Annotated in this window: 50 protein-coding genes and 1 other RNA gene (2 of these 51 running past the window's edge); 45 read left to right on the top strand and 6 right to left on the bottom strand. The window is 45.9% G+C overall.

Going from position 1 to position 57,671, the window contains the following annotated elements; all coding sequences use genetic code 11:
* From AC58PQ_RS10490 to AC58PQ_RS10465, 6 genes are all read left to right on the top strand, one after another.
* Positions 1-253, top strand: the end of a protein-coding gene (locus tag AC58PQ_RS10490; protein WP_497241880.1) for an alkaline phosphatase. It extends 1,475 nt beyond the left edge of the window; only the last 253 of its 1,728 coding nucleotides appear in the window; the start codon falls outside the window, past its left edge; the stop codon is at positions 251-253.
* A gap of 82 nt (positions 254-335) precedes the next feature.
* Positions 336-1,013, top strand: coding sequence for an ABC transporter ATP-binding protein (locus AC58PQ_RS10485; protein WP_497241879.1), 678 nt, complete (start codon positions 336-338; stop codon positions 1,011-1,013).
* Complete coding sequence (locus AC58PQ_RS10480; RefSeq protein ID WP_497241878.1) at positions 1,010-2,233, top strand: ABC transporter permease; 1,224 nt, start codon at positions 1,010-1,012, stop codon at positions 2,231-2,233. The genes AC58PQ_RS10485 and AC58PQ_RS10480 overlap by 4 nt, the downstream gene beginning before the upstream one ends.
* A 12-nt stretch (positions 2,234-2,245) precedes the next feature.
* Positions 2,246-2,950, top strand: coding sequence for a hypothetical protein (locus AC58PQ_RS10475; RefSeq protein ID WP_497241877.1), 705 nt, complete (start codon positions 2,246-2,248; stop codon positions 2,948-2,950).
* A gap of 66 nt (positions 2,951-3,016) precedes the next feature.
* The gene (locus AC58PQ_RS10470; RefSeq protein WP_497241975.1) at positions 3,017-3,193 is read left to right on the top strand and encodes a YfhD family protein; all 177 of its coding nucleotides are present in this window, start codon (positions 3,017-3,019) and stop codon (positions 3,191-3,193) included.
* Positions 3,193-3,468 (top strand): hypothetical protein, encoded by a 276-nt coding sequence (locus AC58PQ_RS10465; protein WP_497241876.1) that lies wholly within the window; start codon positions 3,193-3,195, stop codon positions 3,466-3,468. Before AC58PQ_RS10470 ends, AC58PQ_RS10465 begins: the two co-directional genes overlap by 1 nt.
* Positions 3,469-3,538: 70 nt before the next feature.
* On the opposite strand, the gene AC58PQ_RS10460 is transcribed toward AC58PQ_RS10465, so the two are convergent.
* Entirely contained in the window at positions 3,539-4,345 is an 807-nt protein-coding gene (locus AC58PQ_RS10460) for a glycerophosphodiester phosphodiesterase (RefSeq protein WP_497241875.1), read from the bottom strand.
* Between the two features lie 210 nt (positions 4,346-4,555).
* Between AC58PQ_RS10460 and prmA the strand changes: the two genes are divergently transcribed.
* The 5 genes from prmA (at position 4,556) to deoC (ending at position 9,378) form a co-directional block, all read left to right on the top strand.
* Entirely contained in the window at positions 4,556-5,530 is a 975-nt protein-coding gene (prmA, locus tag AC58PQ_RS10455) for a 50S ribosomal protein L11 methyltransferase (protein WP_497241874.1), read from the top strand.
* A gap of 10 nt (positions 5,531-5,540) precedes the next feature.
* On the top strand, positions 5,541-6,212 hold the full coding sequence (locus tag AC58PQ_RS10450; protein ID WP_497241873.1) for a site-2 protease family protein: 672 nt from the start codon (positions 5,541-5,543) through the stop codon (positions 6,210-6,212).
* Between the two features lie 128 nt (positions 6,213-6,340).
* Positions 6,341-7,108: a 16S rRNA (uracil(1498)-N(3))-methyltransferase gene (locus tag AC58PQ_RS10445; RefSeq protein WP_497241872.1), complete on the top strand. Its 768-nt coding sequence runs from the start codon at positions 6,341-6,343 to the stop codon at positions 7,106-7,108.
* A gap of 5 nt (positions 7,109-7,113) precedes the next feature.
* Complete coding sequence (mtaB, locus tag AC58PQ_RS10440) at positions 7,114-8,448, top strand: tRNA (N(6)-L-threonylcarbamoyladenosine(37)-C(2))-methylthiotransferase MtaB (RefSeq protein WP_497241871.1); 1,335 nt, start codon at positions 7,114-7,116, stop codon at positions 8,446-8,448.
* A gap of 249 nt (positions 8,449-8,697) precedes the next feature.
* On the top strand, positions 8,698-9,378 hold the full coding sequence (deoC, locus tag AC58PQ_RS10435; protein WP_497241870.1) for a deoxyribose-phosphate aldolase: 681 nt from the start codon (positions 8,698-8,700) through the stop codon (positions 9,376-9,378).
* Here deoC and AC58PQ_RS10430 read toward each other — a convergent pair.
* Positions 9,341-10,375, bottom strand: coding sequence for a Na/Pi cotransporter family protein (locus tag AC58PQ_RS10430; RefSeq protein ID WP_497241869.1), 1,035 nt, complete (start codon positions 10,373-10,375; stop codon positions 9,341-9,343). The two genes, deoC and AC58PQ_RS10430, sit on opposite strands and share 38 nt — an antisense overlap.
* A 120-nt stretch (positions 10,376-10,495) precedes the next feature.
* Here AC58PQ_RS10430 and AC58PQ_RS10425 point away from each other — a divergent pair, with 120 nt between their 5' ends.
* From AC58PQ_RS10425 to AC58PQ_RS10400, 6 genes are all read left to right on the top strand, one after another.
* Complete coding sequence (locus AC58PQ_RS10425; RefSeq protein ID WP_497241868.1) at positions 10,496-11,869, top strand: class I SAM-dependent rRNA methyltransferase; 1,374 nt, start codon at positions 10,496-10,498, stop codon at positions 11,867-11,869.
* Positions 11,870-12,265: 396 nt separating this feature from the next.
* Positions 12,266-15,796, top strand: a complete 3,531-nt coding sequence (gene addB, locus AC58PQ_RS10420; protein ID WP_497241867.1) for a helicase-exonuclease AddAB subunit AddB — start codon at positions 12,266-12,268, stop codon at positions 15,794-15,796.
* 21 nt (positions 15,797-15,817) lie between these two features.
* Entirely contained in the window at positions 15,818-19,747 is a 3,930-nt protein-coding gene (gene addA / locus AC58PQ_RS10415; protein ID WP_497241866.1) for a helicase-exonuclease AddAB subunit AddA, read from the top strand.
* A 54-nt stretch (positions 19,748-19,801) separates the two neighbouring features.
* Positions 19,802-20,983, top strand: a complete 1,182-nt coding sequence (locus AC58PQ_RS10410; RefSeq protein WP_497241865.1) for an exonuclease SbcCD subunit D — start codon at positions 19,802-19,804, stop codon at positions 20,981-20,983.
* Positions 20,984-21,090: 107 nt separating this feature from the next.
* Complete coding sequence (locus tag AC58PQ_RS10405) at positions 21,091-24,597, top strand: AAA family ATPase (protein WP_497241864.1); 3,507 nt, start codon at positions 21,091-21,093, stop codon at positions 24,595-24,597.
* Between the two features lie 179 nt (positions 24,598-24,776).
* Positions 24,777-25,880: a chymotrypsin family serine protease gene (locus AC58PQ_RS10400; RefSeq protein WP_497241863.1), complete on the top strand. Its 1,104-nt coding sequence runs from the start codon at positions 24,777-24,779 to the stop codon at positions 25,878-25,880.
* Positions 25,881-26,026: 146 nt separating this feature from the next.
* Here the strand turns inward: AC58PQ_RS10400 and AC58PQ_RS10395 are convergent, their stop codons facing one another.
* A complete protein-coding gene (locus tag AC58PQ_RS10395) occupies positions 26,027-27,274 on the bottom strand; it encodes a CapA family protein (RefSeq protein WP_497241862.1) in 1,248 nt (415 codons plus the stop codon).
* 226 nt (positions 27,275-27,500) lie between these two features.
* Here AC58PQ_RS10395 and AC58PQ_RS10390 point away from each other — a divergent pair, with 226 nt between their 5' ends.
* Complete coding sequence (locus tag AC58PQ_RS10390; RefSeq protein WP_497241974.1) at positions 27,501-29,438, top strand: stalk domain-containing protein; 1,938 nt, start codon at positions 27,501-27,503, stop codon at positions 29,436-29,438.
* Positions 29,439-29,510: 72 nt separating this feature from the next.
* Here AC58PQ_RS10390 and AC58PQ_RS10385 read toward each other — a convergent pair whose 3' ends face one another.
* Both AC58PQ_RS10385 and AC58PQ_RS10380 read right to left on the bottom strand, forming a co-directional pair.
* Positions 29,511-30,668 carry a hypothetical protein gene (locus AC58PQ_RS10385; protein ID WP_497241861.1) on the bottom strand — a complete coding sequence of 386 codons (1,158 nt, stop codon included), beginning with the start codon at positions 30,666-30,668 and terminating at the stop codon, positions 29,511-29,513.
* 312 nt (positions 30,669-30,980) lie between these two features.
* Positions 30,981-32,903 carry an FAD-dependent oxidoreductase gene (locus AC58PQ_RS10380; protein WP_497241860.1) on the bottom strand — a complete coding sequence of 641 codons (1,923 nt, stop codon included), beginning with the start codon at positions 32,901-32,903 and terminating at the stop codon, positions 30,981-30,983.
* A gap of 176 nt (positions 32,904-33,079) precedes the next feature.
* On the opposite strand from AC58PQ_RS10380, the gene rsgA reads away from it, so the two are divergent.
* From rsgA to rnpB, 25 genes are all read left to right on the top strand, one after another.
* Positions 33,080-34,159: a ribosome small subunit-dependent GTPase A gene (rsgA, locus tag AC58PQ_RS10375; protein WP_497241859.1), complete on the top strand. Its 1,080-nt coding sequence runs from the start codon at positions 33,080-33,082 to the stop codon at positions 34,157-34,159.
* A 90-nt stretch (positions 34,160-34,249) separates the two neighbouring features.
* Positions 34,250-34,600, top strand: coding sequence for a histidine triad nucleotide-binding protein (locus AC58PQ_RS10370; protein WP_477592246.1), 351 nt, complete (start codon positions 34,250-34,252; stop codon positions 34,598-34,600).
* A 115-nt stretch (positions 34,601-34,715) separates the two neighbouring features.
* Positions 34,716-34,889 carry a 30S ribosomal protein S21 gene (gene rpsU / locus AC58PQ_RS10365; RefSeq protein WP_028558020.1) on the top strand — a complete coding sequence of 58 codons (174 nt, stop codon included), beginning with the start codon at positions 34,716-34,718 and terminating at the stop codon, positions 34,887-34,889.
* Between the two features lie 8 nt (positions 34,890-34,897).
* The gene (locus AC58PQ_RS10360; RefSeq protein WP_497241858.1) at positions 34,898-35,341 is read left to right on the top strand and encodes a GatB/YqeY domain-containing protein; all 444 of its coding nucleotides are present in this window, start codon (positions 34,898-34,900) and stop codon (positions 35,339-35,341) included.
* Positions 35,342-35,502: 161 nt separating this feature from the next.
* Positions 35,503-36,156 carry an NfeD family protein gene (locus AC58PQ_RS10355; RefSeq protein ID WP_497241857.1) on the top strand — a complete coding sequence of 218 codons (654 nt, stop codon included), beginning with the start codon at positions 35,503-35,505 and terminating at the stop codon, positions 36,154-36,156.
* Positions 36,157-36,182: 26 nt separating this feature from the next.
* Complete coding sequence (gene floA / locus AC58PQ_RS10350; RefSeq protein ID WP_321166537.1) at positions 36,183-37,172, top strand: flotillin-like protein FloA; 990 nt, start codon at positions 36,183-36,185, stop codon at positions 37,170-37,172.
* 17 nt (positions 37,173-37,189) lie between these two features.
* Positions 37,190-37,630 (top strand): YqfB family membrane protein, encoded by a 441-nt coding sequence (locus AC58PQ_RS10345; RefSeq protein ID WP_497241856.1) that lies wholly within the window; start codon positions 37,190-37,192, stop codon positions 37,628-37,630.
* Between the two features lie 268 nt (positions 37,631-37,898).
* Positions 37,899-38,177: a sporulation protein YqfC gene (gene yqfC, locus AC58PQ_RS10340; protein ID WP_056609736.1), complete on the top strand. Its 279-nt coding sequence runs from the start codon at positions 37,899-37,901 to the stop codon at positions 38,175-38,177.
* Positions 38,178-38,211: 34 nt separating this feature from the next.
* On the top strand, positions 38,212-39,405 hold the full coding sequence (gene yqfD / locus AC58PQ_RS10335; RefSeq protein WP_497241855.1) for a sporulation protein YqfD: 1,194 nt from the start codon (positions 38,212-38,214) through the stop codon (positions 39,403-39,405).
* 6 nt (positions 39,406-39,411) lie between these two features.
* On the top strand, positions 39,412-40,377 hold the full coding sequence (locus tag AC58PQ_RS10330) for a PhoH family protein (protein WP_497241854.1): 966 nt from the start codon (positions 39,412-39,414) through the stop codon (positions 40,375-40,377).
* A 40-nt stretch (positions 40,378-40,417) separates the two neighbouring features.
* A complete protein-coding gene (locus AC58PQ_RS10325; RefSeq protein WP_497241853.1) occupies positions 40,418-42,646 on the top strand; it encodes an HD family phosphohydrolase in 2,229 nt (742 codons plus the stop codon).
* Positions 42,647-42,664: 18 nt separating this feature from the next.
* Positions 42,665-43,201, top strand: coding sequence for an rRNA maturation RNase YbeY (ybeY, locus tag AC58PQ_RS10320; protein ID WP_497241852.1), 537 nt, complete (start codon positions 42,665-42,667; stop codon positions 43,199-43,201).
* Entirely contained in the window at positions 43,201-43,905 is a 705-nt protein-coding gene (locus tag AC58PQ_RS10315; protein WP_497241851.1) for a diacylglycerol kinase, read from the top strand. Before ybeY ends, AC58PQ_RS10315 begins: the two co-directional genes overlap by 1 nt.
* A 31-nt stretch (positions 43,906-43,936) precedes the next feature.
* Positions 43,937-44,350 carry a cytidine deaminase gene (gene cdd / locus AC58PQ_RS10310; protein ID WP_497241850.1) on the top strand — a complete coding sequence of 138 codons (414 nt, stop codon included), beginning with the start codon at positions 43,937-43,939 and terminating at the stop codon, positions 44,348-44,350.
* Between the two features lie 6 nt (positions 44,351-44,356).
* Positions 44,357-45,256, top strand: a complete 900-nt coding sequence (gene era, locus AC58PQ_RS10305; RefSeq protein ID WP_497241849.1) for a GTPase Era — start codon at positions 44,357-44,359, stop codon at positions 45,254-45,256.
* Positions 45,257-45,352: 96 nt separating this feature from the next.
* Positions 45,353-45,508, top strand: a complete 156-nt coding sequence (locus tag AC58PQ_RS10300) for a YqzL family protein (RefSeq protein WP_497241848.1) — start codon at positions 45,353-45,355, stop codon at positions 45,506-45,508.
* Positions 45,509-45,551: 43 nt separating this feature from the next.
* Positions 45,552-46,301 (top strand): DNA repair protein RecO, encoded by a 750-nt coding sequence (gene recO, locus AC58PQ_RS10295; protein ID WP_497241847.1) that lies wholly within the window; start codon positions 45,552-45,554, stop codon positions 46,299-46,301.
* Between the two features lie 176 nt (positions 46,302-46,477).
* On the top strand, positions 46,478-47,290 hold the full coding sequence (locus AC58PQ_RS10290; RefSeq protein ID WP_497241846.1) for a pyruvate, water dikinase regulatory protein: 813 nt from the start codon (positions 46,478-46,480) through the stop codon (positions 47,288-47,290).
* Positions 47,291-47,381: 91 nt separating this feature from the next.
* Positions 47,382-47,846: a YaiI/YqxD family protein gene (locus tag AC58PQ_RS10285; protein WP_497241845.1), complete on the top strand. Its 465-nt coding sequence runs from the start codon at positions 47,382-47,384 to the stop codon at positions 47,844-47,846.
* A gap of 48 nt (positions 47,847-47,894) precedes the next feature.
* Entirely contained in the window at positions 47,895-49,742 is a 1,848-nt protein-coding gene (gene dnaG, locus AC58PQ_RS10280; RefSeq protein WP_497241844.1) for a DNA primase, read from the top strand.
* A 37-nt stretch (positions 49,743-49,779) separates the two neighbouring features.
* Positions 49,780-50,898 (top strand): RNA polymerase sigma factor RpoD, encoded by a 1,119-nt coding sequence (gene rpoD / locus AC58PQ_RS10275; RefSeq protein WP_497241843.1) that lies wholly within the window; start codon positions 49,780-49,782, stop codon positions 50,896-50,898.
* A gap of 118 nt (positions 50,899-51,016) precedes the next feature.
* Complete coding sequence (locus AC58PQ_RS10270; RefSeq protein WP_497241842.1) at positions 51,017-51,847, top strand: hypothetical protein; 831 nt, start codon at positions 51,017-51,019, stop codon at positions 51,845-51,847.
* A 3-nt stretch (positions 51,848-51,850) separates the two neighbouring features.
* Positions 51,851-52,615: a tRNA (adenine(22)-N(1))-methyltransferase gene (locus AC58PQ_RS10265; protein WP_497241841.1), complete on the top strand. Its 765-nt coding sequence runs from the start codon at positions 51,851-51,853 to the stop codon at positions 52,613-52,615.
* Complete coding sequence (locus tag AC58PQ_RS10260; protein ID WP_497241840.1) at positions 52,591-53,700, top strand: Nif3-like dinuclear metal center hexameric protein; 1,110 nt, start codon at positions 52,591-52,593, stop codon at positions 53,698-53,700. Before AC58PQ_RS10265 ends, AC58PQ_RS10260 begins: the two co-directional genes overlap by 25 nt.
* Positions 53,701-53,784: 84 nt before the next feature.
* Positions 53,785-54,199, top strand: an RNA gene (rnpB, locus tag AC58PQ_RS10255) — RNase P RNA component class A.
* 229 nt (positions 54,200-54,428) lie between these two features.
* On the opposite strand, the gene AC58PQ_RS10250 is transcribed toward rnpB, so the two are convergent.
* Positions 54,429-56,348: a S8 family peptidase gene (locus AC58PQ_RS10250; RefSeq protein ID WP_497241839.1), complete on the bottom strand. Its 1,920-nt coding sequence runs from the start codon at positions 56,346-56,348 to the stop codon at positions 54,429-54,431.
* A 179-nt stretch (positions 56,349-56,527) separates the two neighbouring features.
* On the opposite strand from AC58PQ_RS10250, the gene AC58PQ_RS10245 reads away from it, so the two are divergent.
* Both AC58PQ_RS10245 and AC58PQ_RS10240 read left to right on the top strand, forming a co-directional pair.
* Positions 56,528-57,028, top strand: a complete 501-nt coding sequence (locus AC58PQ_RS10245; RefSeq protein WP_028558040.1) for a YpuI family protein — start codon at positions 56,528-56,530, stop codon at positions 57,026-57,028.
* A 76-nt stretch (positions 57,029-57,104) separates the two neighbouring features.
* Positions 57,105-57,671, top strand: partial view of a glycoside hydrolase family 15 protein gene (locus tag AC58PQ_RS10240; RefSeq protein WP_497241838.1) — the 5' portion only. 528 nt of this gene lie beyond the right edge of the window; 567 of the gene's 1,095 nt are visible here — the first part of the coding sequence; it begins with the start codon at positions 57,105-57,107; its stop codon lies beyond the right edge, outside the window.

The raw sequence follows: 57,671 nt of genomic DNA, 5'->3' as shown, positions 1-57,671 counted from the left end.
GAGATCCTTGGCGGAGTCATTGGGCATACAAGTAGCTTGGGATGAAGCCGCTCGTACAGTTACTCTTATGAAAGATAGTCAAAAAGTTTCCATTCTTGTCTCTTCTGGAGCGGTTACAGTGAATGGTTCAGCAAGCGCATGGGTTGGCAACATCGATAACGGTAAACTCTATTTGCCGCTTGAAGCTTTTAACCAACTGACTGGAAAAAGCTTCACGTGGGATGCCTTTAACGAGCGTATTGTAGCAAATTAATGATAGGAGCAGGCGGACATGGGGATCTCCTTCCCTGTGTCCTCTTTTCTTTTGGAATCGAATGGAAGCGAGGGGTGTTTGCATGATCAAACTTCAGGGAATATCGAAATCTTTCCGACTGCATGGCCAAAGCTTGCCTATCTTACAGGTAGCGGAGTGGCAGATTCAAAAAGGCGAAAGAATTGCGCTGATGGGAGCGAGCGGCTGTGGGAAAAGCACGTTATTACATCTGCTTAGCGGTGTCATAACGGCAGATCAGGGTGAGATATGGGTGGCTGATCACCCCGTTCATCTTCTCACCGAAAGTAAACGAGATCGCTTCCGTGCGGAGAATATCGGTTATATTTTTCAGGATTTTCATCTCATATCTTCGCTAACCATTAGGCAAAACATCGAATTAATCATGCCGCGTACCTGGACGAAGCGGGAGAGAGCGGAGAAGCTCGATAATTGGCTCAAACGTGTAGGTTTGCAGGATCGTGGGCAGCATCTTCCTTCTCAATTATCTCGAGGTCAACAGCAAAGAGCCGCTATCGTTCGGGCGTTAATAGCAAAGCCTCCACTTCTCTTAGCGGATGAACCGACAGGCAGCTTGGATTGGGAGACGGCGAGTGAAATGATGTCTTTGCTGCTTGAGATTTGCAGGGATGAGCAATTAACCTTACTGACGGTCACGCATGATCGGCATATCGCTGAAATGTTTCCAAAACGTGTTTATATGCAAGAGCTGAATGATTTACTAAGGAGTGTTCCGATATGAAACTAATCTCCTTACTCTGGAGCCAAATATGGCATCGCAAAATCTTGTCACTTTTGACCATCTGCTCTGTGGCAATTACAGCAGCACTCGTTGTTTTCCTTCTGTTATGTAGCCAAGGCGTAGAGCAAGGAGCTGAAAAAGGCTACGGTCCCTTCGAAGTCTCTATAGGTGCTAAAGGCAGCGCTTCACAGCTTGCACTTAATACCTACTACCATATTGGTGCGCCTACAGGCAATATCCCTCTAACGATTTTAGAAGATGTACGTAAAAATGAGTTCGTGGAGTCGGCATATGCCATGACCACAGGGGATAATTACAATGGTTTTCCGATTATCGGCATGGAACCCGGTTATTTCATAACACGCTATGGCGCAGCCAAACAAATGGCTCAAGGTAAGTTGTACGGAAAGCTAGGGGAGACCATCGTTGGCTCCTATGTGGCGAGCTCACTTGGTCTACATGTAGGAGACACTTTTATTGGTGCACACGGGCTTATTAAAGGTTTGGACGAGGAGGAGGAAACTGACGATAGTAACGGCTCAGAGGAAGAGGAACACCATCGTGCCTTTACTTATAGGGTAGTGGGTATATTGCCGCCACTTCACACGTCGGATGATCGGGCTGTGTTTTCAACCCTAGACTATGCCTGGGCTGTTCACGAAAATCAGCAAGATGGCGAGCGAGATATTACAGCGATCGTCGTTAAGCCGAAATCACTCTTGGGCGCACAGTCGATCAAAACGACGTTCGCACATTACAACAATGTGCAGGCTGTCTATACGAGCAAAGCCGTTGCTGATGTTGTAAATGTCATTGATCAAGGAACACAAGCGGTAAAGTTCGTTACCGTGATATGCATTGTGCTCGCAACGGGATCGATTCTATTATCGCTGATTGCAGCGGTACATGAACGCAAACGAGACGTAGCTTTGCTTCGTCTTATAGGGAAATCGAAGCAGTTCGTTTGGTTATCACTGATCGGGGAAGGCGTCATATTAACCTTGATTGGCTTAGTTTTGGGACTTGTTCTCGGACATGTCGGAGGTTATGCGAGCCGAGATGCGGTTTTTGCACATACAGGTCTACAAATACAGGCATGGTCTTATATACCTGGGGAGTCGTTGCTGCTCGTGTTTACTTTGCTGATTGCCGTTTTGGCGTCCGTGGGACCCGCAATTCAAGCATATCGTGTAGATCCCTTGCAATTATTTCGGTCTTGAGGTGATATTAGGATGAAAAATAGACATAAAATATCGGGGCTGAGTTTGTTTGCCATGTTCGTTATCATTTCGGGTTGTGGTCAAAAGGAAGTTGAGATGACGGGTCAGTCTTTCGGAAGTATCGAATCGAATGTGGAAACAGTCGTATCTTCAACACCGAGCAGCAGTGTGTCCCCCAAGGGGACACCTAACCAAACACCTATTGCGACTCCAAGCCCTAGAGTTGCTGTACAAGAGATTGCTTCATCGGCTACCGTGGTGCAGTCACTTCCCCCATTGCCTTCCCCAGCGAAAATCGAATCCAAACCGACGGAGCCTGCCGCAACACCAAAATCGAAACCAACCCAACTGTCCTCTGAGCTTAAATGGGCTGAGTTTTTCGATACGATTAAGCAAGATACACCTTCCAATAAGTTTTGGGATATGAACGGGAAGACTGTCCAGATCAAAGGCTTTATGGGGGAAGTACTCTCTTTTGATAAACATTGGTTTCTATTGATTCCGCAGCCAGGTGCAGAGTGTCCTTTCGATAATGGCGATGAGACGTACTGGAATAAGATTATGATTGTTTATGTGCCTGATGCTATCAAACTGCGATACACCTCTGGTCCACTATTGATCACAGGGAAGCTCGATGTAGGGATTAAGCTTGACGAATCAGGCTATAAAACGATGTTTCGTTTATATGAGGCTACTTTTGAGAAAATAAAGGAATAAATCGAATTGAACGGTTGCATAAAATAGTGTCGGTTCGCAAACGATAAACGGGGCTTTCATTTAAGAATTCACGGTTACAGGAGGCATGGATACATGAATCAGAAGCAAAATAACCAAAATCAGAGCAACCTGCCAGTTGCTAAGCAAGAAGATGTTGAATTTTCAGCAGAAGTAGCAGATAAGGATGATTTCGAGGCTGCGCAGCGTGCGCAAGCGGCGGATGATCGACAGGAAGATCAGTAATGGGTGAAAGAGGGATTCTTGCCTATTTTCATTCCCCCGACCAAGCTGAAGGCGTTGCTTCCAAGTTGAAAGCCTTGCGAGCAGTGGATGTGCGGGTTGACCGCTTTATGAATGATATCGGCAGTGGTTTTGAGAGTGCAATGGCCGATAGTATGATAAGTCAAGATCATGAGATCGATGCGGTTGGACTAGATATTGTACTAGCAGCTGTGATCGATGAGGGGATCTATGAGCAAGCCGTCCGTGTGATTGAAACTGCGGGTGGCATGATGTAACGAAGAAGCACCTGTTCCAATGGACCTCTTGTTTAGGGTCGATGGGACAGGTGCTTTAACTATAAAATACTTATTCAACGCTCATCAATTTGACGAGCTTATCAGGTTGGTTTGTTATGATGCTCGAAACACCAAGGGCAAGCATTCGCCTCATCGTCCTAGTGTCATTCACAGTCCAGACATACACTTCTTTATGGTGATCTTCGGCTAACCGCATGAAATCTTCATTAACAAGCGGGTACGCCGCTGAGATAACTTCATAGTCAGAGCTTTTCATAAGCTCATCAAGTCCCTCGGTCTTTTGGCCAACGATTAGGCCAGTTTTAATCGAGGAATTAAGCGCTTTCACTTCATGGAGCAGCTTGGCATCAAAGGAGGTTACGGTACACTCTTTAACAAAATCATGCGATTGAATGAGATCAACTGTTTTCTGAGCAAGTTGAACGCCGTGGCCGTTATTTTTCATTTCGATGTTCAGCTTGAGATGGCCTTTGGCTAGCGTAATCACTTCGTCTAAGGTTGGGACATGCTCATCTTTGAAATTTTTGTGAAACCAACTTCCTGCACTTGCATTTTTAAGCTCATTCGAGGTGACTTCCCACATATTTTTGTTAATACCTGTCGTCCTAAAGGCGTTGTCATCATGCATGAGCATAACGACACCATCTGCGGTTTCTTGAACATCCAGCTCGGCAAATCCTGCATGATCTTGGATGGCTCGATGAAAAGCAGCTAAGGTATTCTCAGGCGCGTCTTCAGAGCTTCCGCGATGTGCCGTAACCTGACTGTAGTTATCAGCAAGCAAAGTAGAGGTAGTAAGGGGGGCGATCAGTGCCAATGTAAGGAAAACAGGTAGGACCATGAGTGTTTTGCGCATAAGATGTCTCCGTTCGTACGATAAATAATATGATGACTTTTTTAATGTAGCATGAACTTATTAGAAATTTGTTAGGATTCATAAAAAATAGCGCTTACATTGATGACTTCATTTTACCCCAGAAGCGAAGTGTAGTACAATATTCTTTGGTGAAAATAGACCAATTGGTTAGATTTACATAGGGAATAACCGACAGGAGGAGCTATACAGATGCTTTGGCAGGAATTAACTGTACATACAACAGAAGAAGCGATAGAAATGATAACCAATTTTGTTCATGAATTAGGTGCTGGTGGTGTTTCCATCGAGGAATCAGGTACCTTAAATAAAGAAAGAGATACTTCGTTTGGTCAATTATATGAAGAGCCATTTAACGATATCCCTGAGGGAAGAGCCGTGATCAAAGGTTACTTCTACCATGGCATGGACATGGAGCCTGTTCTGGCTAACTTGAAGGCATCCGTTGAACAACTGGCAGAATTTGATATTGATACGGGGAACCCAACATTTGCTGTTGTCGAAGTCGATGATGAAGACTGGGCACATGCATGGAAAACGTATTTCAAACCGATTCGTGTATCCGATCGCTTAACAATTAAACCGACATGGGAAGACTACACGGCATCCGAGGGTGAAATTATCCTGGAGTTAGATCCAGGCATGGCATTCGGAACGGGGACACATGCAACGACATCGCTTTGTTTGAAAACATTGGAAAAAGTAATGAAGCCTGGAGACGACGTCATTGATGTGGGAACCGGCTCTGGTATTCTCTCCATCGCAGCAGCTAAGCTTGGGGCGAAGCATGTACTTGCCGTGGATCTAGATCCCGTAGCTGTTACGAGTGCATTGGATAATACGAAGCAGAACCAACTCGAAGATAACATTACAGTGAAACTTAGCGATCTTCTTGGCGTACTAAAAGAAAGCGAGTCCGAAGGGGACGCAGGGTTAGGTGTTACGATTCCCGTTCAGCTCGTAGTTGCGAACATTTTGGCTGAGGTCATTGTCATGTTCGTTGATGACGTGTACGAGGTGTTGCAGCAAGGCGGTTATTACATAACTTCAGGTATCATTACGAACAAAGAAGCGGATGTAGAAAAAGCACTGGTTGCAGCTAAATTCACGATCGTAGAGAAAAACTATGATTCGAATTGGGTTGTGATCGTAGCTAGAAAGCTGTAGGTGTTGGCTCATGGGAGGCTTATTATTTTACGAATGGAATACGTTGCCGTTTGTGATTTTGGCTTTAGTTATTTCTTTTACACTGCACGAGTGGGCGCATGCATATAGCGCCTATAAATTAGGTGATTCTACGGCATATCAGTTTGGCCGTGTATCTTTGAACCCGATGGTACATCTGGACCTTTTCGGGACAATTATGCTTTTGATTGCCGGCTTTGGTTGGGCCAAGCCCGTCCCAGTAAACCGTGGGAATTTCAAACGTCCTCGCTTGTATGGGATTATAGTGACCGCGGCGGGACCGCTTAGTAATTTGATTTTGGCTTTTATTACCATAGTTATCGCTGTGCTATTTGAGAAGTATGGCTGGCTCGGTGGAATGTCAAAAGGTAGTGGAGATGCAATTGTTCAGTTCTTAAATAAAATGCTGAGTATTAATATCACACTGTTTTTATTTAATTTAATTCCAATCCCCCCACTTGATGGCTATCGAATTATTCAAGATTTGGTTGATTTCAGATATACGGAAGCTGTTCAAAAATTTGAACAATGGGCATCTGTTATTTTTCTCCTGGTTGTATTCGTTGGACCATTGCGCCGTGTGACTCTTGACCCTTATTTAAGCTTGGGGAATGACATAGTTAGACATTTTTATAACGTGATTACGAGCATAATAGGCACGTAACCTCTAACCAGACAGTTCCATATAGATTTTCCCGTACAAACGAGGTATGATGGTGTGTGGAAGTTAGACGTACTACGTAGAGATATTCGAATGAAGTTCAAATGAACGTAGATAGAGAGGCTTTGACTATGCAGCGTTATTTTCTACCGCTAGAGCAGTTCCATGCTGCTACACAAACAGTCACCATTGAGGGAGACGACGCCCATCATCTGGGTCGCGTCATGCGTGCAGAGGTAGGCGATGAAGTCATCTGCAGCAATGGTGTGGACCGCGAGGTGCTCGTTCGTATCACTCAGTTAGACAAGGGATCTGTTACCGCAGAAATCGTGGAGGAGCTATCCATGGACGCGGAAGCGGCTGTTGACGTGTGGATTGCGCAGAGCTTGCCGAAAGGCGATAAGATGGAGCTTATTATTCAAAAAGGGACCGAGATCGGGGCAGCCCGGTTTCTTCCTTTTTTATCGGAACGAACGATTGTGCAATATGATGCGAAGAAAGAAGCTAAACGCACGGAGCGCTGGCAGAAAATCGCAAAGGAAGCAGCAGAGCAAGCCCATCGCAACCGTGTACCGCAGATTGAAGCCGTCTACTCGTGGAAGCAACTGCTGCAACGAGCGAAGGAAGCAGATGTCGCTTGGATTTGTTATGAGAAAGAAGACGGTCAGCAGCTGAAGCCTGCTATACAGGCAGCGCTAGCGACAGGTCAATTAGGAGCAGGTAAGCAAGTATTGATTGCAGTTGGCCCCGAGGGCGGATTCACAGAGCAAGAAATTAAGCAAGCTGAAGAGGCTGGCTTTCGCTCGGTTTCGCTGGGGAATCGCATTTTACGGACGGAGACGGCAGCAATGGTGGGCCTTACGTGTCTGTTCTATGAAACCGGAGAAATGGGAGGATAAGCACAATGGCAACGGTAGCGTTTCATACACTGGGATGTAAAGTAAACTTTTATGATACAGAAGCAATTTGGCAGCTTTTCAAGAATGAGGGCTATGAACAGGTTGATTTCGAAAATACAGCAGATGTCTATGTGATTAACACATGTACGGTAACCAACACAGGGGATAAGAAAAGTCGCCAAATGATTCGTCGCGCGATTCGTCGTAACCCAGAAGCAATTGTTGCTGTAACAGGTTGTTATGCTCAAACGTCACCAGCTGAAATTATGGCAATTCCAGGTGTAGATATGGTCATCGGGACGCAGGATCGCGAGAAGATCATTCCACTTGTGAAGCAATTTGAGTCGGATCGTCAACCGATCAATGCGGTTAGAAACATTATGAAAACACGGACTTTCGAAGAATTGGATGTTCCTGATTTTGCCGATCGTACGCGGGCATTTCTGAAAATTCAAGAAGGCTGCAACAACTTCTGTACGTTCTGCATTATTCCTTGGTCGCGCGGGCTAATGCGCAGTCGTGAGCCGCAAAGCGTTATTGCGCAAGCGGAGCAGTTGGTAGCTGCTGGTTATCAGGAAATCGTCCTCACAGGTATTCATACTGGGGGCTATGGCGAAGATATTGAAGATTACAGCTTGGCGAAGCTGTTGAAGGATCTGGATAAAGTCGAAGGCTTGAAGCGCATTCGGATTTCCTCCATTGAAGCTAGCCAAATTACAGATGAAGTGATTGAAGTTCTGAAATCCTCAGACAAAATGTGCAGACATCTTCATATTCCGTTGCAAGCAGGCGATGATCAGGTGCTCGCGCGGATGCGTCGGAAATATACGACTGCTGAATTTGCTCGTAAAATTGAGCGCCTTCACGAGATTATGCCAGATGTGGCTATCACGACGGATGTTATTGTTGGTTTCCCAGGAGAGACGGAAGAAATGTTCCGTGATGGATACAAGTTCATGGAGCAAATGAAGTTCTCCGAAATGCACGTTTTCCCTTATTCCAAGCGGACAGGTACGCCTGCTGCGCGGATGGAGGATCAAGTGGATGAAGAAATCAAAAATGCGCGTGTTCACGAACTTATTGATCTTTCCGAGAAAATGCAATTGGCTTATGCTCAAAAATTTGTTGGGCAAGTCTTGGAAGTCATTCCAGAGCGCACATACAAAGGTGCTCCTGATAGCGGCTTGTACAGTGGTTACTCGGATAACTATGTTCAGTTAGTTTTTGAAGGCTCAGAAGAAATGATCGGTCAAGTATGCCGTGTGAAAGTAACCGAAGCTGGTGTGAATGAAAGCAAGGGGCAACTCGTGCGCATTCTTGAAGGCGTAGTGAATTTGTAAGTGAAGTAGTAAGGCAATTACCCACCTATACTCGTGGTCGTTCCTTTTGAACACATAGGAAAGTATAAGGTTTCGGTATCCGAAAATTGCTTTCATATTGGCGATAAAACCTACCTCTAAACGCGGTCGCTCATCATTGAATGGCCTCGATAGAGGTTTTCTCAATGACTGCGTTAGAGGTTTTCTCGATTACATGGGAGTCTGTACGAATGGATTGTAATGACTAAATTAAGATGAGGTGCTTCGAAAATGACGCTAAACGCGAAAGAAATTGCTAGCTATATCGACCATACCCTATTGAAAGCAGAGGCGAGCACAGCTGCGATTCACAAATTGTGTGAGGAAGCTGCGAAACATCAATTTTTCAGTGTGTGTGTGAATTCACAATTTGTAGCAACAGCTGCCAAAGCTTTGGAAGGAACGGGTGTTAAGGTTGCTGCTGTGGTTGGTTTTCCGCTTGGCGCGAGCTTGAGTGAAGTGAAAGCCTTCGAAGCAGCTAAGGCTGTTGAGAACGGTGCGGCTGAAATTGATACAGTATTGCCCATTGGTTTGCTTTTGGAAGGACAATTGGATGCTGTTCGTTCAGATATTAAGCAAGTTGTGGATGCGGTAAAAGGGAAAGCCATCGTCAAAGTGATCATGGAAACGGGCTTCCTGAATGATGAGCAAAAAGCTGCTGCATGCCGTCTTTCAGAAGAAGCGGGTGCTCATTTCGTGAAAACATCGACTGGCTTTGGCCCGGGTGGAGCAACCGTTGAAGACGTTCGTTTGATGCGCCAAAACGTATCCAGCACCATTGGTGTAAAAGCATCAGGCGGTGTACGTGATGTAGAGACGGCAATTGCGATGATTGAAGCGGGTGCAACGAGATTGGGCACGAGCTCAGGCGTAGCTATTGTGAACGGAACTCAAGGCGCTTCCACATACTAAGATAGCAGAGTGGCAAGGCGACAAGGGACCCCACGATATTGAAAATAGTTTGAGAACGGGCAATCTGTGAAGCAGCGTCATCTGCAAGGAGTGCTGAAAGACTAACGAGCACGTGGATAAAAGGGTAAAAGAGGATCGCGCCTCCGACATTCAGCAGCACATGCGACCAGGCGACGTATCTCCCGGCGCGTGAGCTGCTCATCCCGGCGATCAGTGCGGTGACACAGGTGCCGACATTGGCGCCAATGGTAATCGCAACCCCAAGCTCGACGGGAATGGCTTGGGCAGCGGCAAGACCCATCGCCATCGCGATGACGGCGGCGCTGCTATGCACGAGCGCGGTCACCGCTGCGCCTGCGAGGATGCCCCAGAGCAGGCTGGTTTGCGCCTGGTGGACGAACCAGGTGAAGAGACCGCGGGACTGCAGCGCAGGGCCGATGGTTTGCATGATCTCGATGCCGAGCAGCACGAGCGAGAAGCCGGCCGCCGCCAGCGAGCCGTAGCGGACGCTGCGCACCCACTGGCGACCGCCGTGTGGTGCGGCGGTCAGTCGTGTTGCCGCGACAGGCGTTTGCGCCGCGTGTGATCGTGGTCCGCTTGCCTGAGGCAGCGGACCGGCCAGCCAGCTCGCCAGCCAGACGCTGGCGCTGGCGATCAGGATCGGCACGCCGATGCCACCCAAGCTGAGCCCGATCAGCTCAGTGGTGAGGCACGTGCCGATGTTCGTTCCGAGAATCACGCCTAGTGTTCTCGGGAAGGACAGGACGCTGGCGCCGACGAGGCCGATGGCGATGACTGTGATCGCGGTGCTGCTCTGCAGCGCCGCTGTCAACACGGTGCCGGTGATGAGGCCGCGCACCGGTGTTCGGGTAAACCGCTCCAGCCACAGCTGGAGGCGAGGGCCTGCCCAGGTCTGAAGCGAGGTCTCCATGAGCTTCATCCCGAACAGAAATAAGATAAAGCCTGTGACAACAGGCAGTATAATAGCATGAATCATGAAAGGATCTCCTTTTCGTGAGTGTACGACGTTTTCAACCAATATATGTGACCGTACAGACAAGCATGACAAGCCAGATGGTATAGGTGAACGGTTTCACGCAAAGGACGGCTAAAAAACATGGCAGTAGTATTTTTACATAAGAAACGCAAACCCCGCTTGGAGCAAGGACATCCATGGGTGTATAAGACTGAAATTGAGCGCACGGATGGTGACATTGTACCTGGACAGCTTGTTTCCGTTCAAAACCATCTCGGCAAGTATCTAGCAACTGGTTATTACAATGTTGCTTCTCAGCTAACGGTACGTATTGTATCGTATAGCCCGATTGAGGCGATGACGACAGACTTTTTCGTTGAGCGTTTTACACGTTGTTTCCTTCATCGTCAGCGTTTTGTGAAAGGAGCTCAGTCCTATCGTTTGGTGTATGGGGAAGCCGATTTCCTGCCAGGACTGATTGTTGATAAATTCGAGAACACGCTTGTTGTTCAGCTTTTAACCTTGGGGATGGACCGCTGTAGAGACAATATTGTGGAAGCCCTGGTACAAGTCATGAAGCCGGCAGGGATTTATGAGCGAAGTGACGTTTCCATTCGAGAACTGGAAGGTCTGAAACAGACGAAAGGTCTTCTCTACGGAGATTGTGCGAAGCATGTTGATATTTTAGAAAATGGGCTACGCATCCGTGTTGATATTGAGGAAGGACAGAAAACGGGATACTTCTTCGACCAACGTGAGAATCGCGCAGCGATCGCGCCACTGATGACTGGCTGGGGTCACCGCAGCGGCATCAATTTGACGGAAATCGAAGAAAATGGCGTAACACAAATGCTTCCTGTGAATGCAAATGGTAAAGTAGTGACGTTCCCGCTATGGGACGGAGCGTCTGTGCTCGAGTGCTTCTCGCATACGGGGAGCTTCACATTGAATGCTTGTCAATTCGGCGCGAAAAAAGTGACGTGTCTCGATATCTCGGAGCATGCCATCGAAAGTGCACGTACGAATGTTGCTCTGAATGGATTCGAGGATCGTGTCGAATTCGTTGTCGCGGACGCCTTTGAATACTTGCGTACGCAAGTGAAAGGCTTGGATGAGCGTAAGCTTCGCTCTTCGGCAGGCGCTGCAGGACAAGCAAAAGTAGACACTTCAAAGCCTGTTGGTACCGGTGGACGGACTTGGGACGTCGTTATTCTCGATCCTCCAGCCTTCGCTAAGACGAAAAGCGCCGTTGAAGGAGCTTGCCGCGGCTATAAGGATATCAATTTGCATGGTATGAAGCTGGTTAATGAGGGTGGATATCTCGTCACAGCAAGCTGTTCCTATCACATGCATCCTGAATTGTTCCTTGAGACGATCCATGCGGCAGCAACAGATGCAGGTAAAATGTTGCGCTTGATTGAGTTTCGTGGAGCAGGGATGGACCACCCGCGCATTCTAGGCGTGGATGAAGGACATTATTTGAAATTTGCGATTTTTGAAGTGCGAAGCAAATAAACATAAAGTTTTTGATAAATACGCAAAGCTGGGTAATTCTAGCTTTGCTTTTTTGTGCGAGTTAGCGGGTTTCTCTCGAGTTAATCGAAAAATTCGATTAACTCGAGAAAAATAGCGCTTCACGGGCAGAGTTAGTCGATAAATCGACTAACTCTGGACTAATCCGTGTGTGTCAGAGGATAGTCCAAATCGTCGGTTTGATGCTTTTCGTTTTTTGTTTTCCGTGCTATAATAATAGAATATATGTTCGTATTTTACCCGGAATACATCCATCAGAATCCCCCTCCATCATCTACCACGCCGACTCATCACCAGAAATATGCTAGAATAGAAAGATAGAAAACGAGAATTGCTTACGAAGCAAGCTTTCCGACGGAAAGTGTTAGGAGGCCCTGGATGTCCATTCGTTTCATAATTGGTAGAGCCGGGAGCGGCAAGAGTGAACGCTGTTTGACGGAAATAAAGCAGCAGTTGGCATCAGCGCCTGAAGGTGATCCGCTGATCTTACTCGTCCCAGAACAAGCCACATTTCAAGCAGAACATGCGCTTGTATCAGATCCTAGTATTCGTGGGATGATCCGCGCGCAGGTACTTAGCTTCCACCGTTTAGCTTGGCGCGTGATGCAAGAAGAAGGCGGCACAGCAAGACTGCCTATTGATGATACAGGTAAGAAATTGCTGTTAACGAGCATTTTACATAAATACAAAGATAAGCTTCGTCTATTCGGACACTCAGCTGAGCAAATGGGGTTTGTTGACCGACTTAATCAGCTTTTTACTGAAATGAAACGCTATTGTGTGACGGCTGATCAGCTAGAGACACATGAAAATAAACGGGTTACTAACCTAGGAGAACACGGCTTATTACGCGATAAAATGCACGATATTCAATTGGTGTATCGGCAGTTTGAGGCTGAGCTAGCAGGGCAGTATTTGGACGGCGAGGATTACTTGACGCTACTTGCTGCGCAAGTGCCAAGCTCCGTTTATTTGCGTTCAGCTTCGGTTTGGATCGATGGATTTCATGGTTTTACACCACAAGAATTCAAGGTGCTTGGGTCGCTATTTGCTGCTTGTAAGCAAGTGACGATCACGTTATGTCTGGATCGCGAACTGCAGGCGGGGGATACGCCGGATGAATTGGATTTATTCCATCCCACGGCTACGACAATGGTTCGCTTGCAAGAGATGATTTGGCAGCTAGGCCTTGGTGCGGCTGAGATTCTTAGGCTTGCACCAGATCGTTCGCCGCGATACGAAGATAGTCCTGCTCTTGCTTATTTGGAGCAGAATTTTGATCGTCGAATTGGCGGGGGAGCGCCTAGATATAAGACTTCCTCAGGGGAGAAGATAGCCGACCAGCTCGTTATTAGGGAAGCTGTTCATCGCCGTGCGGAGGTTGAAGGCGCAGTGCGCGACATGCTGCAGCTAGTTCGAGAGCACGGCGTACGATGGCGCGAAATGGCCATTATGGTGCGGAATATGGAAGGCTATCAGGATCTGCTAAACATGGTGCTTACGGATTATGAGATCCCTCACTTTTTTGATCAGAAGCGGTCGGTACTTCATCATCCGCTCGTGGAATTCATTCGGTCTGCGCTGGAGGTTATACAGCATAATTGGCATTATGATGCGGTGTTCCGTTGTATCAAAACGGATTTATTACTGCCGCATGATGCGACATCTCAAAGGACTGAGCTTGATAAATTAGAGAATTATGTGCTTGCATTCGGGATTCAAGGCTATAGATGGACGGATGGTAAGCCATGGACATATCAGTTTCGTGCCAATTTGGAGCAAGCAGAAGATCAGATGAATGAACAAACAGCGGAGCTTCTAGCGCTAAATACGAGCAAATCATGGGTCGTGGGTCCATTGCTTGCGCTATCTAATCGTCTTGCACAAGCACGAACAGTTAAAGCTCAGGTTGAAGCGGTTTATGAGCTATTAGTCACGGTTCAAGCGCCAGAGAAGCTAGAAGCATGGACACAGCAAGCAACCCTTGCTGGAAAGCCGGAGAAGGCTCGTGAACATGGTCAAATGTGGAACAGTGTGATGGATATGCTGGATCAATTGGTGGAAACCATGGGCGATGATGAGCTTTCCTTGGAGTTGTTTAACGGCCTTATTGAAACAGGGATGGAAAGCATGAAGCTGGGGTTAGTGCCTCCTTCGATGGATCAATTACTGATCGGCAGTATGGATCGAACTCGCTCAAGCGGGATTCGGTATGCGTATATTTTAGGTGTAAATGACGGGGTTATTCCAGCGCAGATGGCTGAAAAAGGTGTGCTGACAGAAGCGGAACGAAGTGTTCTGATGGATTCGGGATTGCCAATGGCTGATGGAAGCCGCCGAAAGCTGTTGGACGAGCAATTTATCGTCTATACCTCGTTGACAGTACCGGGCAAGCGGCTTTGGATGAGTTATCCTTTAGCTGATGAAGAAGGGAAATCGTTATTGCCTTCAGAGCTGATGAGACAAATGCGACAGCTTTTTCCAGGGACGGAAGAATCGCTACTTCTTGCGGAACCGTCAGTGGAATCGCCAGAAAGTGAGCAAGCAGCCTATCTCTCGCACCCGACACAAGCGATCTCCTATTTGGCTATTCGCATGAAGCATTGGATGCTAGGCGGACGTATGTCAGAGCTATGGTGGGATGCGTACAATTGGTATGCGGAACAACCAGCTTGGCAGACGAAGCTGCAATCTCTCGTTCAGGCGTTGCAATATACGAATAAGGAGAAGGGGCTTACCTCTTCAACTAGCAAACTGCTATATGGTCAGCATTTACGCGCCAGTGTTTCGCGCATGGAGAAGTATGTGGCATGTCCGTTCTCTCACTTCGTTTCACATGGATTACGCTTAAAGGAGCGTCGCGTGTATCGCTTGGATGCTCCAGATATCGGACAATTGTTCCATGCAGCCTTGAATCAATTCGTACAGAAGCTTCAGCAGGACCAGCTTGATTGGGGCTCACTATCCGCAGAGCAATGTATGGAGAGATCTGCACAAGTAGTGGACGAGCTCGCACCGAGGCTTCAAGGTGAAATTCTGCTGAGTTCAAGTCGCTATGCGTATATTGCTAGAAAGCTTAAGCAAGTGGTTGGCAGGGCGGCAGTCATACTCGGCGAGCATGCGAAGCATGGTCAATTTCAACCCCTGGGGCTGGAAATTGATTTTGGACCAGGCAAGGATTTGCCTTCACTCACATTTGAATTGGAAAACGGCTGTACGATGGAAATTATCGGTCGTATTGACCGTGTGGATCGCGCGGATGGTGAGCAGGGTGTGCTTTTAAGGGTTATTGACTATAAATCCAGTCAAACGGCCTTACAGCTTTCAGAAGTGTACTACGGATTATCCTTGCAGATGCTAACGTATTTGGACGTAATTCTTACGTATGCGCAGACGTGGCTAGGTGTTGAAGCAAAGCCGGCAGGCGTGCTTTATTTCCACGTGCATAATCCGTTGCTCCAGCAAAAAAATGCACTGGATCCAGCCTCCGTCGAGAAAGAGCTTCGTAAACGTTTCAAAATGAAGGGCTTGGTTACTGCGGATGCTGAGGTAGCTGGATTGATGGATGATGAGCTTATCCATAGCTCTGGTCATTCTCAGCTCATTCCTGTCGCTTTAAAAAAGGATGGAAGCTTCTACTCCACTTCATCGGTTGCGACGGACGAGCAGTGGGATACGCTCCGGAACTATGTACGTAAACAAGTGAAACAAATTGGTACGAACATTACAGATGGTCATGTTGATATCGCTCCTTATCGTTTAGGTAAAAAATCAGCTTGCCAACATTGTTCGTATACCGCGATTTGTCAAATAGATCCCTTATTTGAAGGGAATGACATTAAAGTCTTTCGACCGCGTGCGAAGGATCAGGTATGGACTGAGCTGGCAGCGCAGGTTAGCGGGCCGTGAAGGTAGAAAGGAGCGTACAAAGTGACACAACAGCAAGAACCTAAACCTATCGGAAGTACATGGACGGATGATCAGTGGGATGCCATTACCCTCAAGGGACAAAACATGTTGGTTGCCGCTGCTGCGGGCTCTGGTAAAACAGCCGTACTCGTGGAGCGGATCATTCGACGGATCTCCAATGAGTGGGAACCGATCGATGTAGACCGATTACTCGTTGCAACCTTTACGAAGGCGGCAGCTTCCGAAATGAAGCATCGGATCCGAGAGGCACTTGAGAAAGAACTGATGAAGCAGCCTCATTCACAGCATTTACGTAAACAGCTGGCGTTAATGGGGAAAGCATCGATTACTACGCTGCATTCCTTTTGTTTAGAGGTTGTACAACGATATTTTAGTCTCATTAAATTAGACCCAGGCTTCCGCATAGCGAATGAAACTGAAGCTGATTTGCTCCGTCAAGACCTTCTCGGCGAGATGCTAGAAGAATATTATGCTGCTAGTGATGAGAACAGCGCCTTTTGGCGCTTGGTAGACTCATTCAGCGGTGAACGTAATGATAATGCGATTATGCTGCTCATTCAGAAGCTGTATGATGTATCCCGCAGTCATCCCTGGCCAGAGCATTGGCTAAGAGGGACGGCATCCATGTTCGGACCGTCAGAACTCCATACCAAGCAAGAGAAAGTGGATGAGGCAACAGCGGTAGTTGAAGAGGCGTTGCCTTATGTTGCCGCGACATCTGTGCCCGTGGATTTTTCACTATGGGAGCAAAGTCTAGTTCGTGATCTTTCCCTAGAACTAGAGGGAGCGTCGGATTTGCTAGAACAGGCCATCAACATCGCAGAATCACCGGGAGGACCTGCCCCGTATCTAGATAATTTACGCGATGATTTACTGCTCGTTCAGAATTTATTGGAAACAACGACATATCCTTGGTCCGTCTTGTATCTGGGGTTTCAAACGGTTGAGTTTGGTAAGCTCAAAGCCTGCAAAGGCGATGATTACGATAAAGAGCTACAAGATGAAGTCAAAGAGCTGCGAAATAAGGCTAAAGAACAGATTAACAAATTAAAAGAAGAATTGTTCGGACGAACGCCAGAGCAGTTCCATCAAGAAATTGCCGAAATGGCTCCGTTACTACACGTCCTCGTTGATCTCATCGTTGATTTTGGCGGACGGTATCAAGCCGCGAAAGCTGCGAAGGGTTTGATTGACTTCGCCGATTTGGAACATTACTGTTTACAAATTCTAAGTGCCCCTGGTTCCATGCCTGGTGAATTGTATCCTTCAGAAGCAGCTCAAGCGTACCGGAAACAATTTGCTGAAGTGCTTCTGGATGAATATCAGGATACGAATCGCGTCCAAGAAGCCATTGTTGAGTTGATTTCAACAACTAAGCCAGGGAATCGGTTTATGGTTGGCGACGTGAAACAAAGTATTTATCGGTTTCGACTGGCAGAGCCAGGTTTATTTTTAGAAAAATACAAAGCGTATCGTTCTAACAAAGAAGTTGCATCAGATCGTGAAATGAACGGTGGAAGAATTGACTTAGCGAGAAATTTCCGCAGTCGAGTTCAAGTCGTCGATGCGGTTAACTTTATTTTCAAACAAATGATGAATGAAACTGTCGGTGAAATTGCCTACGATGAGCGCGCGGAACTGGTATATGGAGCGGGTTATCCCCCTTCTGCATCGGACTGTTCTGTGGAGATGCTGCTGATTGACCGTGGTAAAGACGGAGCAGACAAAAGCGAAGCGTTCACGGAAGAATCTGATGACATTGCGGATGACATGAACGCCGAGGGTGCTGAAAGTGGGGTTGATCCCGCTTTGGAAGCGGAAGAGCTGGAAACCGCACAACTGGAAGCACGCACGATTGCTAGTCAAATTAGGGGCTTATTAGGTGCAGGAGATCAGGAACCGTTTCAGGTTTTTGATAAAAGAACGGGCGGTGATCGCCCAGCAACTTACAGGGATATCGTGATTTTATTACGAGCAACCCAAGCGTGGTCGCCAATTATAATTGATGAGCTTAAAAAGCAAGGAATTCCTGCGTATGCAGAGCTCAGTACAGGATACTTCTCGGCAACAGAAGTTGAGACGATGCTTTCCTTATTGAAGGTTATTGATAATCCGTATCAGGATGTTCCTTTAGCGGCTGTTTTAAGATCTCCTATGGTAGGGCTGACAGCTGAGAATTTAGCGCAAATTCGAGTTGCTGATAAATCCGTACCTTTCTATGAGTCTGTGTTACGCATGGTTCAACAAAGTACACACATTAAGCACGACGAGCTGCCAATTAAATTGACCAGATTTCTTGAACAATTAGAACAATGGCGTAATGATGCTAGACAAGGCTCACTTGCAGACTTGATATGGGGAATTTTTAGACAAACGGGCTACTATGATTTCGCTGGTGGTTTGCCTGGAGGTATGCAAAGACAAGCCAATTTAAGAGCGCTATATGATAGAGCTAGACAATATGAGAGCACATCTCTACGTGGATTATTCCGCTTTTTACGCTTTATTGAGCGGATGAAAGAAAGCGGAGGCGATCTTGGAACTGCGCGTGCGCTTGGTGAACAGGAAGATGTCGTGCGTATTATGTCCATTCACAAGAGCAAGGGCTTAGAATTCCCCGTTGTTTTTGTGGCTGGAATGGCGAAAATGTTTAATCAACGAGATTTGAATGAGGCGTTCTTATTGCATAAAGAGCTGGGTTTTGGACCGCGATTTGTAGATACGACGCTGCGCGTAAGTTACCCGACTCTACCTTCACTTGCGATTAAAAAGAGGCTGAAACTAGAGCTTCTGGCTGAAGAAATGCGCGTGCTTTACGTAGCACTCACGAGAGCGCGTGAGAAATTGTATTTGCTTGGTACTGTGAAGTCGTTAGACAAGCTGCTGCGTGGTTGGGGACGACATTTATCAAGAGAGGCGTGGTACTTGCCTGATTTTGAGTTAGCTAAAGCGAAGAGCTATCTAGACTGGGTAGGACCTGCTTTGCTTCGTCATCCCGATGCTGCCTTGTGGCGTGAACGACTTGGGATTAGTGATATGTCTTCGGATGTACGATTGCTGCGTGATTCTTCGCAATGGAAACTATCGGTGATTACACCAGAAAGCTTGCAAATGCTGGATGTACTAGAAGATGCGGTGGCAGCGCCAGATAACGATCGTTTCATGGCGATTCAACAACGTGAAGTTGTCGCTACGTCTGGAAAATGGAAAGAAGCTTTGGAGGAGCGACTCTCCTGGCAATATGATTTCCCAGATGCACCTAAGCACTTTGCCAAAACAACGGTTTCGGAAATGAAACGGTTATCTGAGGTCAACCGCATCGTAGATGAGTTCGAGTCGCCTATTCCTTTGGAATCCAAAATGGTAACTTCGATTTGGCGTAGACCGAGATTTATGGAAGAGAAGAAGCTAACGGCAGCAGAGAAAGGGACTGTTGTTCATGCCGTAATGCAAAATATGTCTTTAGCGGAATTGCCGACGGAGGCAAGTATTCAGTCAACTCTCCAAGAGATGTTGGACAAACAAACGATGACGCAAGATCAGCGCGATGTGGTAGATATTCCTGTAATTTTGAAGTTTTTCGAGACGCCAGTTGGTATACGGATGATTCATGCTCATCATGTGCAGAGGGAGGTTCCATTTAGTTATGGCCTGCCTGCTGGTGAGGTTTATTCCGAGGCAGATCCATCCACGATAGGCGAGACTGTGCTCATACAAGGGGTTATTGACTGTCTTTTTGAAGATGAACTGGGACTTGTTCTCGTAGATTTTAAGACAGATGCTGTAAGGGGCAGTACGGATTTAGAGCTGCAGCTACGCTACGAGAAGCAAATAAGTTTGTATGCTCGGGCTGTGGAACACATTTGGAAACGTCCAGTAGACGGGAAATTCCTTTATTTCTTTGATGGTGCCAAACTCGTAGAAATGTAAGATAGTTTCATAGTACAGATAGAAACCGTGCAGTGTACAGAAAGGAGATGAGACATGCGAATTTTACACACAGCTGATTGGCATTTTGGACGAGCCTTGGAGGGACGCAGCCGGATGGAGGAGCAGATCGCTTTCATGGATGAACTCGTGCGTATTGTGGAGGATCAAGCTATCGATCTGGTCCTGATTGCTGGAGATATTTATGACAGTGTGAACCCTCCTGCAGCTGCTGAGCAGCTATTTTACGAAGGTATAGCCAGACTTGCTGATGGCGGTAAAAGGCAAGTGGCGATTATTTCAGGCAATCACGATCATCCGGATCGGCTTGCAGCTTCGGGTCCGCTGGCAGCAACGCAAGGTATCACACTAATTGGTCTACCTATTCAGGATATTCAATCCATTGGGATAGCGCGAACGGGTGAGCTTGCGCGATTAATCGCCTTGCCTTATCCTTCGGAATCTCGCTTAAAGGAACTGCTATCTGAAGTTGCGGAGGAAGAAGTGCTGCGCAGTAAATATTCGGAGCGGGTCGGAGCGCTCATTCGTAAGCAGGCAGCGTACTTCGAGCCTGGCACCGTGAATTTGATCATGAGCCATTTGTATGTACTAGGCGGTCATGAAACGGAATCTGAACGTCCTATTCAAGTTGGCGGTGCGTATACCGTTGACACATCGGCTTTGACTGCAGGTGCGCAATACGTAGCGCTTGGCCACTTGCACCGCCCGCAAAATGTGAAGGCAGATTCGCTTATTCGATATAGCGGATCACCAATAGCGTATAGCTTCTCGGAAGCGGGTCAAGCCAAATCAGTCACGATACTTGATCTTGCTCCAGGGCAGGCGGCTGAACCTCAGGAGATATTCTTGACCTCAGGACGTCCGCTGGTCAGCTGGAAGGCGAAGGAAGGCATTGGACAGGTGCATCAATGGCTAGATGAACAAAGAGATAGTACGGCATGGATTGATTTGGAGATTACGATGACGTCCGCTATGTCGATTGAACAAATACAATCGTTACGTAAAGCTTACGAAGGTTTCATCCATATACGTCCGATCTATCCTGAAATGGAAGTAGTACGTGCGGCGATGCCGAAAGCAGCTTTTTCGATGGAAGAGCATTTTACGCGCTTCTATGCACGTCAAACAGGAGGCGCACAGCCAGAGCCTGCGTTAGTTCAATTATTTTTGGAGCTGCTGCAGGAGAAGGATCTAGGCGATACCGATGACGGCGAGTAAGCGAGCGATAATGGACTGTTATGTGACAGTGCGATAAGGAGTTTATATTTTTCCCCAACTAGTGCTTGTGGATAACTTAGTGATGTGAATGAAAGGAGGAAAGTGCAATGCGTCCAATCCAGTTACAGATGTCGGGCCTGCAAAGTTATCGGGAGCTGCAAACGATCGATTTTAGCCAGCTCGTAGATGCAGGTGTATTTGGGATTTTTGGGCCCACGGGAAGTGGGAAATCATCGATCTTAGATGCGATAACCCTCTCCTTATATGGCAAAGTAGAAAGAGCTAGCGGCGGTACGCAAGCGATTATGAATCATGCGGAGCAAACGCTGTTCGTTTCTTTTACATTTGAACTGAGCAATGCGACGAGCACAGAGCGATATCGGGTAGAGCGGCAATTCAAGCGTGGAGCAGAGATGTCTATCAACGGTACCATTTCCCGTCTCTTACATATTCGTGATAACGAAACGATCGTGCTGGCGGATAAGGCAGGCGAAGTCAATCAGCAGGTCCAGAATATTCTGGGTCTGTCGATGCAGGACTTTACGAGGGCGGTGGTACTCCCGCAAGGGAAGTTTGCTGAGTTTCTGACCTTAACAGGTAAGGATCGGAGACAAATGCTGCAGCGTCTTTTCCATCTTGAAACCTACGGTGACCAATTAAGCGCTAAGGTCAGCTCTAAAGTAAAGGAAACGGACAGCGCTGTTAAACAGCTTGCTGCGGAGCAGCAAGGGTTAGGCGATGCGACTTCATCAGCATTAGAGGAAGCGAATAGAAGGCTTATTGAAACGGAACAAGAAGAGGTTCGAAGTCGACTTCATTTGGAGCAGCAGGAGAAGGTTTATGAGGCATGGAAGCAAGTCTACCAATGGATAAAAGAATCGGAAGGTCTTGAGATTGAGCAGCAAAAGCATCAAGAGCAGGAAGGACTTATTGCTGAAAAAGAACAGCTACTGAAGCTAGCGGAACAAGCGGATCGGGTTATTCCGTACTTGGAGCAGCATAAGCTTGCTGCAAGAGATGTGATATCAAGCCAAGCGTTGCTTACAACGGCAACGTCTTCTCAGTCACTCGCGGAAACGGATTACCAACAAGCGACGCTAGCGTTTGACAATGCTCAGCAGGAACTTCTCTCACAGGAAGGGCCGTTATTACTACGTTTGGATCAGTTGGAGCAAGCGCTTGTCATTCAAAAGGAGCTTGAACAAGTACAGTCGCAAATTCAAACGGCACAAACACAAGAACTTGAGGTTAAGTCAGCGTTATCCAATTTGCATGCGGAGATTTCAAAATCGAATGACACGAAGCAAAAAGCAATGGCGAAACAAACGGAGCTGAAAGCGCAATTAAAGCTGTTAGAGACGGATGCCACGAAGAGACAACTCTTGCAAAACGCAGTGCAAGAGAAGAAGGGGATACTCCTTCTTCAGACACAACAGCTGGAAGTGAAGAAAAATAAAGATGACAAAGCGAATGCGTATAAGACTGTGGAACATGCGAGAGGTCTGATTGTGGACAAACAGGTAGTCCTCCTTGCTAAGCTAAAGAGTTGGTTTACTGCTTATGCTGCGTATAAGGGGGACTTACAGAGACAAGATGGTTTGTTTACAGCTTTCTTTGCAGGTTTACAAGGATGGTCGGAGGAGCAGCGAAAGCTGTTGAAGCATCAAGAGCGTCATGCCATTGCTGCCTTGTTAGCTGCTGACCTAGGATTGGGTGAGCAATGCCCCGTATGTGGTGCGACGGAGCATCCAGCTCTACAAAAGAACGAGGATACCTCTTTAGATACAGGTGAGAGAATCCATTCCGAAGGTTTGTTGCATCAAGCTGAGCAGTTGTTGCATCAAGCTGAGCAGTTGTTGCAACAAGCGAAAGAACGGCAGTATGAAGGTTTACAAGTCATTCGTAGAATGGCGGATCTGCATAAGCAGGCTGCAGAATTGGCTTTTCCAGATGAAGTTATTGTTAAGCGGCAGGATGACAATGAGGCTGTATTACTCGCGTTACAGGAGGCTGCTGCAAGTCAAGAAGCAGGTAATCTTATAGAGCTAAATAGCTTTCAAATGGACGACATGGGTTTGATGGATTGGCAAAAGGAATGGCATAGGATGGAGTCGGCCTTCCATGCGGGTGTTTACCAAGTAGAAGAATGCGCAAGGAACTTTCAAGATCTGCACAAAGAACATGCCCAACTTGCACAACAAGCTCTTATTTTAAGTGCACAAGAGCAAACGGCTGCTAGCTTGCTAGTGGATGCGGAAGATCGATTAACTGCGTTATCGGAGGGCATTCAAAATCAAGTTGCTGAGTGGCATGGACAGTATGCAGGTCATTCATGGGATGTTGTTGATGATCAACTTCATAAGTATCTTGAGAATGAGCGACAGGCTGATGAGCTGCGCGGACGCATTGAGAAAAGCATTCCGTTTCTCGAGGAGCTGCTCGTCAACATCGAGAGCCTGCAGCATGCTGCGCAAGAGCGTGATCGTACCGCCTTGCAGCTCCATGAGCGCTTGCAAGGGCTCGCGCAGCTCGCCGCCGACAAGTCGCGGCAGCTCGCTCTGCGCGCGCCTGGCGCGGCGGTGCCGCAGCTGATCGCGGAGGCGACCTCCGCGCTTGCGCAGCTGCGACAGCTCGCGCAGCAGACCAAGCTCGCGCACGCGGCTGCGCAGCGCGAGCAGTCCCTGGCGGCGCAGCGCTACAGCGCCGCCGCTGAAGCCGCTGCCGCCGCCGCGCGGCAGCTGGCGCAAACCGAGCGCGCGCTAGCCAGCGCGCTCGAGAGAGGCGGCTTCGCGTCGCGCGAAGCCGCAGAGGCAGCGGCGCTGGCGCCTGAGCAGCGCCGCCAGTGGGCGCAGCTCGCGGCGGAGCACCGCGAGCGCGAGCAGGCGCTGCGCGCCCAGCTGGCGCAGCTGGCAGCGAAGCTGCAGGGCCGCGTGCTGAGCGCGGTCGAGTGGGCGCAGTCGCAGGCGCAGCTGAGCGACGCGAAGGCCGGCGCCGAGGCCGCGCTGGAGGCGCGAGCCAAGGCGGCGCTGGGCGCAAGCGAGCTCGCTGCGCGGCACTTGCGCTGGTGCGAGCTCGAGGCGCTGCGTGCTGAGCAGGCAATGCAGCTGGAGCGGCTTGGCAAGCTGCAAGCCGTGCTTAAGGCTAATGCCTTCGTCGAGTATCTCGCCGAAGAACAGTTAATGCAGGTAAGTCGCGCGGCTTCCGAACGCCTAGGTGAGTTGACACGTCGACGTTATGGCATTGAAGTCGACTCTGGCGGTGGTTTCGTCATTCGTGATGATGCGAATGGCGGAGTGAAGCGTCCGGTTGGAACTCTTTCCGGTGGTGAAACCTTCCTAACCTCGTTAGCATTAGCTTTAGCATTGTCCGCTCAGATTCAACTGAAAGGCGAATATCCGTTGGAGTTTTTCTTCCTTGATGAAGGCTTCGGGACGCTTGATCAAGAACTGCTGGACATGGTGATAGGTGCGCTAGAAAAACTTCATACAGATCGTCTAGCTGTAGGTGTTATCTCTCACGTACCCGAGCTTCGTGCTCGACTTGTTCGTAAATTAATTGTTCATCCCGCAGAGCCGTCAGGTCGCGGGAGTCGCATTTCACTTGAAGAACTATGAGTCTTCATCAAGAAGTCCTGTCCCGGATTAACTTGTTAATTTATATTGCGACATAAGGCTGATGACTTCCTTGTCATTAGCCTTTTTTTTATGCTAAGCATTAATTCTAGGTAAAGGGATTAAACCGATTCGTACAAGTTGGCATACACTGCTCCAACATGACAAAAAGGGGAATGTGGATGTCAACATTTCATGAGGCACTGAAACATAAGAATCGAATTTCGCCCGTTTTATTGAAAAGAGCGGAAGTGATGGCTGTCGGGGTCGGATATGCAGATCCCAAGAAACCGACTTTAGGCGCAAGTGTCATCGTATACACCCATCAAAAAATTGTGCCATCCGGATTAAACAATCTCAAAAGTGTGGCTGCCAAATTAGGTGCATCCGTACCCGTGCGCTTTATCTCGTCGAATTCCTTCAAAGCGCATGTACTAACAGCTCCCAAACCAAAAGTTTATAAGGTAACGACGTTTCAAAACAGGAATCGGCCGGTACCCGGCGGCGTAAGTATTGGTAAAACGAGTCCTTTTTCCACAGGGACAGCGGGACTCATAGTAATCAAAAATAACCAACCTTACATTTTAAGTAATAATCATGTGTTGATCAAAAACAACTCGTCTGCTTTCTCGGAAACCGTGCAGCCAGGACCTGCAGATGGCGGAATATCGGGGACGGATCGCGTTGGAAGAGCCTTTCAATTTGTACCTTTACGCAAGGGTGCAGTTAATTTCCAAGATTCGTCAATCGCTCTCCCAACAAGGAACAGCTTGTTAAATCCTCGCTATTTGCGCAGCACTTCAGGCGTGTTGGTTACAGTGCCAGGGCATCTTCTTAGCTATCCAGTCGGACTTAAAGTGTTTAAATCGGGTCGTACTTCGGGGTTTGTTAGAGGAACCGTGGAGTCCAATAATGTGGATGTTCGTGTTTCTTATGGAGGAAGTCTCGGTACTTTACTGTTTCGTAATCAAACGGTTATCGTTGGAGATACGGGACCTGTCTCACTTCCAGGTGATTCTGGTTCCGTTTGGCTCCGTTCCAGTGATCGTTATGCGGCTGCGCTTAACTTTGCTGGTCCAGAAGATGGGTTACGTTCCATTAGCAACCCTATTGGTGTCGTCATGGCCGCCTATGGTGTGCGAACGGCGGTACCAGCGGCAGGCGGTACGTTCACAGAAGGTAAGGTGAAAGGAATGGCGCCTAGTGGCGATTCTTCCTATGTTCAACCGTTGACAGAGCAGCAAAGGAAGCGTAATCGAGCTATTTTGGTGAAGTCACATAAATAATCTTAATTAGAACTACTTTACGAATTGATCAACAATTCGAGGTTATTCCCTCGTATAACGGGTCAATCGTATCGTAGTTCCTTTAAGTATGTATTCCATCCCTTATTCCCTTCGGATTCCTTCACTAATTGCCTTCCATGCCCTAATCAACGACTAGCAATTCCCTCATTTGCCCGAATGTTCTGACCGTCGAGTGCTACCCCATATGAAATAGAAGCCAGATAAGCCATTTGCTTATCCACGTAGGCAGCACCTTTGGAGACAATTTGATTTTTCTCAATGTAAAAAGGTTGAAATGACATCTCAATCTGATTCTCAGCTAGCGTCAAATGGAGTAAACCTGTATCTGCTTTTGGACCTGTTACATAGTCAGGGAAGAGGAAATTGCCGATTGAATAAGCGATGGGCTTTCCTTTGTAATATTCAAAACCTTGCAGCACATGCACATGACTGCCGATGATGGCATCTGCGCCTGCGTCAATCATTTGTCGAGCGAACTCTCGCTGCCATGGCTCTGGGCGATTATTCATTTCAACCCCCCAATGCAGGTAGATGAGGACATAATCTGCTCCTCCGCGTTCCCTAGCAATCGCATCGAGAACAGGCTTTCTATCGTAAGCTTGAGCTATTCCAGGTTTATTATGGCCTGCAAACCAGTCTCCCGTAGGGATAAATCGAGAGAAGGCGAGGAATTTAAGCTTTTTTCCCTTAATAGTAACGCTCTTCGCTCGGTAGGCTTCTTGTGCATTCAAGCCACCTCCCACATAAAGTAAGCCAGCTTTATCTAAATGGGTGAGTGTATCGAGAAATCCTTTCTGCAGGAAATCCATCGAATGATTATTTGCAACGGAAACCATATCAAAACCAGCATGTTTAAGACCCATAAGAGATTCCGGATTTGATTTAAAATTATAAATCTGGTTGGTATCCTTATCATTTTCCAGGGTTACTGCCGTTTCGAGATTGACGAATGAGAAATCAGCCCGTTCAATTTCGGATTGAATATGTACGAATGGATAATCAGGGCCGTAACGGTTGATGGCCTCTTTGACCGACCAATCAAACATGGCGTCGCCGGCATATAGAATATGTAACGGCTCTTGTACTTCTTGTTTGGATGGAGAAGGTTGTACATATACGACAGGTGGAGATGCTCCTGATGCATACATCGCAGGGTTAGGATCGCTAACATTTGCCTCAATTGATTCTGTATTCGAATTCATTGGAAGTGGCTGCAATCCTTGCGAAATGTTTGAGGGCTGAGTCGGTTGAGGTACTTCTGTTCCGATGGTGACTGTCACATTCTCAGTGGTTGGTAGTAAGGCAGTCTCACAACCTGCGACTAAGAAGCTAAGACAAGCAGCCACAAGGAGACCTGCTCTTGTATGATTCATAAGTAAGCACCCTTTCGCACTATTTTTTCTATATTTTAACAATTATTTCTTGCAGAAGGCATCGAACTGTCGTGTTGAATTCATGAATTTTTGTATAATTTTGTCAGGTTTGCGTGAATATTTTGTAATTTTTTTTGAATTTTGTGCTACTTTTTCACTATCCATTACGTATCTAGTACAGGCAAATATTTTACTACACCATGAAGGGGAGTCTTTTTTCTTGAAAATGAATAGACGAATAGGAATCTTATCACTGGCTGTTGGTATACTTGCAGCTGGTTTCGTACAATCGCCTGCACCTGCGCGCGCGGATGTTGTGTGGGATCATTGGACGCAAGCAGAGTCGCTGCAAGCATCAGGAAATTCCAAAGCAGCTGTTCCGCATTGGCAATATCTGACGGATTACTATGCTGGTACTGGGGATTGGGAGAATGCGGCCCTTTTCAGTGGGAAATTAGATGCGTATTTTGACGCTATCGGTGATTATGACCAAGCGATTCATTATTATGAGCAGGAAAATGAGTACTGGGTGAATGCGGGTAAGGATTGGGGCGCTGTCAAATTACAGCGAGCTGATCAGATAAGGACGACTGTGGAATTGTATCGGGAAGAAAATAATGAGCGTATTGTCCAGCAGCTTTCGCAGCCTGGTGGCTCGCGCCTTGCTAAATTTGAGCCCGCTTATGGTACATATTTAGGGGTTTATTCCGAGCTTGATGCCAAGGTAGGTAATATTTTCACGAAAATGCAATCGGTATACGGTAAAAAGCATGCTATTTACTTAGCTTATTCCACTTGGGGAAAAGACTTTCCGTCATCGTACGCAAAGCGAGCGAAAGATGCAGGCGGGGCTTTACAAATTGCTTGGGAACCGCATGATGGGCTAGATCCAGTAACGGATAGCGCTTATTTGCGAAAATGGGCTAAGGAAGCGAAAGCTTCAGGAATACCAATCTTCTTACGTTTTGCAGGTGAAATGAACGGTGCCTGGGTGAAATGGCACGGGAATCCTGCGCAGTATATCGCGAAATTTAGAATGCTTCATGATGTATTCGCTGCAGAAGCGCCCAATGTAGCCATGGTGTGGAGTCCGGGGGATGTGCCGGCGAACGATATCGATCCTTATTACCCAGGTGATGCCTATGTAGACTGGGTTGGTGTCAGCTTGTACATTGAACCTTACGAAAATGGCGATACATCCCTGCCACCTATGATTGCGACAAGCAACGTAGAAAGACTTACGAGATTGTACAACACCTACGCAGATCGTAAACCTTTGATGCTTAGTGAGACAGGCGTTCCGCATTATTCTCATTCTGCAGGTGAAGATTATACAGAATGGGCTAAACTGAATCTACAACGATTGTATGAAATCATGCCTTACAAATATCCGAGATTGAAAGCTATTACGTATTTTAACGTGGATCAGCAAATGGATAACGCGAAGAATGATTATTCACTTTCGACTTCTTCCGAAATTCAAAGCTATTACAGTCAATTGATTACAAATCCGTATCTTATTTCAGAAGTAAAGGACGACGCTAAACCGGCAGATCATGTTGGTTATGTGCCGATTGACGAAGACCATCAATCTTTCACGAAGCAAACGAGGGTCATTCCTTTTATCAAAATACCTGAGGTATACATCGGTAAGGTAGAGTATTTATTAAATGGCAGGGTAATTGCTTCCCAAACGAGCTTACCTTATGGGCTGGATCTCAAAGCTGGCGATGTGCCAGAAGGCTCGGTGCTGCAGCTTCGTATCTCGAATAAATCAGGACAACAGGTTGCTTTGCGCACCTTCGGTATTTCATCGCAAGTTTCTGTGAATATTAACGGGAACGAACAGCAATTTGAGCAAGCTCCAGTCATTGTAAATGGATCGACATTTACGCCGCTCCGTGCTATTTTCGAAGCGATGGGAGCTAAGGTTGATTATGAAGCTTCTACCAGATCCGTCACTGCAACCAAGGGGAACACAACTGTCAAGCTGACACTTGACCAAAGTACCGTATATGTGAATGGCAAGGCCATTCAACTGGAAGAGCCAGCCAGACTAGTGAATGGTTATACACTTGCACCTGCTAGATTCGTTGGAGAGACTTTTGGCGGCATCGTCAATTGGGATGGAGCTAGTAGAACAGTAACCATTACAACGAAATAAAAATAATAAGAAAAAGCTGCCACCCTTTCTGACCAAAAGTCAGGAAGGGAGCAGCTTTATTTTTTTTACATGTTACATGAGCTTCAGTTCCATCTGATCCATTTTCCAAACACCGTCAATTTTCTTCCATGTATAAGTGAAATGGGCATCATGCATGCCTGATAGGATATAAACACCTGTATACCGAAGTGTGTCTGAACCTTCCATTTGAATGGTTTCTTGCTTGATATCATTCACTTGACTATAGGGTCTGAATGGTAACAAACCGCTTCCAACGATGTGATGAATGCCGGATTGTTGGAGATTGGAGACAGCAATTTCTTTGGCTATATTTTCAGTAAATACCTGCTGCAACCACAATTGAATCTGATCTTTTTGATCTGGACTAATCCGTTTGAGTGTAAAAGGACTTAATCCATTCCTGAATTGCTTACTCAGTTGTTGAAACCAATCCTGCATAAGCCCATAGTTGGATGGCGTGGTGATGTCATTCATATTTAACTTAATTGGAACCAGAGGGTTGGCGTTAAGAGCTTGTGTCAGTTCAGTTTGTGAGACCTCAGTCAGTGCCGGTGGAGTAGTCTCAATTTGGCTGATTTGGGTGACTTGAGCTGTATCCGTGACACCTTCCAAAATGTCAGCATAAACGGTCTGATACCGATGTATGGTCACGGTAACATGACCTTTAGATCCTGGTGCACCGAATTGTTTGCGAACATCTGGATTGCTTGTATGCAAAATCAGTCGTGAAGGGCTTCCTTTGAACGCTAGTGGCTGCGGCAATTGATTCGAGGAGGCTTCGTCTGCTAACAAAATGATCTGGTTGCTATTATAGGTGTCCTCTTCGTAGTTCATGCTAAAAGTGCCTGAGATTTGCGCCTCTCCCTCCATGATGAAGATCTTAGAGCCTTTCCCATACGTTTCCAACTGCAGATCAAGTAATTTCCACCCGGCAACAACATCACTGATTCTAAGGAGTGCAGGATCATACCAACGTGAGGAACTCGGCAATAGGGTTGCAAGTGGTTGATTAGTTTGGTCAGGTTGCACCGTTAAAATTGGTTGTACAGATGCTACTGGTTGTATCGTCATCTCAGGTTGAATAGTTACCGCTACCGTTACTTCAGTAGAGAGTGGGGGGGCTGGAACAATGATCTTCACAAGAATGATCAGAAATGCAACGGAGAGCACGATTCCTACGACAAGCAGTATTCTTCTTTCATTCGTCATACCATAGCCCCCTACGTAGTGTTCATTGTCTATGTAGACGATTTACGCGGGTTGAAGTTGCAGGACAAGTAATATATATTTCCGCCAATGAAAGCGCCCGCCGGCGTACCAGCTGCCCTAGCGCACAAGTTTTGTGCGCAAGCGAGCGCCCGACCGTCAGCCAGACCGCTACGCGTAGAATGGATTCCTGCTCTTGGAAGTATATACTTCCAAATATGTCCAAACAGCCAGCAGCCCCGATTCGGAAGTGCTGGCTGTACTTAAGGAATATGACTATATCACTATATCACTATATCTCAATATCACTATTCTCTATACGCTCTGCAGCGCTTGCTGCACCTCTTGCACAATAGATAGCGCCGCGCTGCGTGCACTAGAAAATGCACGTTCAGCAAGCTCACCTTTCCCTGTGCAACCGTCTCCGCAGAAATAGAATGGAATATTTTCTACGCGAGTTGGTAAAAGTCGGTTGGTAGAAATGTTTTTCACGCTGGAAACCATGGCTTTCTTCGATACACGCTTAACTGCAGTCACATCGCGCCAGCCTGGATAGTGTCGATCGAAAAGGGCTTCCATTTGTGAGGTTTTATTGTCCAAATAAGCTTTACGTTCCTCATCGTTATCAAATTTATCACTAAGGTAGGCGATACCTTGCAGCAGTTGCCCGCCTTCGGGTACTAACGTATGGTCTGTTGCGGAAACATCGCTAATGAACAGCTTATTATCCATATCGCTGATGTAACTAAAAGGTCTAGCGACGACGCGGCTTAACCCAATGTCGTAAACCATAACCTCAGTTGCTGTGTTGGACTCATACGGTGCGAGGAAAGGTTCCCATGCCGTACCTTTGAGAAGTTTCACAACTTGCTGTACTGGCATAGCGAAGATCACTTTATCAAACGCCATTTCTCGTGTTTTCGTTTTTAATACAAATTTGCGATCCTCATAACGAAGTCCGTCCACACCTTCTTGAAGGGCAATCTCCCATTTGCCGGATGTGGTCAGTTTCTGTTTCAACTGATTCGTAATAACAGCCCAGCTGCCTAAAACATAATTGACAGGTTTACTGGAGAGGAACAAGTTATGGTAATACTCACTAATGACAGCGCCAGATACGTTACGAGCATCTTCAGGTGTAATGAAGAAGTTGGAGCAAACAAGATGCTCCCAAAGCTCTTTGACATCCTCATCGGCGTTAGATTCAGCCAGATAGTCTGCTAAGGTAGCGTAGTTTTTAATGTTGTGAATATTAGCAATAATAGCAGCAATTTCCCCGACAAAGCGAACTTTTTGAATCGTGTTCAGCAAATCTGTTTTTAAAAGGTTGATGGCATCAAGAGGCGCTGTTGTAAGTTGATCATGCTTCGCGTAGACGACTTTACGTTTATCTACTTGCTTGGAGGAGAAGGAAAGTCCCAGCTCGCGTTCCATCGTAGTCAACGTATGGCGATCGATCCCATAGATCGCGTGAGCGCCGTAATTAAGTGTGAAACCAGCTTTTTCATACGTAAAAGCTCGACCCCCGAGCTGCGGACTGCGCTCAAAAAGAATCCCTTCTACATGTGGGTTTTCAGATAAATAGGCTGCTGCTGTTAAGCCAGCAAGGCCTCCGCCGATAATGGCTATTTTCATGCGTTTTTCCTCCTTGGGAACTGGTTCTACCTGCAACGATGCGTAAGGTTCTTCGGAACGAAGTCCTACCCAAAGCCAGGCTAAGTTGTTTTTCATCATGGAGAGTAGGTCGGCATCATCTTGATTGCACCATGTGAGAATCGTTCCGGCATACAAACATACGAGCAGTTCGATCTTTTTGGGCTCCGGGAGCCAGTGCATCAAGCTTTCAGTCAAAATATTCAATTGCTGTTGCTCTTCCAATTTTACTGTCTCATTTTGCAAAGAAAGAGCCTGCAAACTACGAATAAGTCTAGGTGAGAATTGGATATTCGACGCTAAGTCTAAAAATAGACGATTAATATGTCCCTCTAGTGACTGCACCTTCGAAGGGGGCTGTTTCACCCAGTCCTGAATCAATTGAATTTGTTTGCTGTATAACGCTGAAATAATGGCATCCTTACTTTTGAAATAATGATAAAAGGTTCCTTTGGATGTGCTGGTTGCCGCGATAATATCATCGACAGAGACATTCTCGTAGCCTTTCTCCATGAACATGGCTAAGGCGACTTCCATCATCACATCACGCTTTTTGCGGGTCGAGGCTCTCATGAATTGACTCATCCGCTCACTCCATTCAAACGATCCGTTTACACCTATTATATGCAAAAGTAGACTTACAGTCTACAAGTGAATTGACAGTGCCAATTTGGACAGCAGGATTAAATAATCTAAATTATTCTTTCCCGTGTGAGTCCTATAAGTTCGGTATATACTTCACTTTAGAACACCTTGAGAGGATGAATCTTGACTTGAATAAAGCAGATTTAGGATGGCATGTATTTTTTGAAAAAGCATTTGAACCGTTTCTTAACGAAGAAGAAGGATTTGTCGCAGGCCGCGTCTCCTTAGAACATAAGCATATGTATCGCGTTCAGACGGAAGCTGGCGAAATGCTGGCTGAGGTATCTGGCAAAATGCGTCACCAAGCTCTGCGTCGCGAGGATTACCCAGCCGTAGGTGATTGGGTGGTATTATCCCTTCGGGAAGGAGAACAGCGTGCTGTGGTCCATGCTGTTCTTCCGCGTCGAAGTAAGTTTTCCCGTAAAGTGGCTGGACAAGTCACCGAAGAGCAAATAGTTGCAACCAATGTAGATACGGTATTTCTGGTAAATGCCTTGAATCAAGATTTCAATGTTCGCCGAATCGAGCGATATTTGGTTTTGGCATGGGAAAGCGGTGCTAATCCAGTCATCGTTTTAAGTAAATCCGATTTATGTGATCATCCACAGGAGTTAGCAGACGAAGTGGCGGCTGTTGCAATAGGCGTTCCTATTCACATTATTAGTTCGGCAGAGAATCGTGGTTTAGATGAACTTGCTGGCTACATGACTCGTGGACAAACCGTTGCGTTGCTAGGATCGTCAGGTGTTGGAAAATCAACGCTGGTGAACCGCATTTATGGCAGAGATATTTTGAACACGGGGGATATCCGATCTGGTGACGACAAAGGAAAGCATACAACAACGCATCGTGAGCTGATTCTATTGCCTGATGGGGGCATTTTAATCGATACACCGGGCATGAGAGAGCTTCAACTTTGGAGCGCCTCAGAGGGGCTGAGCACGTCCTTCCAGGATATTGAGGAATTCGCCGAACAATGCTTCTTCCAAGATTGTAAGCACGAGAATGAACCGAAATGTGCGGTGAAAGCCGCGTTAGATTCGGGCGCCTTGGCCGCGGAGCGCTTCCAGAATTATGTGAAATTGCAGAAGGAACTAGCGTATTTTGCTCGTAAAGAGGATAAAGGGCTTCAGGCTGCTGAGAAAGCAAAATGGAAGAAGATCCATCAATCGCTCAAAAGCCAACCTCATCGCTAATTCCGATATTATTTGGATTGGATTTTTTGAAGGCTTTCCGATAAACTTATAACTAAGTAGGATAACAATGTCGGGAGGACGAATGGATCAATGAGTGATTGTATTTTTTGTAAAATCATTGCAGGGGAGCTTCCCTCTAAGAAAGTCTATGAAGATGATCAGATTCTAGCTTTTCATGATATTCAACCTGCCGCGCCGATTCATGTCCTTATCATTCCGAAGAAACACTTTGCTTCTTTAGCTGCGGGACAGACGGAAGATTGGGCTGTCGTTGGGCAAATGCAGCGCGTTGCTGCGCAAATTGCTAGAGAGCTAGAGGTAGAAGAATCCGGTTATCGTGTGATTACGAACATTGGAGCAAACGCAGGTCAAATTGTTCACCATTTGCATTATCATCTGATGGCAGGTGCTAGATTGGCACCCCTTGGTGTCCATAACTAATCTTTCCTATTACGAAACATTAGTTTTACGATTGACACCCTAATTACTATCACCTATAATGAGATTTGATGAACCGTTTTGTCTTAGATGGTCTGTTCGGAGGGAGGGAAAACTGTTGTCAGAAACTCGAGTTCGTAAGAACGAAACTATAGATGCTGCACTTCGTCGCTTTAAGCGTTCCATCGCTAAGGATGGCGTTCTTGCAGAAGTTAAGAAACGTAAGCATTATGACAAGCCTAGCGTTAAGCGTAAGCTTAAATCTGAGGCTGCTCGTAAAAGAAAGTTCTAGGAGGCAACATGAGCTTAAGCGATCGATTGAACGAAGATATGAAACAAGCGATGAAGAGTCAGGACAAGTTTAAGCTCTCTGTAATTCGAATGGTGCGTTCTACGATTAAGAATTCTGAGATTGATCTGAAAAGACCCTTAGACGACAATGAAGTGCTTGATGTTCTAACTCGTGAGATCAAACAGCGTAAGGATTCCCTCCAAGAATTTGCCAAGGCAGGTCGCGATGATCTAGCCGACAACCTGAAGGCGGAACTTGTTATTCTAGCTGAGTACATGCCGCAACAGCTTTCTGAGGAAGAAGTGAAAGCCATTGTACAGCAGACCATCCAGCAAATTGGTGCTTCTTCCAAAGCGGATATGGGCAAAGTGATGACGGCATTGATGCCTCAGGTTAAAGGACGCGCTGATGGTAAAATTATCAATCAGTTAGTTCAACAACTATTAGGTTAATACCAAATATGTTTTGTGAAGACCAAGTGGATCATTCCGCTTGGTCTTTTTTCTAATTTTAGGACAATTTCTCGAATTTTTAATTAATTTCCGAAACAGTTCATAAATTAATACGTACATACCTTTTGATAAGGAAGTTTTGGGGGAAGGAGTGAACGACGATGTTTCTTGATAACTTATCCGCGTTTCTGACTCACCCTGTAACAGCTACGGTTTTATTGATGGTTGGCATTATTGGCATCGCGCTTGAACTGCTTTTTTTCAGTAGTGGATTGCTGGCTTTGGCAGGAGTTGCTGGCTTTGGTTTGTATTATCTAGGCTTCTATTTGGCAGGCTTTGCGAGTTTTGGTGATTTAGTTGTCTTGGGACTAGGCTTGGTTCTTCTTATTTTAGAATTGGTTGTACCCAGTTTTGGCATTCTCAGTGTGCTAGGTGCCATTTGCCTTTTTGGCGGTGTGATGATGGCGTCTTCAGATCCCAAGGAAGCAGTGTTCATGTTAGTAATTGCGTTACTTGTTGCCATTGTGGTTGTCATTGCAGCGATTAGGACGTTTAAGCATCGAGGCGTATGGAACCGTTTCATTCTGAAGGAGCAGCTAACGACAAGTCAAGGCTTTACATCAAATCCTGATCGATCTCACCTAATTGGCATGTCGGGTGAAGCGATAACGCCCTTACGACCTGCGGGTACGGCGATGATACAAGGGGAACGTGTCGATGTCGTAACGAAAGGCAGTTTTATTTCCATCAACCAATCCATTGTCGTTGTGGAAGTAGAAGGTGTTCGAGTCGTTGTAAAAGAAGTGGATAACTAACATACCATTTAGGAGGAAACAAACAAATGACGATTGAACCAGGCTTATACTTGGTGCTGCTTGCAGCTATCATTATTATCGTGTTATCGATTTTACTGAGTGTCGTTCCTGTTATGCTATGGATATCGGCGTTGGCTTCCGGTGTAAGAATTAGCATCATTACCTTGATCGCGATGAGACTTCGTCGGGTTACACCAAGTCGCATTGTGAACCCGATGATTAAAGCTACGAAAGCGGGAATAGATCTTAGTGTGAATCAACTAGAAAGTCACTATCTAGCAGGCGGTAATGTAGACCGGGTTGTGAATGCCTTAATTGCTGCACATCGTGCTAAAATACATTTGGAGTTCGAGCGCGCGGCGGCCATTGATTTGGCGGGACGTGATGTGTTGTTAGCCGTTCAAATGAGTGTAAATCCACGCGTAATCGAAACGCCTAATGTTTCGGCTGTTGCGAAGAACGGCATTGAAGTGAAAGTTATCGCTAGGGTTACGGTGCGAGCCAATATCGACCGACTCGTTGGTGGTGCTGGTGAAGAAACGATTATTGCTCGCGTCGGAGAAGGAATCGTTACAACCGTAGGTTCCAGCGAATCTCATAAGGACGTCTTAGAAAATCCGGATATGATCTCTCGGACAGTACTAGGTAAAGGCTTAGATGCTGGCACAGCATTTGAAATTCTGTCCATAGATATTGCGGATGTAGACGTGGGCAAAAATATTGGCGCACATTTACAAACAGAGCAAGCTGAAGCGGACAAACGTATCGCACAAGCAAAAGCCGAAGAGCGCCGCGCGATGGCCGTTGCAGCTGAGCAGGAGATGAAAGCGCGAGTTGTAGAAATGCGTGCTAAGGTTGTTGAGTCGGAGTCACAGGTTCCGCTTGCCATGGCTGAAGCGCTTCGGAACGGTCAATTGGGTGTCATGGATTATATGAATCTCAAAAATATTGAATCCGATACACAAATGCGTTCCTCATTAGGTAAAATCAACGATGGGAAAACGGAGAAAGAATAAGAATATGAGGTGATCAGATGGAACAGCTTATCGTATTCTTATTTAAGAACTGGTATCTGGTCATTATCGCGTTGGCGTTCTTCTATAAATTGCAAGGTAGGCGACAACGAGCTGAGCGAGGCACGAGTACACAAACAGGCGACGCTAGAAGGCCTGCAGAAGCGAAGAAAGGTCAGACAGGTCATATTACTCCCGTGGGTCGTCCGGAGCGCGTGCGAGACGAATTTAATCAGTCTGGCCTAGGGAAATCAACGGCTACTGCTCCGAAGCAGAAGGCATCACCCTTTACTTCACAGGCGCCGAAAAGTGGATCAATGGTGAGTTCACCAATATATGCTGAAGAGATATCATCTTCAAATATATTTCCAGACCAACCGAACCGTGAACAAGTACTGCAAGGCGTTGTGTGGTCAGAGATTCTAGGCCCGCCGCGCGCCAAAAAGCCGTACCGCAGATGAATATTTTAGGAACGCCCTTTTGCAAAAGCGAGAGGGCGTTTTTTTATAACCACATAAGAATTTATATGTTTCCGGTACCCGGAAAAACAAATTCTTATTGGCGATAAAAACAACATTTAAACGCGGTCGCTCATCCTCGAAGGACTTCGATAGAAGTTTTTCTCACAATTTTTCTCATAATAATGGCTTCTGTCGCATAATTTGGTAGAAAGTCTATGCGCCTTTTCTGCATTCTTGATCTTCTAGTTAGAGGGGGTACTGCCCAGCTATGCGTCGCTTGACCCGGAAATGGAACCAGTTCACGGCCAAGATCCTTGATCTTCCCCAAGATGTTGTACAGGATTTGCCGCGAATCACGATGATCGGCAACGTACAGCTATATGTAGAGAATCACCGGGGCGTACTGCATTTTTCCAGTGAAATTCTGAAGCTGGAGTTAGCGAAAGGAACGTTGGAGGTTTGCGGCCAGCAGTTGGTCATTAGGGCCATTCTTTCTGAAGAAGTGTTCATTGAAGGCATCATTGATCATGTGAAATATATGCCTTAATTTGGTAGTGCGAATGAGAACTGGAGGCTGAGTCATGAAACAATCCCTATTCATTGCCCGATTGCGTGGCTATGTACGCATACAAATTCGAGGCAAGGACTGCGAAAGGTTGATTCATCCCATGGTGGAGGGCGGCTTCTCCATTTGGGATATTCAAGCTGGCAAAGATGGGAAGCTGGAGCTGTGTATCCTCATCAAGGATTTCTTTCGACTTCGGCCGCTTTTGAAGAGGACAGGCTGCAGAATGCACGTAGTAGAGCGATTCGGGCTGCCTTTTTTCATGGATAAAATTGGGCGGAGAAAAGTGTTGTTTGGCGGCCTCGCGGCTTTCATCATCAGTCTGTATGTGCTAACTTCCATGGTCTGGCAAGTTACGGTGGACGGTAATGATCGCATTGAAGCTTCGGAAATTTTGCAAGCAGCCTCTAAGCAAGGCATTCATAAGTTCCAGTGGAAATTTAAGTTGGACAAGACGGAGGAGCTTTCTCGTGCCATTCAGCAACAGCTGCCGAGTGCAGCGTGGGTTGGTGTAGAGATCCGAGGGACACATATAACGATTAAGGTTGTTGAAGCGACGATTCCAGATAGAAAACCATTAGAGGATCCCCGAAATATAGTAGCTTCCAAAAGTGCTCTAGTGACCGAAATTCAATCGAAAAAAGGGCGGCCGATGGTCAAGCCGAATACGTATGTACGCAAAGGGACTGTATTGATCTCAGGTACGATTGGTGATGAGCAAAATAGTCAACTTGTTGTTGCAGATGGTAAGATAAGGGGAGTTGTCTGGTATACCTCCCGAATTGAAGCACCGCTTACGAAACAATATAAGGTATATACAGGTGAAACTGTTCATCGAAGCTACCTCGTATTTGGGACAAGAGCTCTGCAGCTTACTGGTTACGGCAAAACTGGGTTTGAACATTCGGAGACGATACCTGATCGTAAAACACTAGCTTGGCGTTCGATTTCACTTGGTCTTGGGTGGCTTCATGAGAAAGTGATGGAGGTTCGTCTGGTGGAGGAGCCGGTGGAAGCGGCGAATGCGAAAAAGGTGGGAATTGAGCAGGCTAAAGCTAAATTATTAGCTGCAGCAGGCGAGGATGCGAGGATTGTCGGAGAAAAAATTTTGCATGAAAAAACAGAGAATGGTAAAATTTATATAGACGTTCATTTTGAGGTCGAAGAAAATATTGCCGAAGTACAACCAATTGTGACACAAGGAGAATGAGGCCTGTTGATAGAAAATGCGCAATCTGTAAAAATTACATTGAAAAATCCGGCTGAGGGATTAGCTTTATTTGGGCCGCAGGATAAATTCCTGCATGTCATTGAACGGGAAATTGATGCTCAAATCTTTACGCGCGAAGCCGAAATAACGATACAAGGCAGGGCTGCGGAAGTGAACTCACTTCAGCAGCTCTTTGAAGTTCTATTACAGCTGATCCGCAATAATTACACGGTAACAGAACGTGATGTACTATATGCGGTTGAATTAGCGAAGCAGATGAAGGCTGAGCAATTGCTGGATCTGTTTAAAGGTGAAATCACATCCACGCATAAAGGGAAGCCGATACGTGTCAAAACGATCGGTCAGAAGAAATATGTGGATACGATCAAGAAGAAGGATATTGTTTTTGGAATTGGTCCTGCAGGGACAGGGAAGACGTATTTAGCTGTTGTTCTTGCCGTAACCCGATTGAAAGAAGGGGCTGTAAAACGGATCGTTTTGACACGACCAGCCGTAGAAGCAGGGGAAAGCCTAGGGTTTCTTCCGGGGGACTTACAGGAAAAAGTTGACCCTTATTTACGCCCGTTGTATGATGCTCTTAATGATGTCCTAGGGCCTGAACAAGTTGCGAAGTCACTAGAACGCGGACTCATTGAAATTGCTCCACTAGCCTATATGAGAGGCCGTACGTTGGACGATTCATTTATTATCTTGGATGAAGCACAGAACACGACACCTGAGCAAATGAAGATGTTTCTAACGAGACTTGGCTTCGGCTCCAAAATGGTCATCACTGGCGATGTCACGCAAATTGATTTACCGCGAGGCAAGTCTTCCGGACTGGTGGAAGCTTCACGAATTCTGAGTGGTATTGAAGAACTGGGCTTTATTCATTTTGATGAGGGAGACGTTGTACGTCATTCACTAGTTCAGAAAATCATTGTTGCCTACAACCAAGAGTCGAATAAGTAACGAAGCTAGGTTGGATAGATAGAGAGGAATGACCTCCGTAATGAAAAATGAAGTGCAAATGAAAGGCAAATTTCATTACCGGCTGAGCGGATGGAAATACAATACAGGCTTAAGAATACTCTTGTTTCTCATATTGGGGTTGATTTTCTACGCCTCGCTGTATGCGAAGCTTGTACCGCAAGTTTTTGATATAACACTAGGTATGACTAGTGAGAAAACTATTTATGCGCCAGAACAGATTGAGAACGCTGTCGCGACGGAGCAAGCCAAAGAAGATGCCGCGAAGCGTGTCCAGTCTGTCTATCGGATCGTTAACCTCAAGAATGAAGTTATAAGTGATGCTATTTTTGATAAATTATCTCAGATCAATGCAGATGAAGAAGTAAAGTTCGATGATAAGGTTAGCATTTACCGACGCGTCATCCCGCAGCTAATTAGTGACATGACGAATGATGCTATCAAAACACTGCGCAATAGTGAGCAATACAACGATTTGTTACTGGAACAAATTCAAGTTGGTCTATCGGATCAGAAATATCCGCTTCCTGAGGAAGTTTATTTCAAGCTGCCTCGACTGACTAAGGAAGACCTTGCGGATATGCGTACTGTGACGAAAGATATTGTCACCAAGCTGATGATTGACGAAATCCTGGATGCAAAAACAGCCAGGGCTAAGGTTGCAGAAATGGTGAATACGTCTACGCTAGCGAAGAATACTTCCCGTGAAATGGTAACCGAGATTGCCAGAGCATTAATTACCCCGAACAAATTTTTTGATCAGAAGGGTACCGATGATGCTAAAGGACAAGCTAGGGGCAACATGAAGACCGTTTATATTAATAAGAATGATGTCTTGGTTAAGGCTGGAGATGTCATTACGGAAGAAATTTATACGCGGTTGGAGAAGCTGAAGCTACTAAAGGACAAAGCGAATCATTTGCCTCAATTTGGTCTTGGTATCATTTGTGCGCTCTTGTCATTCGTAATCTTTATATTTGTGAGACAGAGCAACTTACAGGTCAAATACAATAACTCACAACTGGTTATGCTTGTTTTGATCTTTGTGATGAATATTGCCGGTATGAAAATTATTTCACTGCTGCAGAATTTTGATTATCCATTTATTGGGTACCTGGCTCCGACAGCCCTTGGGAGTATCTTGATCGCCATTTTGCTGGACGCCCCCCTAGCCTTTATTTCATCCGTTTTATTTTCAATTTTGGCTAGTATTTTTTTCAATACAGAGCACGATTTACTTTTCGATTTCCGTTTCGGCTTAGTTAGCTTAGTGATTTGTTTTAGTGGCGTGTTTACGATTCAACGAGCGAGTCAACGTGCAACTATTTTGAAAGCAGGTTTAATGATTGCCTTTTTCTCCATGTTAACGATCACGGCGATGATGTTAATGGAAGATACATTTCAACAAAGAGAAGCACTGTTGTCCTTGTCTTTTGCGACAGCAGGCGGTCTAGTGACGGTTGTCTTTGTTATCGGCTTGCTCCCATTTTTTGAAGCTTCTTTTGGTATCCTGTCACCACTTAAGCTTGTCGAGCTATCCAATCCGAATCATCCATTGCTGCGCAAACTTCTTACGGAAACACCAGGTACATATCATCACAGTGTGATGGTTGGTAACCTATCCGAAGCTGCCGCCGAATCCATTGGTGCAGACGGGCTTTTGTGCCGCGTAGGTTCGTATTATCATGATATCGGCAAAACCAAGCGACCGAGCTACTTTATTGAAAATCAAACGAATATTGAGAATCCGCATGATCGCATTGATCCGAACTTAAGTAAGTCGATTATTATCGCACATCCGCGCGATGGTGTTGATATGCTGAAGGATTACAAAATGCCGAAGCCGATTCGAGATATTGCAGAGCAGCATCATGGGACAACGCTATTGCACTTTTTCTATCATAAAGCGAAGAAGCAAGCTGAAGAAGAGAATAGTGAGAAAGGGATCCGTGAAGAAGATTTCCGTTATCCAGGGCCTAAGGCGCAATCCAAGGAAGCGGCTATTGTGGGGATTGCAGATAGTGTGGAGGCAGCGGTACGCTCTTTGCGTAACCCTACCCTAGAACAAATCGATTCCATGGTAACCAAAATTATTAAATCACGCTTGGACGATGGTCAATTCAACGAATGTGACCTTACGTTGAAGGAACTTGATAAGATTGCTAAGACATTGAATGAAACTTTGCTCGGCATCTTTCATTCTCGCATTGAATATCCAAGTGAATTAACGGCGAAGAAGCCAGGAGCATAAAAAGGAGGGCTACTCATTATGGCAAGTGTAGATTTGACATTAGCATGGAGCAGTGAGCAGGAAGAAAGAGAAATCTCACCTGACTTCATTGAGAAACTTGAAGAGCTTTTAAAGCTTGCAGGTGAACTAGAAGGCGTATCAGAAGGCGAGGTTGCCCTCACATTCGTTGATGATGAGACGATCCAAGATTTGAATAAACAGTACCGCAATTTGGACAAGCCAACGGACGTTCTATCCTTTGCGATGAGCGAATTTGGAGATGATGAGATTCAAATCAATTACGAGGATGATGGCGATGATTCAGAGGGGGAACCTGAGGAAGGGGAAACCGTATCTGAAGCGTTCATTGAGCCCCTTGGCGATATTATCATCTCTGTGCCGCGTGCGATTGCTCAAGCTGAAGAGTATGGTCATTCCGTAGAGCGTGAGCTTGGCTTCTTGTTTGTCCATGGATTCTTGCATTTGATCGGGTATGATCACCAAAGTGAAGAAGAAGAGAAAGTGATGTTCGCTAAACAGGAGGACATTTTACAGAAAGCAGGCTTGACACGTTAATGTCGGGCGGCTTCCGTAAATGGCGCAGAAGTTTTCGGTATGCCTATGAAGGAATCAAATATGCACTAGATACGCAGCGTAATATGAAATTTCATTTTTCCGTTGCGTTTCTCGTGCTATTAGCAGCACTTTTCATTCATTTATCCAAAACAGATATTTTGTTTATCTTGTTAGCGGTAACACTTATGATTGTTACGGAATTAATTAATACGGCTGTCGAGAAAACGGTAGATCTGGCTATGCCAGACCGACATCCGTTAGCCAAAATTGCGAAGGACGTCGCCGCGGCGTCCGTATTGGTGTCTGCGATGTTCGCTGTTGTAGTGGGGTTGGTTGTTTTCTATGAACCGATCGATCAATTATTACGTCACGCCAGACTGCAAGAGACACCATTATCTGCGGGTACGATATGGATTTTGATTGCACTTGTCATGCTAACTGTCATTGTGATTGAAACGCGATTCTCGGATAAAGGGAAGTTAGTACGACCGAGTTTATTAACAGCAATCGCTTTTGCCATTGCTACCGTCATTTTAGTATTAGTCACTGAAACGATTGCCGCGTTGCTCGGGTACACGCTCTCTATTATTATCTTAATCGTCTTGTATGATAAGAAAACAAGGCCGTTCCCAGCACTCTTTTTTGGGGCAATGATTGGCATTGTCGTGACGCTCCTCGCTTTTTCCTGCCTAAACATGCTATAACTTAACTATTATAATAAAAGGGTGGATGGCTATGAATCCGCAAGAACTCATTGAATTCGCTAAAGAAGCGATGAAGAGAGCCTATACGCCTTATTCCAACTTTCAAGTCGGTGCTGCGTTATTGGATGCTCATGGACATGTACATTTAGGGTGCAATGTCGAGAATGCTGCTTATGGACCAACAAACTGCGCCGAGAGAACTGCGTTATTCCGTGCAATTGCAGATGGACTTCCCCGCGGATCCTTCCAAGCAATTGCGGTAACGGGAGATACGGAAGGACCGATTGCGCCATGTGGCGTATGTCGACAAGTATTAATTGAACTGTGCGAACCGGAAATGCCTGTTTATTTGAGTAATCTCAAAGGAGCTTTCGTTCAAACTACTGTGGCTGCTTTATTGCCAGGCGCTTTTACAACGAAAGATTTGCACATAAATGGAGGATAAGTATAAGTGGCTAAAAAAGAATTTAAATCAGGGTTTGTCGCGATTATCGGACGACCGAATGTCGGTAAATCAACACTAATGAACCAAATTATTGGACAAAAGATTGCGATCATGTCCGATAAGCCGCAAACGACTAGAAATAAGATTCATGGTGTATATACGTCGGATAATGGACAAATTGTTTTTCTAGACACACCAGGTATCCATAAACCTACGTCTAAACTAGGTGATTACATGAGTAAAGTCGCCCATGGCACACTTGGTGAAGTAGATGCTGTTTTATTCTTAGTCGATGTAGCGGATGGTATTGGCGGGGGCGACCGTTATATTATCGAGCAGTTGAAGCATGTTGAAACGCCGGTTATTTTGGTGTTAAACAAAATTGATCTTGTCCAACCTGAGGCGCTGCTTGCGATTATTACGAATTATAAAGACTTGTACAATTTCGCTGAAATCGTACCTGTATCCGCGTTAAAAGGGAACAATGTCACGACGCTTCTGGAGCAAATTATTCGCTATTTGCCAGAAGGTCCGCAATATTACCCTGCGGATCAAATTACCGATCACCCTGAGCAGTTCGTATGTGCGGAGCTCGTGCGTGAGAAAATTTTGCATATGACGCGGGAAGAAATCCCTCACTCTATTGCGGTGCAAATTGAAGATATGCGTGTCGAACCGAACGGAATCGTTCATATCTCCGCTGTCATCTTCGTGGAGCGCGAGTCGCAAAAAGGAATCGTCATCGGTAAACAAGGCGCGCTGCTGAAGGAAATTGGCAGACAAGCCCGTCGAGATATTGAAACGCTTCTGGGTTCCAAAACTTTCCTAGAGCTATGGGTGAAAGTGAAGAAAGACTGGAGAAATCAAGACAGAGTGCTTCGCGATCTTGGTTTCCGTCACGAATAAACGATAATTCCCTGAGAGTACCAGTTTTTACATCGCATAGTGAAGCGTCCACTGCACATCCTATGAACATCACGTTCGATGGGGAGGATGCTGAACATGAAAGATTTTTCGTGGACGTATTTTTCAAAGACCGGTGATGTGGACGCCTATTTGCTCTACAAACAAGTAACAGGAGAACCTGGCATGGATGCGGAAGTACAAGAAGAGGATCAAAGTAACGAAGAGCCGCTCGATGGTCTGAATATGGGATAGCAAGGCTTCGTGTGTTCAGAGCGGCATTCATGGGGGAAGCTATTTGCTGCATAGCGTTGAAGGAATTGTCATCCGAAGCATGGACTACGGAGAAGGTAACAAAATCATTCGTTTATTCACACCCGAGCTGGGGAAAGTTGGCGTAATGGCTCGCGGTGCGAAGAAACTGAAGAGTAAACATGGCGCCGTTACGCAGCTATTCACGTACGGCGATTTTGTTTTTTATAAACAAAGAGGTCAGATGGGATCTCTCAACGGTGCTGAGATTATCTGTGCCCATCATGCTCTTCGTGAAGACTTACACAAGTCGGCCTATGCCTCCTATTTAGCGGAGATGACGGATCGCATGCTGGGTGATGAAGAAGGCAATAATTATATATTTGAACAGCTCAAAGCTGGCTTAATGGCGATCGAAGATAATAAAGATATGCAAATTGTTATCCATCTCTATGAGATGAAAATGTTTGATTTAGCCGGATATTTACCAGTAACGGATGCCTGTGTCTCTTGTGGTGAAACAAGTGGTATAACGACATTCAGTCCGAACATGGGCGGCACGTTATGCGGACGTTGTCGATTTAAAGATGCATCCGCGATTGCTATTGGTGAAGGTGCACATAAATTGCTTAGACTCTTCCCGAGAATGGACATGCGCAGGCTGGGTTCCGTTCAAGTTAAAGAGGAGACGAAGGAGCAGTTAAAGCAATGTATGCGTGCTTATATGGACGTGCATATTGGTGTTCAGTGGAAATCAAGAGGGTTCATTGAACAGATGGAGAAATATAATATTTAATCTTTTGGACTTATTTGACATGTGATTCTTCCTTTGATATGATTTGTTGGAAATCACCTCGCCCTTGTGCTCTTACGCATATCGGTGAGGTTTTTCTCATGCTATCGTTCTGTTCAGATGTTCTTTAATACAAATGCTAGTGTAGGGTCTTGTCCCTGCTGAAAGGGGTTAGGAATATGGAACATCCACAACCTACTCGTGTTTATGTCGTTTCGGATTCCGTAGGGGAGACTGGAGAATCTGTCGTTCGGGCAGCTGCCATGCAATTTCATCCAGTGCCTGTTGAAATATTGCGAGCTCCATTTATTCACGATTTCGAGGGAATAGATAAAGTGATCAATGGGATTCGAACGCATGGAGGAATTGTTGTATTCACCTTAGTTATTCCGGAATTGCGAGATGACCTGATCACCAAAGCGAAACAATATGATATTCCCTATATCGATTTATTAGGACCTGTTGTAGCTACACTAGGGAAAGCATTGCGCCAAGAGCCGCGTAGACAACCGGGGATGATTCATCCGCTGGATGAGGATTATTTCAAAAAGGTCGAAGCTGTCGAGTTTGCTGTCAAATATGATGATGGTCGAGATTTTAGCGGCATTCAGAAAGCTGATATTATCCTGTTAGGCGTATCCCGTACGTCTAAAACACCGTTATCGATGTATTTGGCGCACAAAAGATTAAAAGTGGCTAATGTCCCTCTGGTGCCGGAAATGCAGCCTCCTGCTGCCATTTATACTGTTCCTAAGGATAAGATTATTGGCTTGCGCATTGATCCAGATAAGTTAAACGTGATACGTCAAGAACGACTTCGTACACTGGGACTTGCAGAAAATGCAACCTATGCGAATGTAGAACGTATTAAAATAGAACTGGATTTTGCTGATAAAATTATGAGTAAAATCGGTTGCGTCATCTTCGATGTATCCAATCGTGCAGTTGAAGAAACGGCAAGTTTAATTATGGATCATATTGAACATATCTAGAAAGCTTTATGTTCTGGCATGCAGGATTTTTTGTAAGTCCATCGTATATAATAGTACGGTGAGATTTCTTTTAAAAGGCAGGGGCTGACACTTGAGCGCAAGAAGTATTATCGTTGATGCCGATGCTTGTCCTGTAAAGTCGGAAATCGAGCAGGCAGGTAGACAGTTTGGGGTACAAGTTGTTCTAGTTGCTTCTTTCGATCATAAGATGAAAGAAAATCCTGGTGTGAAGGTAGTTCAAGTAGATCGTTCCGATCAATCTGTCGATTTATATATTGCCAATCAGATTCGGTCAGGTGATATTTTGGTAACACAAGACTTTGGACTCGCCGCGTTAGGTCTAGCGAAGGGTTCGATCTGTTTGACGAATCGGGGGCAGGAATATACCGATAGTTCGATTGACTATCTGTTGGATCGCCGCCATGCCTCCGCAAAAATGCGAAGAAATGGTAAGCATACGAAAGGGCCGAAACCCTTTACAGAGACGGATCGTAAAAATTTTCTACACGGTTTGACAAATCTTTTAAAAAATTTGCAGGAAATCGAAAACAAGTAGCGAATAGTAATTAGTCGGAAAAGCGACCTGAATTGTAGGTGGATGGAAATGAGGTACGGACGCATACCTGAAGAGGTTATTGAGGCTGTACTGAAGCGCCATGATATTGTTGATGTCATCGGCAGGCACGTACATTTGAGCAAACAAGGGCATTATATGAAAGGTCTTTGTCCATTCCATTCGGAAAAGAGTCCTTCGTTTACTGTTACACCGGAGAAACAGATTTATCGTTGCTTTGGTTGTCAGGCGGGCGGGAACTTAATTCGTTTCATTATGGAGATTGAAGGCTTAAGCTTTGCAGAAGCAATCACGAAGCTTGCCGAAGATGCGGATATCCCCATTACATGGGAAGAAGTGTCTGACGAGCAGAGTGAACAGCAGCAAGAGAAAGCGATCCTTTTGAAGGCTTATGAATTTGCAGCCAAGTTCTATCATTATGTCGTTGGAAATACCGATCAGGGCAAAGCAGCTAAAGGATATCTGACTTCTAGAGGGATTTCTGATAAGTTGATTGACACGTTTCAGATTGGCTATGCACCCGTCATGTGGGACACGCTCGTGCAACAATTGGACAAACGAGGGTTCGATTTGGCCCTTATGGAAAAAGGCGGTTTGATTTCCGCCAAACTTGAAGGTCATGGCTACGTGGACAAATTCCGTGAACGTATCATGTTCCCTATTTGCGACTCTACCGGTAAGGTCATTGCATTCGCAGGAAGAGCCATGGGAGATGCACAGCCCAAATACTTAAATAGTCCCGAATCCGTGCTTTTCAATAAAAGCAGGACTTTGTACAATCTACACCTATCACGGCCCAACATGCGAAAGCTTCAGCAAGCCGTTATATTTGAAGGTTATGTGGATTTGATTAAAGCTTGGGAAGCTGGCATCACGAATGGTGTTGCGACGATGGGGACGGCCTTGACGAAAGAGCATGCTGCCTTACTGAACCGCAATGCGGATGAAATCGTCATTTGCTATGATGGTGACAATGCCGGACAATCGGCTGCGTTCAAGAGCATTCCGTTGTTAGAAGAAACAGGGAGCCGAGTCACTGTTGCGATGCTGCCAGATGGCAAAGATCCTGACGATTATGTACGTCAATATGGGTTTGACCGATTCGCTCGGGAGATTATTGGAGCTTCCGTGCCATCGATGAAATATAAGCTCTTATATATTCGCCGAAATTTTAAATTGCATGAGGACGGTGACCGATTACGTTATCTGCAATCCGCAGTGAAATTAATTAGCCAGTTGCAATCTCCTATGGAACGCGAACATTATCTCAAGCAGTTAGCTTCAGAGTTTCCGGATTCGTCTTACGAAGCCATGAAGTTAGATCTCCATGAAATCTTACTACAATCGGAAAAAAACCGACCAGATGGGGATAATAAACCAATTCTGTGGAATAATGTTATGAATAATGGGAGACCAGCGGAACGAACTAAGAAAAAATCACCTTCGTTACTACCTGCGTATCATAATGCGGAACGTTTAATTTTAGCTGTTATGATGCATGATCGTGACGTGTGCGCACATGTGGAAGCGCAATTGGGTGACCAGTTTAATGTTGAAGCTCACGCAGTCTTAGCTGCTTATTTATATGCTTACTACGCTCAGTATTTAGAGCCCGATGCAAGCCGATACATTGCCATGCTGCAAGACGAACAGCTGGAGAGCTTGGCTAGTTCCATCGTAATGATGGGAGCCGGTCATGGAATAAACGAACAAGTGATTGACGACTATATTCGCCAAATTCGCAAAGTTCCTATGCAAGAAGAAGTTGAACGTAAGAAAGAAGAACAAGCTCGCGCAGTACGCGAGGGAGACCATCTTAGAGCTGCGCAAATTGCAATTGAAATTATTGCCCTAGAAAAACGGTTAAAGTCATACTAGCTAAACTGATATGACTAGGGAGGAGGGAGTCCGTACCATGGCGAATGATCAGCGTACAGAATTAGAGACAGAATTGACCCTGGACCAGGTGAAAGACCAACTTATAGAGCAGGGGAAAAAACGGTCCTCACTAACTTACAAGGATATCATGGAGAAATTAGCTCCCTTCGATCAGGATCCTGAACAAATCGATGAGTTCTTCGAACAGCTTTCCGAGCAAGGTATTGATGTGGGGAATGAGTCGGATGAAGATTCGATGAGTCCTGGTGAAGAAAACGAGCGCGATGAATTTAACTTCGATGATGATCTGGCCTTACCGCCAGGGATTAAAATTAATGATCCAGTTCGGATGTATTTGAAAGAAATTGGTCGCGTACCGCTTCTTTCCGCGGAAGACGAAGTGGGGCTAGCGAAACGTATTGAAAATGGGGATGAGGAAGCGAAGCGTCGTCTTGCAGAAGCTAACCTTAGACTCGTTGTCAGTATTGCCAAGCGCTATGTGGGTCGCGGCATGCTTTTCCTTGATTTGATTCAAGAAGGTAATATGGGGCTTATTAAGGCTGTTGAGAAGTTTGACCATACCAAGGGCTACAAATTCAGTACCTATGCGACCTGGTGGATTCGTCAAGCGATTACTCGCGCGATTGCTGATCAAGCGAGAACAATTCGGATTCCGGTACATATGGTCGAAACGATTAACAAATTGATACGTGTTTCTCGTCAATTGCTGCAAGAATTAGGGCGCGAACCTACGCCAGAAGAGATTGCTAAAGAGATGGATTTAAGCACGGATAAAGTTCGTGAAATCATGAAAATCGCACAGGAGCCTGTTTCCTTAGAAACGCCGATTGGTGAAGAAGATGATTCACATTTAGGGGATTTTATCGAGGATCAAGAAGCGCTGGCACCTGCTGATGCAGCAGCGTACGAGCTACTGAAAGAACAGCTTGAAGACGTGCTTGATACGTTAACTGAAAGAGAAGAGAATGTGCTTCGGTTACGTTTCGGACTTGATGATGGACGTACAAGAACATTAGAAGAAGTAGGAAAAGTATTCGGTGTTACGCGGGAACGGATTCGTCAGATTGAAGCAAAAGCTTTGCGGAAGTTAAGACATCCAAGCCGTAGTAAACGTTTGAAGGACTTTTTGGAATAAAATCGCTATGAGTGGGCCCTGCCAGATTCGGCGGGGTCTTTTTTGTGGTTTTGCATAAAATCCACTAAAATCTGAGCATTGAATCACCGATAAAGTAGCTAGGAAGGTGAGCGAATAGATGGATGCTGAGAGAAGAAAAGTAATAGTAAATGAAATCGATCATTGGCGCCGGAGCAAATTGCTTCCTGAGCATTATTGCGATTTTCTAATGAATTTGTATTTGGATGATATGACGCCTAAACCAGCTTCACTGCTAGGTATTTCAGCAACCGCTGTTACAAACAGTAATTGGAAAATATGGTTGTTTGCTTTAACGGTAATTGCCGCTGTTGCCTTATCTGCTCTTAATTTTAACTCTTTTGGATTGCCAATGCAAATTGGTATTTCCACACTTTTTGTCATCATTTGCTACGCAGTCGCATATAGACAATTTACCCGTACGCCTGTCATTACATATGTCTTGTGCGGCGTAGCTTCGATAGCGATGTTATTATTAGGACTGCACATGTTGGATTTATCAGATATTCACGCTTCGACCACGTATATCGGTTATTTGGCATTTTGCAGTTGTGTATGGTTATTTAATGGTTTGATTGGTCGAATGGCAATTTTTCAAATATGTGGATGGCTAGGTCTTGTAGGGACTTACAGTTGGCTATTAATGCAGAAGTTAGAGCATCCTGCATGGTTTTCACTTGAATTAAGCTGGGTGCCTGTGAGTATTGTACTCATATGGATGGCTTGGCTTGCACATCATACAAATAAACAAGCGGCTAGCGTGCTCATGCTAGTGGGAGGCCTGGTCTGGTTTATTCCTGAAGCCATGACCTTTCTAGTAGATATAGAAATGAGCCCGCGTCTCATTCAAATTTCGTTTACAGCTAAATTAGTTTCAGTAGGCGCAGCGTTATTTTTGCTGCGAAAAAAATGGGTAGAGTGGGTAATGTAGCATATGGTGAAATTATCGAAAAGACTTCAAATGATTGCAGATCGTGTGCCAATGGGTTCTAAGGTAGCCGATATTGGCTCTGATCATGCTTTATTACCAACGTATTTAGCACAGCAGGGGATTATTGTAGCCGCGGTAGCAGGGGAAGTAAATCCAGGCCCTTTCGAAGCGGCTCAAAGACAAGTACTCGAAAGCGGCTTATCCAAAATCATTCAAGTAAGATCCGGTGATGGGCTTGCGGTAATCGAAACTGGAGAAGTAAATGTTATTACGATCGCAGGTATGGGCGGAAGTTTGATGGCGAGTATATTGGAGGCAGGTAAATCAAAGCTTCCTGGTGTTCAACATTTGATTCTGCAGCCGAATGTTGGTGAAGATCATGTGCGACGTTGGTTGTTCAACAATGGTTGGAAATTGACAACAGAAGCCATTCTCGAGGAAGATGGCAAGATCTATGAGATTTTAACAGCGGTGGCCGTTGCTCAAGAAGAGCAAAGCGCTTTAGGAGCCTTATACGAGGAACGTCTGTTACCTGCTGGTGTCAAGGTATCCAAGGAGCGCTTACTCCAAATGGGGCCTTATTTCATTAATGAAGCTCCTGAAGTGTGGTTTGTGAAGTGGGGGAGCGAATTGAAGAAGCTTGCGATGATCGTTAGTCAGCTTAAGCTTTCCACAGCAGAAACATCCATTGCGAAAGTTGAGCAAGTTAGCCAAGAGATGCATGAAATTAAGGAGGTACTGGCATGCTTGCAAAAGGTCAAACCGTAATTCAGCTTTTCGAGCAGTTGGCCCCTAAGCATTACGCGATGGCAGATGACAAGATCGGTTTGCAGCTAGGGTCACTTCAGAAAGAGATTACGAAAGTGCTCGTTGCACTTGATGTGACGGATGCCGTTGTTGATGAGGCAATTGAAATAGGTGCTAACCTTATCATTGCGCATCATGCGATTATTTTCAGACCACTGGCACATCTTCAGACAGAAACACCTGCTGGTCGTTTATATGAAAAATTAATCAAGAATGATATCGCTGTGTATATTGCCCACACGAACCTGGATGTGGCAGAAGGCGGCGTTAATGATTTGTTATCGGAGCAACTTGGCTTAACGGATATGACTCATCTGGAAGATGTGCATACCGAGAAGTTGCAGAAGCTCGTTGTTTTCGTGCCAGAGACACATCATCAAGTCGTGCTGGATGCGTTGTTTAAAGCCGGAGCTGGCGGCATCGGGCAGTACAGCTCCTGCAGCTTCAATATCCCCGGTACGGGGACGTTCCTGCCACAGGAAGGGGCAAATCCGTTTATCGGGAAAGTGGGTAAGCTGGAACGCGTCCAAGAGGTACGCGTGGAGACGATCGTAACCGCTAGCGTGCAGCGCAAAGCGGTTACTGCGATGTTGAAGGCCCACCCCTACGAGGAGGTGGCCTATGACCTCTACCCGATGGATCTGAAGGGTAGAGTGTTCGGTTTGGGCCGCGTGGGCAAGCTGCCCGCGGCCATGACGCTTCGCGAGCTCACAGAGCACGCGAAGGCGGTGTTCGACGTGCCGACGGTGCGCGTCGTCGGCGATCTGTCACGGCACATCCGCAAGGTGGCCGTGCTGGGTGGCTCTGGCGGCCGCTACATGCGGCACGCCATGTTTGCCGGCGCCGATGTGTTGGTCACCGGCGACATCGACTACCACACCGCGCACGATGCGCTAGCGGCGGGGCTGGCCCTCCTCGACGTTGGGCACAACGTCGAGAAGATCATGAAACGCGGCGTCGCAGATTACCTCGCCGCGCAGCTTGCGAAAACGGATACGCAGGTAATTGCATCCGCAATCAACACAGAACCGTTCCAATTCGTGTAGGCATGTTACCTACACTAGGTAATAGAGGAAACGATCACGTGTTGTAATTCGAAGTCATTCCTAGTATACTAGCCTATGCAATGGAAAGTTTGACAGACAATCGCTGGCTATGGGTAAGCCATAGCGAGAGGAAAGTCCGGGCTCCATAAGGCAGGGTGCTGGATAACGTCCAGTCAACGCGAGTTGAAGGATAGGGCCACAGAAATGGACCGCCGATGGCTTGAAATATAGCACAGGCAAGGGTGGAACCGTGGTGTAAGAGACCACGAGGTTCTATGGTGACATAGATCCTGGTAAACCCCACTTGGAGCAAGACCTAGTGGAACGCAAGCAGCTTTCGAGGCAGCAGTCTTAGCCTGAGACGCGTTCGGGTTGGTCGCTTGAGCTGTGTAGTAATGCACAGCCTAGATAGATGATTGTCGCTTCAATAGTGGCAGGGGAGCAGACGCCCGTTACGACCACTGGAAGTACAGAACCCGGCTTACGGCAAACTTTCCAAACTGTCGGTTACCCGCATGGCTTCGGCTTTGCGGGTATTTTATTTCCACAATAGATAGTATAAGTTTTCGGTTCCCGAAAACGTCTTTCTATTTGGCGATAAAACTTTCCTCTAAACGCGGTCGCTCATCTTTGAATTGCCTCGATAGAGGTTTTCTCACCCCATTTAAACCAATAAAACCTTCAACCCCACCAAAATGGCGGGATTGAAGGTTTTCGTTTCTACTCTTCTATTTTTCAAGTTGCAAACTACCCGCATACTTCTTCGGTACCAAATGCAATTGACGAGCTAAATCCTGCGGCCAATAGGACAATGGAGCGATATCTTGTTTCGCCATTTGAATCGCTTTGACGACATCAATTAGCCCATAGCCAAAGTATTTATCATGTCCTTTGTCACCTAAATCCTGTGCAGACTTTCGCATGATCTCGTAGACGTCTGTATTTTTCAAATTAGGATTGGCAGATCGAATCAATGCAGCTAGTGCTGTCACATGCGGGCTTGCCATGGAAGTGCCGGATAACGCGGCATACTGGTTATTCGGATACGTACTAGCGATGGTAACACCAGGCGCAGTAACATCAATATAATCACCGTAATTCGAGAATGAGGCTTTCTCATTCTGCGAATCAGTGGCAGCTACAGCAAATACCTCAGGGTAAGCGGCCGGATAGCCAGGTTGCTCCGTGTTATCGTTCCCGCTTGCTGCAATGAGGGCCACATCCTTATCATAAGCATATTGAATAGCATCATGGAGAAAGCCTGAGTCCGCGTAATTGCCAAGACTGAGGTTCATGACCTTGGCACCGTGGTCTGTAGCCCAAATAATCCCCTGAGCCACGGAATACGTGCTGCCTGCGCCAGTTTGATCCAGAACTTTAACAGGTAAAACTTTATTAAACCAAGTCATACCCGCGACACCTAGATTATTGTTGACAAGGGCTGAAATGACACCTGTTACATGTGTCCCATGTCCAACATCATCTTGCGGATTATCATTCCCGCTTATGACATTGTAACCAGGTAACAATTGTCCTTGTAGATCTGGATGCATCATATCTACACCCGTATCAACAACAGCAACAATAACATCATTTGCGCCGCGGTTTAGTTGCCAGCCTTGTAAAGTTTCAATGAGTGGCAAATTCCATTGATATCTCTGATATAAATTGTCATTTGGCGAAAAATTCGATGTGACAGGTGATTGATTCGTATCCGAATTGGTACTAGATGGGTTTGAATCCGCTCGATCTGGATCATCATAGTAATCATTGGTCATATAAAGGAAATGCGGTTCAACGTATACCACATTCCATTTGCCGAAATAGGCCATTAATGCTTTGGCATCCAAACCCTCTGTGCGGAATACGTACGTATAACCTAGCTTTTGCGCTGAAGTTGCTTTGATTTCAGCCTTTATCTGATTAAGCTGAGCTTCAGTTGGATCTGTTTTAAAGCGGACGACGACTTCGTTCTGTTGATAATGACTCGTTCCTTGATTATCTTCTGGATGATCGACAACCTTATCTTTTAACGTATTCGTCTCGACGGCTTTTACTTTCCAACGATTTTCATTAGGATAAGGCTCAAGTCTTAAATTTTTCATTTGATGATCGGTAACTTGCGCAAGCACATCTTGATGGACAACCCCAATAAGTGAATCTTGTCCGTTAGTTGAAGGGGTGCCTTGAACGAAATATACCTGATGTCCTGCTCCGAACTTAGGCGATTGGAAATGCTTACCCTCATCGACGGCAGATTTAGCTTCTTTTAAGTAGGTTGCAGCTTGGTCTTTGTACTCAAGCGGCAGTTCTCCCGATTTGATGCCCTGTTCCCAGGTTTGACCGCGCTTAGACCATACAAGCATATCCATTTTCTCATGGTGATTGCGCATGTTTTTCAAAACATTCGTTACCAACTCGCCGCCTTCGATTTGACTGAGCATAGTCGCATAATCGATGGCACATTGACTTCTGCATAGTTCATCTGTAAGCTTCACATCCTGTTCTAGAAGAGCAAGCTTGGAGGTTGTTTCGTACTTCGCACTATACACCTCGGGACCAGGTTTGGTGCGGTGGTGGGTCTGATTAGGAAAGAGGATAACCCCTAGTCCTAAAACAAGCGTAATGGTAGAAAGATAACGCCACATGATCAAGCCCTCCTATTTGTTTGTAGAAAAAGGCCAACTCGTAAATGAAAACAAATTAACTAAGAGTAGGGTTAGGAGAGCGGGATCGTTTTATGCATGTTATGTGGTGTTTTACATATACCACTTCGTTAACATTTATGGTAGGATAGAAGTAGCGCAATTATAGGAGGTCTTCTTACATGGCTGTTTTTAATGTGAAAAATGTTTGTGATTCCACGCGTACTAAGCTCAAAGAAACGACGGCCAAAATGGAACTGTTTCTTAATCAACATTCGCTCTCACTGTTAAATGTGGAAAATGATCCCGCAATGGATGAATTTTACCGCGGGTATTTACAGGACACTCGTCACCTTCTTGTTTTTTGTGAAGTGGCTTATGAGAAATTGGGCGTTAGCTTGAGACGTCCTACTTTTAATGTTGATTTTTCGGAAAAAGTGCTCTATGAGGTATATCATACATGTGTTAATACCTTTTTCTATCCGAAGAATGAGTGCTATTCCGAGGACGGTCGCTACGCTTATACAGGACAAGATGCGATTCGTTTCCGCAAGAAACCTTCACGTGAAGTTCGTGACTTAACGATCGAATTGTCCAAGGTATTTGAAGAACTTCGGGAAGACTTAGCTTACTATGAAACAGATTACATCACACAACGCCGTATGCAAGGTGAAAAAGTTTAATATGCATGGAATAAGAACCATACAAAGGGATGCGACTAACGCATCCCTTTTCATATAATAAAGGGGGCGAACATCTATGGAGCTAGAACAATTAGTCAGCGTCAGCAAGACAATAATCAAGCTGAATCAACATCCTAGCGGAGGCTATGTGGCTTCACCTCTTTTTCCACCTTATACTTATAGTTGGTTGCGGGATGGCACATTTATTGCAAATGCCATGGATCGGGTAGGAGAAACGAGGAGTGCCGAGAAATTTTACCGCTGGGTTCATCGAATACTGAAGGACAAACGTCCGCGGCTAACGGAGCTGCTTCGAAAACACGAGAATAGAGAATGGATTGATCGTTCGGAGTTTTTAGGTACAAGATATCATTTGGATGGTCGAGACGATCATTCTGAATGGGGCCACTTTCAACTGGATGGCTACGGAGCATGGTTATGGGGACTTGTCGAACATATTCGTTTAACGGGTCATACATCGCTCTTAGAAGAGTTCAGAGAGAGCATTGAGATGACAGTGGACTATGTGATGACGTTCTGGCATTATCCGAACTTTGATTGTTGGGAAGAATATCCGGATTATGTTCATCCAGCTACGTTAGCTTGCTTATTCGGGGGGCTGAAAGCACTTGGTGAGCTAGAA

The sequence above is a fragment of the Paenibacillus sp. J22P143 genome (genome assembly GCF_059692035.1).
This window is presented reverse-complemented; position numbering and strand designations above follow the sequence as displayed.

What these genes read in the sequence shown, in the direction of transcription:
- AC58PQ_RS10485 (WP_497241879.1), top strand. Translation starts at nt 336, where the DNA reads ATGATCAAACTTCAGGGAATATCGAAATCTTTCCGACTGCATGGCCAA.
- AC58PQ_RS10480 (WP_497241878.1), top strand. Translation starts at nt 1,010, where the DNA reads ATGAAACTAATCTCCTTACTCTGGAGCCAAATATGGCATCGCAAAATC.
- AC58PQ_RS10475 (WP_497241877.1), top strand. Translation starts at nt 2,246, where the DNA reads ATGAAAAATAGACATAAAATATCGGGGCTGAGTTTGTTTGCCATGTTC.
- AC58PQ_RS10465 (WP_497241876.1), top strand. Translation starts at nt 3,193, where the DNA reads ATGGGTGAAAGAGGGATTCTTGCCTATTTTCATTCCCCCGACCAAGCT.
- AC58PQ_RS10460 (WP_497241875.1), bottom strand. Translation starts at nt 4,345, where the DNA reads ATGCGCAAAACACTCATGGTCCTACCTGTTTTCCTTACATTGGCACTG.
- prmA (WP_497241874.1), top strand. Translation starts at nt 4,556, where the DNA reads ATGCTTTGGCAGGAATTAACTGTACATACAACAGAAGAAGCGATAGAA.
- AC58PQ_RS10450 (WP_497241873.1), top strand. Translation starts at nt 5,541, where the DNA reads ATGGGAGGCTTATTATTTTACGAATGGAATACGTTGCCGTTTGTGATT.
- AC58PQ_RS10445 (WP_497241872.1), top strand. Translation starts at nt 6,341, where the DNA reads ATGCAGCGTTATTTTCTACCGCTAGAGCAGTTCCATGCTGCTACACAA.
- mtaB (WP_497241871.1), top strand. Translation starts at nt 7,114, where the DNA reads ATGGCAACGGTAGCGTTTCATACACTGGGATGTAAAGTAAACTTTTAT.
- deoC (WP_497241870.1), top strand. Translation starts at nt 8,698, where the DNA reads ATGACGCTAAACGCGAAAGAAATTGCTAGCTATATCGACCATACCCTA.
- AC58PQ_RS10430 (WP_497241869.1), bottom strand. Translation starts at nt 10,375, where the DNA reads ATGATTCATGCTATTATACTGCCTGTTGTCACAGGCTTTATCTTATTT.
- AC58PQ_RS10425 (WP_497241868.1), top strand. Translation starts at nt 10,496, where the DNA reads ATGGCAGTAGTATTTTTACATAAGAAACGCAAACCCCGCTTGGAGCAA.
- addB (WP_497241867.1), top strand. Translation starts at nt 12,266, where the DNA reads ATGTCCATTCGTTTCATAATTGGTAGAGCCGGGAGCGGCAAGAGTGAA.
- AC58PQ_RS10410 (WP_497241865.1), top strand. Translation starts at nt 19,802, where the DNA reads ATGCGAATTTTACACACAGCTGATTGGCATTTTGGACGAGCCTTGGAG.
- AC58PQ_RS10405 (WP_497241864.1), top strand. Translation starts at nt 21,091, where the DNA reads ATGCGTCCAATCCAGTTACAGATGTCGGGCCTGCAAAGTTATCGGGAG.
- AC58PQ_RS10400 (WP_497241863.1), top strand. Translation starts at nt 24,777, where the DNA reads ATGTCAACATTTCATGAGGCACTGAAACATAAGAATCGAATTTCGCCC.
- AC58PQ_RS10395 (WP_497241862.1), bottom strand. Translation starts at nt 27,274, where the DNA reads ATGAATCATACAAGAGCAGGTCTCCTTGTGGCTGCTTGTCTTAGCTTC.
- AC58PQ_RS10390 (WP_497241974.1), top strand. Translation starts at nt 27,501, where the DNA reads ATGAATAGACGAATAGGAATCTTATCACTGGCTGTTGGTATACTTGCA.
- AC58PQ_RS10385 (WP_497241861.1), bottom strand. Translation starts at nt 30,668, where the DNA reads ATGACGAATGAAAGAAGAATACTGCTTGTCGTAGGAATCGTGCTCTCC.
- AC58PQ_RS10380 (WP_497241860.1), bottom strand. Translation starts at nt 32,903, where the DNA reads ATGAGTCAATTCATGAGAGCCTCGACCCGCAAAAAGCGTGATGTGATG.
- rsgA (WP_497241859.1), top strand. Translation starts at nt 33,080, where the DNA reads ATGAATCTTGACTTGAATAAAGCAGATTTAGGATGGCATGTATTTTTT.
- AC58PQ_RS10370 (WP_477592246.1), top strand. Translation starts at nt 34,250, where the DNA reads ATGAGTGATTGTATTTTTTGTAAAATCATTGCAGGGGAGCTTCCCTCT.
- AC58PQ_RS10360 (WP_497241858.1), top strand. Translation starts at nt 34,898, where the DNA reads ATGAGCTTAAGCGATCGATTGAACGAAGATATGAAACAAGCGATGAAG.
- AC58PQ_RS10355 (WP_497241857.1), top strand. Translation starts at nt 35,503, where the DNA reads ATGTTTCTTGATAACTTATCCGCGTTTCTGACTCACCCTGTAACAGCT.
- floA (WP_321166537.1), top strand. Translation starts at nt 36,183, where the DNA reads ATGACGATTGAACCAGGCTTATACTTGGTGCTGCTTGCAGCTATCATT.
- AC58PQ_RS10345 (WP_497241856.1), top strand. Translation starts at nt 37,190, where the DNA reads ATGGAACAGCTTATCGTATTCTTATTTAAGAACTGGTATCTGGTCATT.
- yqfC (WP_056609736.1), top strand. Translation starts at nt 37,899, where the DNA reads ATGCGTCGCTTGACCCGGAAATGGAACCAGTTCACGGCCAAGATCCTT.
- yqfD (WP_497241855.1), top strand. Translation starts at nt 38,212, where the DNA reads ATGAAACAATCCCTATTCATTGCCCGATTGCGTGGCTATGTACGCATA.
- AC58PQ_RS10325 (WP_497241853.1), top strand. Translation starts at nt 40,418, where the DNA reads ATGAAAAATGAAGTGCAAATGAAAGGCAAATTTCATTACCGGCTGAGC.
- ybeY (WP_497241852.1), top strand. Translation starts at nt 42,665, where the DNA reads ATGGCAAGTGTAGATTTGACATTAGCATGGAGCAGTGAGCAGGAAGAA.
- AC58PQ_RS10315 (WP_497241851.1), top strand. Translation starts at nt 43,201, where the DNA reads ATGTCGGGCGGCTTCCGTAAATGGCGCAGAAGTTTTCGGTATGCCTAT.
- cdd (WP_497241850.1), top strand. Translation starts at nt 43,937, where the DNA reads ATGAATCCGCAAGAACTCATTGAATTCGCTAAAGAAGCGATGAAGAGA.
- AC58PQ_RS10300 (WP_497241848.1), top strand. Translation starts at nt 45,353, where the DNA reads ATGAAAGATTTTTCGTGGACGTATTTTTCAAAGACCGGTGATGTGGAC.
- AC58PQ_RS10290 (WP_497241846.1), top strand. Translation starts at nt 46,478, where the DNA reads ATGGAACATCCACAACCTACTCGTGTTTATGTCGTTTCGGATTCCGTA.
- dnaG (WP_497241844.1), top strand. Translation starts at nt 47,895, where the DNA reads ATGAGGTACGGACGCATACCTGAAGAGGTTATTGAGGCTGTACTGAAG.
- rpoD (WP_497241843.1), top strand. Translation starts at nt 49,780, where the DNA reads ATGGCGAATGATCAGCGTACAGAATTAGAGACAGAATTGACCCTGGAC.
- AC58PQ_RS10270 (WP_497241842.1), top strand. Translation starts at nt 51,017, where the DNA reads ATGGATGCTGAGAGAAGAAAAGTAATAGTAAATGAAATCGATCATTGG.
- AC58PQ_RS10265 (WP_497241841.1), top strand. Translation starts at nt 51,851, where the DNA reads ATGGTGAAATTATCGAAAAGACTTCAAATGATTGCAGATCGTGTGCCA.
- AC58PQ_RS10260 (WP_497241840.1), top strand. Translation starts at nt 52,591, where the DNA reads ATGCTTGCAAAAGGTCAAACCGTAATTCAGCTTTTCGAGCAGTTGGCC.
- AC58PQ_RS10250 (WP_497241839.1), bottom strand. Translation starts at nt 56,348, where the DNA reads ATGTGGCGTTATCTTTCTACCATTACGCTTGTTTTAGGACTAGGGGTT.
- AC58PQ_RS10245 (WP_028558040.1), top strand. Translation starts at nt 56,528, where the DNA reads ATGGCTGTTTTTAATGTGAAAAATGTTTGTGATTCCACGCGTACTAAG.